The sequence below is a fragment of the Winogradskyella psychrotolerans genome (assembly GCF_018860545.1).
Taxonomy (GTDB): Bacteria; Bacteroidota; Bacteroidia; order Flavobacteriales; family Flavobacteriaceae; genus Winogradskyella; species Winogradskyella psychrotolerans_A.
Genome location: NZ_JAHKPN010000011.1, coordinates 403,701 through 461,371 on the forward strand (window position 1 = coordinate 403,701; position 57,671 = coordinate 461,371).

The window sequence follows — 57,671 nt, forward strand, 5'->3', positions numbered from 1 at the left end:
TAAATGAATTCAAAAGGTTTCGTTTACTACTTTAACGATTAAGAATCAAAGATATTGAAAAAATCACCACTTTTTACCACATTTTACCACATTTGTTGATAAGTTTTATATTAGAACCGCCTTATTTCATTGCAACATCAATGAATTCCACTTTTAGCTTACGATTTAAGAGGTGGTAATTATTAACATCAGTCTACACAATTCCCAAACGATAAAAAAAACCGATATTTTTCTCATATTATTTATTTTCTAAAGGATTTAGTTATATTTGTTTCTAACACATAAGCACGAACTTGCACATGGCACACCTTTTAAAAAAAGAAAAGGAATTTAGATATATTGAAGTAGGCGAAGGCACACCAATTATTGTGTTGCATGGTTTAATGGGTGGACTCAGTAACTTTGACGGAGTCACTAAATATTTTAGCTCTAAAGGCTATAAGGTTATTATTCCAGAACTTCCTATTTACAGTATGTCTTTAATTAAAACTAATGTAAAAAGTTTCGCAAACTACCTAAAAGATTTTATTGAATTTAAGGGTTTAGAAGACGTTATTCTTCTAGGTAATTCTCTCGGTGGACACATTGGTTTATACCACACCAAATTATATCCTCAAAAAGTAAAAGCCTTAATCATTACAGGAAGTTCAGGGCTTTACGAAAGCGCTATGGGAGGTGGCTACACCAAACGTAGTGATTACGAAGTCATGAAAAAGAAGGCACAAGAAGTGTTTTACGATCCTGCGGTAGCAACGAAAGAAATTGTTGATGAAGTTTATGAAACGGTTAATGACCGTAATAAACTTATAAAAACCTTAGCGATTGCCAAAAGTGCCATTAGACATAACATGGCTAAAGATTTACCAAAAATGGATATTCCAATTTGCATTATTTGGGGAAAGAATGACACTGTAACTCCACCTGAAGTTGCTGAAGAGTTTCATGAGCTATTACCCGATTCTGAATTGTACTGGATTGATAAATGTGGACATGCAGCTATGATGGAGCATCCAGAAGAATTCAATACGATTTTGATGGGATGGCTAGAGAAACGTGGGTTTTAGGAGCCCATCCCTAACCCTTCCCAAAGGAAAGAGGACACTGTTACTGTAAAAAGCCCGAGATATTAAGATAGCTTACAGAAACATGTAGAAAATTACCTAAAAGTTTAATTAAAATGAGATTCCCGTTGTCATGGGAACTAGAGATGAAAATAAAATCAGCCGAATTTGTAGTTAGTAATTCTGATGTGGCAAAATGCCCTAAGAACGCCATACCCGAATATGCCTTTATAGGGAGAAGTAATGTAGGGAAGTCGTCATTAATCAACATGCTTACCGACCGTAAAAGTTTAGCTAAAACCTCTGGGCGACCAGGAAAAACACAGTTAATTAATCATTTCTTAATTAATAAAAACTGGTATCTAGTAGATTTACCCGGCTATGGTTATGCGCGCGTTTCAAAATCGTCTAAGCAAAAATTTCAAAAGTTTATTACTAATTATTTTGAACAACGACAACAATTAGTTTCGGCATTTGTGCTTATAGATATTAGACACAAACCACAGCCTGTGGACTTAGAATTTATGCAGTACTTAGGAGAAGGTGAAATTCCGTTTGGCATCATATTCACAAAGGCAGACAAATTAAAACCTCAGGCTATTGAGCGCCACGTCGAGGAGTACTGCCAAGAACTACTTAAATTCTGGGAAGAACTACCACCTCATTTTGTAACCTCATCGTCAAAGAGTATTGGAAAAGATGACGTACTTAACTTTATTGGAGCAACCAATGAAGAGATTGAGCAGCTAAGAAACAGCAACTAAAATTGAGCTACAAATAATTAGACACATAACCTTTAAAAAACATCATTTTTCTAAATGTATCTGAAAACCCAAGCCCAAAAATAAATTTTTGAAGTTCGTATCAGAACTTCCATCACTTCTTGAAGTAGAGTCCGTGTAATTCAAAGACATTTCCAAACCTACACTACTATTGAAAAATAGTACACCACCAGTACTAAATCCATAACTTGTTGTGTTTCTATCTTTGTTAATTTCACTTAGGCCATTACCATATGAGAAACTAGCCTCGCCAAACAGGTTTACCCTATTTTCAGGCTTTAAAAAATAATAACGAGCAAAAGGCCCAACACTCATGCTCCAATTACTGTTATCACGTCCTGGTGAGTTAGATAAATTGACCCCTATATTTAAGCCAGTAGCAAATTTGTCTGTAAGAAAATAACCAATATTTGGCCTTAATTGAAGAGCTGTTGCTATACTTTCAAACTCATTGCCTAAATTGTCCTCAGATGTTGCTGTTGTTGAAGTGAATGAACCGCTACCACCAACCAACCAATTACCTTTAGTAATTTGTGCATTTAGAGATAGAGAAATTGTCAGTACTAAAAAGAAAAATAATGTTTTCATGTTATTTAATATGTATTAAAAAAACTTAAGCTTTCACATCCAACGCATCACGCAACGCATTACCAACCAACATAAAAGCCATAACCAAAAGCATAATACAAAGCCCTGGTATTAAGGCTAAATACGGTTTCCCCAAAATGATATAATTATAATGATCTTTAATCATTGCCCCCCAACTTGCCATTGGTGGTTGCGCTCCAATACCTAAAAAACTCAGTCCGCTTTCTATTAAAATAGCTGCGGCAAAGTTAGCTGCAGAAATGACGATTAATGGTCCAAAAATATTGGGTAATACGTGTTTTGTGATGATTCTATAGTCATTATAACCTAAAGCTCTTGCTGCGGTAACGTATTGCATTTCCTTCGCACTAATTATTTGTCCTCTAACCACTCTAGCAACTTCTACCCACATGGTTAAACCGACCGCAATAAACACTTGCCAAAAGCCTTTTCCGAGTGCCAATGTAATCGCAATAACTAATAATAAGGTTGGAATGGACCATGTAATGTTTATTATCCACATAATAAAGGCATCTATTTTCCCTCCATAATAGCCAGCTATGCTTCCCATTAAAAGCCCAACGAGTAGTGAGATAAAAACAGCAACAAATCCAATAAAGAATGAAATCCTTGAACCAATCAAAATGCGACTTAAATAATCTCTACCATACTTATCTGTACCAAAAACAAATCCTCTATTCTCTATGTATTTTTCGTAATTTGAGTTTGGGAACCGCGACAAAGCAATTTGTTTTTCTTGGCCTCGCAAGCCATCTGAAGCGTATTCTACATAATTTAAAACCTTATTCTTCACCTCATAAGTCTGAATAGGAATCTCAGTATCTGTATTATTATTTCCGAAAAATAATTTTGAAAAGAAGTTTTGCTCTGATGCAATACCAGATGGGATCGTTAGCATTCGCACTTCAAAACCAGGCGATTTTGAATGAATAGATAAATGCATTTGATTGGCATTTTTTGAAGCGTCTGGAGCAAACACATAAGCAAACACAGACATTAACCCAATACAGGCAATGATGCCGAAACTAAAAACGCCCCAAAAGTTTTTTTTAAACTTTTGAAGCGCTAAGCTTGATAATGAATTATTTTCTTTAGACATATTGAGCTTTAGTATTGTACCATTATTATATGTTTAAGTAGATAGCCCCCTAAAGTCCTATCAAAGAGACAATTCTCATATAATTAAAACATTTAGGACTGATACAACGGCATTAAACCATTAACGATTTACTCGCTTAATTCTTCACAGATTCTGCAACTTTATTTTTTATAGCATACGTCATCTTTAAATCATGAAGCACATTAATAGCTTCTTCAACATAAACATCTTTGGCTAAAGCCTCATGCCAACGATTACGTTTATCCATTAAAACAGAATCCTGATCCATTAGTTTCAACTCATATGGCAATGATGTAAAGGTTAAATCAGTTTGATATTCAGATAACTTAGCAAAACGCTTTGCTTCTTCCTCATTAACCTGCATTTCCTTTTTATACGAGTCATAGTTTAACGGATACGACTCACGGTCTCTTATGGTCTTCACCCATTGTGCATTAGCTTCTATTAACTTTAATTGCTCATTATTAGCCATTCTAGCTTTACTCTTACTGATTGTAGTGTCGTAATCAAAATAATTACCCCAAACTTCATAATCAGCGGCATCAATTTTATCCCATGCTAATGGATTTTCAAGATTTTTTTCTCCTATATCAATATAACTATAACGGTCCGGAACAACAACATCACTTTTTACCCCTTCTAATTGTGTAGAACCTCCGTTAATTCTATAAAATTTCTGCGTGGTAAACTTTAAAGCTCCCATATCACCTTTGGTATTGTTTTTAACCATTCGGTTTAAATCCATTACCGTCTGTACTGTTCCTTTACCATAAGTCTGTTTACTACCGATAATAATTCCACGTTTATAATCTTGCATTGCAGCTGCTAAAATTTCAGATGCAGAAGCCGATAATTCATTTACGAGTATGACTAAAGGACCATCCCAAACAATTGACTTGTCCTTATCTGCAAGTACTTCTTTAGCTTCACCTGTTGTTTTTACTTGTACTACTGGTCCATCCTCAATAAATAACCCAGCGATGTCAACTACAGTTTGTAAAGATCCACCACCATTATTTCTTAAATCCATTACCAAACCTTCAACGCCTTCTTCTTTTAACCTTAAAATTTCTCGTTTAATATCTGAAGCGGCATTTCGTTCGTTATAATCTTCGAAACTGATATAAAACTTAGGTAAGTTAATGATTCCGAAAGTTTTCCCTTCTTTTTCAACTATAGAAGTTTTAGCATACGTTTCTTCTAACTCAACCACATCTCTCGTAATAGAAATATCTTGAATTGTTCCATCTACTTTTTTCAATGTTAATGTCACCACAGTTCCTTTCGGTCCTTTTATGTATTTAATCGCATCTGCCAAACGCATACCAACTACATTGATAGCGTCCTTTTCATCTTCCTGCTTCACTTTAAGAATTTGATCACCGACTTCTAATTCGTTTGCTCTCCATGCTGGCCCACCACTAATAACTTCATCAACCATAATGCCATCAACTTTCTTTTGTAAACGCGCACCAATACCTTCAAATTTACCTGAAATATCTCTATCAAAACGCTCCTTATCTTCCGGTGCAAAATAGAATGTATGCGGATCGAACCCTTCAACAATTGCATTTATATACACAGCAAACCAATCGTTACGTGTTCTATCTTCAATATAATCGTAAAGCACGTCAATTGACTCTTTTGTAGCTAATCTAGCTTCGATTTCAATTTCTTTCATCGATTTCTTCTCAGCGGTTTTATCTGTCGCTGAATCTTGGTCCGTAATTATGTCATCATAATTAGTTATTGCAAAAAACTTAAGTTGTTGTCTCCAACGCTCTTTCATTTCACGTTTATTAGTGACATAAGTCAGATTTTCATAATCGGCAACGTAATCTTCTTCTTCCGTGAAATCAAAAGGCTTTTCTAGGATATCTGTATAGATGACTTTTGCTTCCGCAATACGTTGTAGCAACCTTTGGTGTGTAAGATTAAAGAATGATACGTCGTAAGCTTTAATTTGATCATCAATCTGAGACTTGTAAGCCTCAAATTCTTTAATATCCGATTCATAAAAAAAGCGTTTAAACTGATCAACATTATTCAAATAATCATCAAATACATGCGCAGAAAAATCATCATTAATATCCTTAGGTTCAAAATGACCTTGATCTAAAAGATAGGTAATCAATTGAATTAGTAATTTATCCTTATCTGGATCTTCAAATTTTTTAGTTGTAAAACTACATGAGGCGAATGCTATCAATAAAGCGAGTAGCAAAAATTTATATTTCCCTTTCATTATTATCTTTTTTCTTTTTTATTGTTATGATTTGGTAAAAATGTATTTATCAATCCACTTAATTATTTAATTGAAGATTATGCTCTATTCAGATAAACTCTATAGGATTAAAATTAAGTAGGCTTTCAATTTTTCACTAAAATAGTAGAAAAAACCATGCCATAAAAAATAGATAGCCTATTTTTTTGTTAAAGCGTAGTTTCCTTATAAATCGAAACCTTTTTTAGTATTTTTACAATTCATTAAACTTTTGTGTAAAATGTCTAAACGCCCTTTAATTTTAGTCACTAATGATGATGGTATTACTGCTCCTGGCCTAAGAACTTTAATTTCGGTAATGAACCTCATTGGAGATGTCGTGGTAGTTGCACCAGATAGTCCTCAAAGCGCTATGGGACATGCCATTACCATCAACGCTACTTTACACATGGAAAAAGTAATTATAGATGGTAAACAACCCGAATACAGTTGCTCAGGAACTCCGGCAGATTGTGTAAAACTAGCGGTTAATGAAATTCTAGGCAGACGACCAGATATTTGTGTTTCTGGCATTAATCACGGGTCCAACTCCTCCATAAATGTTATTTATTCGGGTACGATGAGTGCGGCCTTAGAAGCTGGTATTGAAAGTATTCCTGCTATTGGATTTTCGTTATTAGATTATAACTGGAATGCTAATTTTGAACACTGTAAAACATTCGTTGAAACCATTACGAGACAAGTTTTAGAACATGGATTACCAGATGGTGTGGTGCTCAATGTAAACATTCCAAACTTAGAAAAAGACGCGATAAAAGGGATTAAAATTTGCAGGCAAGCACGTGCCAATTGGAAAGAAGAATTTGACAAACGCACCAATCCAATGGGTCGTGACTATTATTGGCTCAGTGGTAAATTTGTAAATATGGATAATGGTGAAGACACCGATGAATGGGCTTTAGAACACGGCTATGTTTCTGTTGTTCCTGTTCATTTTGATTTAACAGCACACCATGCCATTCAGAAGTTGAACACTTGGCAGTTAAACACTAAAACTCAAAAGTAATAATATATAAATCTGGAAAATTTTATTAGACTCACCTCTACCGTTTTTAGATTTATGTTGCTATTCAGAATTTTAGACTAAATATTAGAAATGGTTTGTTTAGCCAGCCATTTTTAAAGATTTTATAAATTGATAAATAAAAAATGAAGTACTATATCATTGCTGGTGAAGCCTCAGGCGATTTGCATGGTTCCAATTTAATGAAAGCACTGTTTAAACAAGATGAACAGGCTGACATTAGATTTTGGGGTGGAGACCTTATGCAAAATGTTGGCGGAGAATTGGTGATGCATTATAAGGAACGTCAATTTATGGGTTTTGCTGAAGTCATTCTTAACCTCAGAAAAGTTTTAGGTCAAATCAAGTTCTGTAAATTGGATATTGAAAAATTTCAGCCCGATGTTATTATTTTCATTGATAATTCAGGTTTCAACCTAAGGATTGCCAAATGGGCAAAAGCGCTTAATTTTAAAACACATTATTATATTTCACCCCAAGTTTGGGCATCTCGAGCAAGTAGAGTTGAAAAAATAAAGAACGATATTGATGCCATGTATTGCATTCTTCCGTTTGAAAAATCATTCTACAAAAAATATGATTATGATGTTAATTTTGTTGGTCATCCACTGATTGATGCTATTGCTAACCGCCCTCAAGTAGATGGACGAACTTTTAGAAAAGAGCACGATCTTAACGAGGAACCTATTATTGCGTTATTACCTGGAAGTCGTAAGCAAGAAATAACAAAAATGCTTGGAGTCATGCTCAGCTTAGTTGATGACTTTAAAGACTACCAATTTGTCATTGCTGGAGCACCTAGTCAGGATTATGAATTCTACAAAGGCTTTATAAAGCAAAAGAATATTAAATTCATTTCTAATAAAACCTACGATTTACTTAGTATTTCAACGGCCGCCTTGGTTACTTCAGGAACAGCAACACTTGAGACTGCATTATTTAAAGTGCCACAAGTTGTTTGTTATAAAGCCAATGCCATTTCTTACCAAATAGCTAAACGTATTATTACATTGAAATATATTTCTTTAGTCAATTTAATTATGGATCGTGAAGTCGTTACAGAATTAATTCAAGGAGACTTAAACAAAAAACGTCTTAAAAAAGAATTAACTGCAATTTTAGACACCAAAAAGCGAGAGCAACTTTTTTTAGATTATTACGAATTAGAGAAAATATTAGGTGGACGCGGAGCTAGTGAGAAAACAGCTAAGTTGATTTATAATGCTATAAGAAATTCCAACAAATAAGCTTAAAAAGGAAAACAAGTCCAGACATAAAAAAAACTGACAGGTCTCAATGTTACCACAAATTCATGTAGAGGCATAATAACTATTACTATAGCGAAAACAACTAAAATCAATTTAGATATTATTCCAATTGATTTACCAGCTACTATATCATGTTTGAAGTTTAAAGCATACTCATTGACATTAATGCTATTATCATCTTGCGAATTCTTAAAATTGAGTAACGATTTCTTTCTTTGCTCTTTTAATCTGACACTAACCCAATTGACGATAAACATTAAAGCTGTAAGTCCAACAATTGCTGTTATAATGAACTCGTCAACATCCGAATAAAGTGTTATAATTTTCATGATTCTATAAATTTATAAAAATTCATCATCTTTTTTTATTAATTTCGACTTTAAAGTAACTCCTTCTACCTAAATTTAAATGAAACGTTTACTCCCATTTTTATTATTGACCTTATTTGTTGTGAGCTGTAAATCAAAAAAAACAGCGTCTAACAAAAGCAGACAGACACATAATGTAAAAGTAAACACGACTGCAAAACCCTCTGCCGAAGCTGAATCTATAGTAAAATATGCTAAAACCTTTAGCGGCACACGTTATAAATACGGTGGCACAACTAAAAGCGGTATGGATTGTTCGGGTTTAATTTATACAAGTTATAAAAAGCATGATGTGAATTTACCTAGAACCACATCTGGACTCAAAAACTCAGGAAATTGGATAGACTTAAAAGAAGTTAACGTTGGTGATTTGGTGTTTTTTGCCACCAACAAAAACAGTAGAAATGTCAATCATGTTGGTATTGTCACCAATGTAAGAACTGGTAATGTTGAGTTTATACATGCCTCAAGCAGTAAAGGTGTAATGATTTCTTCCATTGCTGAGAAGTATTGGTACTTTTCTTTTGTACAAGCGCGACGCGTCTTATAATTACATTTTCACTATCTTAGTAACTCAAAATCATGAAGTTACTAAATTTCACCATTATTAAACTGACCATTTTTTTGGTTACAGGTATTCTTTTGGCTCATTACATAAAGCTAGATTTTTACAGCATACTTTATGTAACTATTGCCTTAGTGATTTTATTGGGCTTGTATTGGTTAATTCTGAAATCTAAAATTAATCGCTCTCCCTTTTTTGGCATCTTAGCTTATTTATGCATGATAGCGGTTGGTATGACTTCCTATACCATTCAAAATGAAAAATTAAGACCAGACCATTATACGAATTTAAAAGCTTCCGAAAATACCAATACGATCATTTTCAAAATAAAAGAGCGTTTAAAGCCTGATGCTTATAATGACAAATATATTGTAAGCTTAAAATCATTTAATAAACAAGATGCCATAGGGCATTTATTGATTAACATTAAGCGTGATAGTATTCCTAAACAGTATCATGTTGATGATATTCTCTTTACTTCAGCCGAATTGAATTTAATTCAAAAACCATTGAACCCTCATCAATTCGATTATAGTAAGTATTTGGAACTCCAACAAATCTATCATCAGTTATATCTTAATTTGAGTACTATTTTACAGCTGTCAGACTCTAAATCTACAATTTATGGTTATGCTGATGCCTTACGGACTAAAATAAATGCAAAACTTATTGAAGCAGGTTTTAAAGATGATGCATTAAGTATTATGAATGCGCTCTTACTTGGTCAACGACAGACTATTGATAAGACCGTATATAATAATTATGTGAACTCTGGCACCATTCACATTTTAGCAGTTTCAGGATTACATGTTGGTATTATTTTAATAATTCTCAACTTTCTTTTCAAACCTCTACTCTATCTTAAATATGGCCATGTCATTAAACCCTTCATTTTAGTATCCATCTTATGGAGCTTCGCCGTCATTGCAGGTTTAAGGCCTTCAGTAACACGAGCAGTGACGATGTTTAGTGTTATTACAATTGCCATGCACCTTAAAAGACGAACGAATATTTATAATACATTGGTGATTTCTGCTTTTTTGATATTACTATTTAAACCGACCTTTTTATTTGCTGTTGGATTTCAGATGAGTTACTTGGCTGTTTTGAGTATTGTGAGTATTCAACCTATGATTTATAAACTTTGGCAGCCCAAATATTGGATCATAGATCAACCTTGGCAAATTTTCACAGTAACACTGGCTGCGCAAGTTGGAGTTGCACCAATTAGCTTATATTATTTCCATCAATTTCCTGGCTTGTTTTTTATTTCGAATCTTGTCGTCATTCCATTTTTAGGATTAATTCTAGGTTTTGGAATGTTAGTTATTGCCTTAGCTTTAATTGACTTTTTGCTGAAACCCATTGTTGATACATATAGTTTTATTATTGATACCTTAAATGGATTTATTGCTTGGGTCGCTCAATTTGAAAGCTTCCTGTTAAGAGATATTCCGTTTACAATATTTCAAGTTATTACATCTTATTTGATAATCGCTACATTAGTACAAACTTATAAATTTCGAAATTTTAGATGGCTAGCAATGAGCTTAATCGCTATAATCAGCCTTCAAAGTGTCACTTTTTATAATAAATATAAGGCTCAAAGTCATGAATTTATCATATTCAATAAGAGCAGGTATTCCATGATTGGATTTAAAGACAATCAAAAATTAACGGTAGCTCACAATTTAGATTCTGCCAAACTCAACTCTGATTATGCCATTCAAAATTATAAAATCGGAGAAGCTATTATAGATCTTGACACTGATAGCCTTGCATCTGTTTATCAGTATAAAAACAATACGCTCTTAGTTATTGACAGCCTAGCGGTTTATAAAAATTTAACCTTACAACCCAACTATATTTTATTGCGAAATTCTCCAAGGCTGAACCTCAATCGGGTTATTGATAGCTTAAAACCACAACTCATTATTGCGGATGCGAGCAATTACAAATCCTATTTAAAGCGCTGGAAGGAAACCTGTGTGCATAAAAAAATCCCTTTCCATCAAACTAATGAAAAGGGAGCTTTTATTATAAAATAATAAGATTTATGATTCTTTAAAAGTCGGTTCAAAAGACTCGTAATATTCATTGAAATGTTCTTGTGTTGTCATTTCCTTATACTTATCCGTATGGAACACCTTTAAATACAACTCTAACTGTTGCGGTTTTAAATACCCTTGAATTGGAGAGATTACACCACCTTCTTCATCAAAAAATATCATAGTTGGGTAAGCTCTAACTTGTAAGTATCTCGAAAAATCATGAACACTATTCCGTCTATTTACTTTTGTTTCGTCGTAGTTTGGATTTCCAAACGTATTATCCTTATAAGTAATCTCTTCATTACCTTCTGCATTAAATTTTACAGCATAATAATGTTCATTTACATAGGCCGCTACATCGGCATTTTGAAATGTATTTTTATCTAACATTTTACATGGTCCACACCAATTGGTATAAACATCCATAAATATTTTTTTAGGTTCTTTTTTCTGAAGTTCTAAAGCTTCGTCCATAGTTACCCAATTAATTTCTTGTGCTATGACTGTCATTGAAAATGCAAAAACAGCTAGAATTCCTAAAGTTACTTTTTTTATCATCATATTCGATTTGTAGCAAACAATAAGCCGAACTTACAAAAAATGCTCCTAAACAAGAGCATTTTAGATATTTTTAACGGTTTTTGTTATCGAACTCCGTGCATTAATTTTTTAAGGACAGGGTTAAGAACAAATATTATAAGCCCAGCTATAACTGGCACAATTGTAAATATTAAGAAGAACGTAGATAAACTATATTCTTTAGTTATATTTTCAATTTGACCACCAACAACAGCGGCTAACTTATTACCGATTGCTATGGCTAAATACCACATTCCAAACATTAACGCAATCATTCGACCTGGCACCAATTTACTTACATAAGAAAGACCAACAGGGGATAAACAAAGTTCTCCAAGTGTATGGAACAAATAAGCTAAAATTAGCCAAACCATACTTACTTTTATTCCGTCTACAAGGCCAAAAGCACCAAAGGCGAGTAGACCAAAACCTAGTCCCATTGTACACAAGCCTAAAGCATATTTAGTTGCTGCGCTTGGGTTATATTTACTTTCCCACCATTTAGAAAAGAAGGAAGCGAACACAATTATAAAGAAAGAGTTTAATATACTAAACCAAGACACTGTAATTTCAACTTCTTTGTCTCTCACTTTTGTCACTGTTGCAGCAACGACACCGTTATCTCTATTAAGCTCTACCCCTTTTTGCTTCGTCGTTTCTAATCGTATGTCGTCTAGGAAACCAAATTCTGATCCATCATTATTTTTAGGTGTAATATTTAATTTATCTCCAATAGTAAACGTTAATGGTTCTGCAATTTTTGTTGTTCGTGTTACTACTTTATGACTTGGATCCGATTTAGTGTTCTCTGAGACCGGAATGTAGATAAATTTCATTTTTCCATCTTCATCTACTTTTTGTTTTCCATTCTCGTCTAAATCCGCTTTTTCAATCGCTGAATATTCCACATCATAAGCTACCGTATTATAGTCTCTATTTAACATCCAACCTACGATGCCCCACATTAATAAGAAACAAATCACTAACACAATATTAGAACCAGGTATTTTCTTAAATGTTTTCTTCCATAAAATAAATAACACGTAAGAAATTATAATCAATGGAATAACGGTTAGTAAGGTATTTACGATATTGAATATTGTTGCCGCACTTCCGCTTAACATTCTGTCTACATTATCTCTAGCAAAAATCACTAATGAAGATGCTCCTTGTTCAAAAGACATCCAGAAAAACACGGTAAAGAAAGCAAATATTATAAAAGCGATCATTCGGTCTCTTACGACTCTTGTATAACGCATGATCCTACCAATAACGAGTACTAAAAATAAAGCCAAAGCGAAAAGAACGGCTGTATATTGTCCTTCAAAATCTCCTATTTGTAAAAAAGAAAACATATCTACACCTGCAATTTTAGACATTGGATCATTAATTGCATACCCAAGACCAATTATAGATGAAATAACTATTAAAACCTTATCTAAAGTCGTAAACGGATTAGGGCGTTCTTCTTTATCTTCTTCTACAATTTCTACACTTTCTTCATTTATATTTTGCGGTAATTCTACCTCATGAACTTTAGAAGGTTTCGCGCCAATTTTACCAAATAAAGGACCTGCTAACCAAAATTGAATAGTTCCTAAAAGCATGAAAATCCCTGCTAATCCAAATCCATAGGCCCAACCCACTTTCTCTGCTAAATAGCCACAAAGCATCATTCCAAAAAAGGCTCCTGCATTTACTCCCATATAGTAGATGGTGTAAGCTCCATCTTTCTTTTCTGGGTTTTTCTTATACATATCCGAGATAATGGAAGTCATAGTTGGTTTAAAGAAACCTGTACCTACTACTAAGAGAAACAATCCAAAATACAGTGAAAATTCAGTTTCTAAAGCCATGGACGCATGACCTGCTGTCATAATTAAAGACCCAATAATAACCGCAGCTCTATACCCTGTATATTTATCCGCAAGCCAACCTCCAATAATTGGTGTGATATACAATAACATTGCATAAGTTCCAAAAAGTGCACCTGCATTTTCTACTGTCCATTCCCAACCTGGATTATAGCCAATAGCAGCCATAGTTAAGAAATTCACCAATAATACACGCATACCGTAAAACGAGAAGCGCTCCCACATTTCAGTAAAAAACAATACAAAAAGTCCGGCAGGATGACCAAGAACTTTGTCTTTAAACAGGTTTTCAATGTCTGTATTCATAAAAAATTAGTTTAGTTAGGGTGAATTCTTAAGCGTGAATTCTTTAAAGGGTTATGTAAATTAATTGTTAAGTTCTGGATTTGCTAACTCGAATTCTTCTGCTTCTAAAATTTCGTGCTCATTATCTTCTGCACCATGTGTTAACTTCTTCAATTTCTTCAAGAATAAGAGCAGTAATAACCCAAAGGCAACAGTGAATATTGTTAACCACATGAAGGTAGCGTATTCTTGTTCACTTTGCTCTTCCTCTAACACAAAAGACACACCGTAATCCTTTCCGTCTCCCTTGTTTTCTGTTATTTGAGCTTTATCCTTATCTTTTTCAAATACTAACTTTGCATGATATGGATTAGATGCAGAAACATTGTTTTCTGTTAAATCTTCTAATAACTGATTTGTATTTGAATCCTCGCCTTGCGACATTTTAAATAAAGCATTCAAATCTTTTCCAGTGTCAAAATCTTTAAATACGACTTGCCCATTATCTGGATAGACTGTAGACCTTATGACGAAATTTTTATCTTCATTAATAGGATAATCCGTTATTTCAACAACTTTTTTATTCTCATTTTTAATTTTGAAAGTTTCTTTTGAAATGAATGGTAATATCTCTTGTTTGTTCACAATCATTTCACCTGTAAATGACTCTAATTGAGAAGACTCACCAATAGTACCGGCTAACTTGTTTCCAAATCCTGTAGCTGCAAAATAAACCCCCATCATAATAGAGGCATATTTTAATGGAGCCAACTTAGTTATAAATGATAAAGACACAGGAGACGTACATAATTCTCCTATTGTATGGAATAAGTACGCTAAGAAAATCCACATCATAGCTGCTTTCCCAAACGTTTCTGCACTAGCTTCTTGAGAAGCGAACATCATAAAGACATATCCTAGCCCCATGATAATGGTTCCGATTGCCATTTTGAATAATGAAGAAGATTCTCTTCCACTTTTCTTCCACCAAATCCAAAAACCACCTATAATCGTTCCGAATATAATAATATAACCTGCATTTAAAGATTGGAAAACAGCTGCAGGTATTTCCTCCAACCAACTCCACCCAGTAGTTCTATCAACTTTAGCATCCGTATATAAGTTCATTAATCCTCCTGCTTGCTCAAAAGCTCCCCAAAACACAACGACGATTAAGAATGAAATTAATAAAACTACCACTCTATCTTTTTCAATTTTACTCAACGGTCGTTTTGAAGCTAAGCGCTCTGCTTCTGTCGCCTGGCTGCCTCCTGTAAATTCACCAATACCTTTTAAGAATTTTTGTCCCCACATAAATACAGCTTGACCGAGTAACATTCCAATACCAGCTAAGCCAAATCCATAATGCCATCCGTAATAATAAGCGACTAAACCAACAGTAATACTTGCTAAGAAAGCACCAACATTAATACCTATATAAAAAATTGTAAAACCACTATCGCGTCTAATATCTCCTTCTTTATACAAACCACCAACCATAGTAGAAATGTTTGGCTTAAGACCACCAACACCTAATATAATTAAAGCTAAACCAGTAAAAAAGGCCCAGCTCTGAGGTATTGCTAGAATTCCATGACCAAAACATAAAAGTAGTCCTCCAACCATTACAGTTTTCTTCTGACCTAAAAATTTATCTGCGATCCAACCACCTGGAATTGAAGCCACATACACTAACATAGTATACCATCCGTACAACCAAATGGCATCTTTGTTAGACCACCCCAATCCTGGATCAATAGCTGTTGCCGAAGTTGCCATATAAAGCACCAAAATACCTCGCATTCCGTAGTATGAGAATCGTTCCCACATCTCAGTAAAAAACAGAATGAATAAACCTACTGGATGTCCAAATAGTTCTTTTTGGTGTGCTTGTTTAATCGTTGTTGACATAATCTTATGAGTTAGTGTTAGTTAGTTTTATCTTAAATTATTAAAGGCTATAGGCTTTAGACATTTACATGTTATCACCCAGTGTTTTATGGATAAAATTCGTCATCTTCTTATATAAATGCAACCTTGTATTTCCTCCGTAAATTCCGTGATTTTTATCAGGATAAATCATCCATTCAAATTGTTTATCCGCTTGGATGAGCGCTTCTACCATACGCATGGTATTCTGCACATGTACATTGTCATCACCTGTTCCGTGAATTAACAAATAGTCTCCTTTTAATTTATCCACATGATTTATTGGCGAATTTTCGTCATAACCGGTTGGGTTTTCTTGAGGAGTCGTCATATAACGTTCTGTATAGATTGAATCGTAAAATCTCCAACTTGTTACAGGAGCTACTGCTATGGCCATTTTAAAAACGTCATTACCTTTAAGTAGTGCGTTACTACTCATAAAGCCACCATAACTCCAACCCCAAATTCCTATTCTTTCCGCGTCAATATAACTTAGTTTGCCTAATTGCTTTGCTGCCTCAATTTGGTCTTCAACTTCATATTTCCCCAATTCATTTTGAGTCACTTTTTTAAAGTCAGCTCCTTTAAATCCTGTTCCTCTACCATCTATACAAACCACAATAAACCCTTGTTGCGCTAACATTTGATACCAATAATCATTTGTGCTATTCCAACGGTTAGCCACTTGTTGCGACCCTGGACCAGAGTATTGGTACATAAATAAAGGATAAACCTGATTAGCATCAAAATCCTTAGGCTTAATGGTCCACATATTTAAATCATTACCATTAACCGATATCGTACTAAATTCTTTTTCAGACATCACGTAAGATTCCAACCGTTTTGTTAAAGCATCATTATCTTTAATCAATTTTACCAGTTGACCTGATTTAGAATTGTGCAGCGTATATTCTTGTGGAGTTGTTGCACTTGAAAACGTGTTTATAAAATATGTAAAATCAGCACTAAAAGAAGCACTGTTTGTACCATCCTTTTGCGTTAAACGTTTTTTGTTTTTTCCATTGAGCTGTATAGCATACACATCTCTATTGATAGAACCATTCTCCGTAGATTGGTAATAAATAGTATTTGCTTTTTCATTGAAACCATAATAATTAGTCACTTCCCAATTCCCTTTTGTGACTTGATTTATAAGCTTTCCTTCTTTTGAATAATGATACACATGATTATAACCATCTAACTCACTCGTCCAAATAAAACTATCATCTTTTAAGAAAGTTAAGTTAAAAGTAACATCGATATATGCTTTATCTTTTTCAGACAAAATTAATTTTGAAGCAGGTTTATTGGTGTCAATAAACCATAAATCCAATTCATTTTGATGACGATTCATAAATTGCACACTCAATATGCTAGCATCATTCGTCCATTCTAATCTTGGAATATAAAAATCCTCATAGGTTTTACTTACCCCTAATTCTGAAAGTTCATTTGTCGTTAAATCATATAAATGTATCGACACTTTAGAATTGGCTTCACCAGCTTTAGGGTATTTAAACACATGTTGCGTTTGGTATAAATCCGCCCCATAAACATCCATTGAAAATTCTGGAACATCAGATTCGTCAAACCGTATAAAAGCAATTTGATTACTATCGGCATTCCAATCAAAAGCTCTTACAAAACTAAATTCCTCTTCGTAAACCCAATCCGTAATACCATTTATGATGCTATTTTTTTTCCCATCTGAAGTCAACTGCTCAATGCTACCAGATTTTAAATCCTTAACGTATAAGTTATTCTCAAAACCATAAGCCACTTTAGTGCCATCTGGAGATAATGTTGGTTCTTGAACTAAGTCATCGGATACTTTCGTTACTTTTTTAGTAGTGAGATCATAAATGTAATATTCACCTAAAGTAGAACGTCTAAAAACAGGTTGTGATTTTGTTGTAAGAATTATTTGAGATTCATCCGCACTAAATGAATAATCAAAAAAACCTTGAATCTCAGCAATGTCTGCAGAAGAGATTAAGGTTTTTACTTTTTCTAAAGTTTTATAATCGTAAATATCTATAGTAGATGTTCTATTTTGTCTGTCAAAATTTAAAACTGAATATTGCTTACCATTTGCCATTGAATGTAAGGCCTGCATACCTTCAGTTCTGAACGAACCACTCCATATGTCTTGAAGTGTAATTTGCTTTTCCTGACAGAAAACTAAAGAGGTGATCAAAAAGGCAAACACAGCCACAAAAGGTCTTAATTTCATAAATTTCATATGTTTATATCCATTGCTTTCTACAGGTCACATGCGGTTTGCTATTCATCAATCCTTATAGATATGGAAATTTTGGCAAGCGTGTTTGATGTTTAAATAAAGCAATGCCAAGTTTACTAAAAATTATGCAAAAAACCGCTATTATTAACACGAAATCGGGATTTACAAGCTATTAATGTATACATTTTATACCAATCCTAGTATCTTTGTTTTTTCAAAAATAAAAATCAACATGCCAAACACCATTTCTGGCTTTTCTAAGCTTACTAAATCCGAAAAAATTGAGTGGCTTTTAAACACGTACTTCACAGATAAAGATAATGCTAGAACCCTGGTTCAAAGGTATTGGAACACAGACCATAAACTTCAAAAGTTACACGATGAGTTTATTGAAAACACTATTACTAACTACTATTTACCGTTAGGTGTTGCTCCAAATTTTCTAATTAATGAGACCACGTATGCCATTCCAATGGCCATTGAAGAAAGTTCTGTGGTTGCAGCAGCAAGTAAAGCTGCTAAATTTTGGTTAGATCGCGGAGGTTTTAAAGCCGAAGTCATATCTACCGAAAAAATTGGTCAGGTTCATTTTATATACAAAGGAGATTTCAATAACCTTGAAGCGTTTTTTAACCATATAAAACCAAAACTAATTAGCGACACAGCATCCATAACTAAAAGTATGGAGCGCAGAGGAGGTGGTATTTTAGATATTGAATTACGAAACAAATCGGAGGATTTACCTCATTATTACCAGCTTCATGCCACGTTTGAAACATTAGATGCGATGGGAGCTAATTTCATCAATACCTGTTTAGAGCAATTTGCTTCGACTTTTAAAAATGAAGCTTTACAATTTGCAGGTTTTACTAATGAAGAAAAGGACATTTCTATTATAATGAGTATTCTTTCTAATTACGTACCACAATGTTTGGTCCGTGCGGAAGTCTCATGTGCTATTGAAGATTTAAAAAGTAAAGACATTCCTAATCCTGAAGATTTCGCTCAAAAATTTAAGCAAGCTGTAAATATCGCTGAAATCGAACCTTATAGAGCCGTAACACACAATAAAGGTATTATGAACGGCATTGATGCTGTTGTTTTAGCCACAGGAAATGATTTTAGAGCGGTTGAAGCTGGTGTACACGCATACGCGGCAAAAGACGGCTCATACTCTAGTTTAACGCACTGCTCAATAGCCAATGGTATATTTAAATTTTGGATTGAAATTCCACTAGCCTTAGGAACCGTTGGAGGCTTAACTAACTTACATCCTTTAGTAAAGTTCTCATTAGAAATGCTTCAAAAACCTAATGCAAAAGAATTAATGAAAATTGTTGCTGTTGCGGGATTAGCTCAGAATTTTGGGGCTTTAAAATCTTTAACGACCACAGGAATTCAAGAAGGCCATATGAAAATGCATTTGATGAATATCTTAAATCAGTTTGCAGCTACAGATAAAGAAAAACTAACGCTTGTAGAACATTTTAAGACGAATGTGGTTACGCATAATGCGGTTGTTGAAGCGATAGAGGAAATTCGCAGATAAGGACATTCCAAATAACAAGAATTAAATCTCAATGCTTACTCAGATGTAAAATCTCGCAAAGACACAAAGTCGCAAAGCCATAATAACCCATTAACTTAATTTCTTAATTTTTGAACTCTAAACTTTGAACCCACAGCCAACAACATACCGAAGCAATGGAAAACTACTACTCACAGCAGAATATGCTGTTTTAGATGGCGCCAAAGCTTTGGCTATTCCTACTAAATATGGACAAAGCTTAGTGGTTAAAACGAATACAGACCATGATATTAATTGGCAGAGTTATGACGAATTAGGTAAGATATGGTTTGAATGTTGTATTTCTTTTAATGAGCTTGACACAACGGGAAAAAAAAGTGAGACTCCGAATACTATTAAAGACCGGTTATTAGAAATTTTAATGGCCACTCGAAGCTTGAATCCTGAATTTTTAGGGTCTAATCAAGGTTATGATATTACAACGCATCAAGATTTTAATCGTCATTGGGGTTTGGGCACGTCATCTACCCTAATTAATAATATAGCCAATTGGGCAAATGTTGATGCGTACCAATTACTTCAAAAAACATTTGGTGGTTCTGGTTATGATATTGCTTGTGCTCAAAATAACACTCCAATTACATTTCAATTACAATCAGAGACCAATCCGTTAGTAGTATCTGTTAATTTTAAACCTGAATTTAAACACCAACTCTATTTTGTATATCTCAATCAGAAACAAAATAGTAGAGATGGGATTTCGGCTTACAAACGATTAGGCAAAATTGATTCAGATAGCATCGCAAAGATTAACTCCATTACTGAAGACATTATTACATGTACTTCACTTTCAGAATTTGAAAGTTTAATAGACACTCATGAAACTTTGATTTCAAATCTAATTGAACAAGACCCGATAAAAACACGATTGTTTTCAGATTTTGAAGGCACCGTAAAAAGTCTTGGTGCTTGGGGAGGAGATTTTGTGTTGGTTACTTCAGAACTAAACCCAACGTCTTATTTTAAAGCTAAAGGTTTTGATACTGTTATTCCTTATGTGGATATGGTTTTGGCTTAATTAGTGATACCTATACCAATTTCCTAACCACATAAAACAATAATATCCTTGCTTAACTTATTTGATTCTATCCTACTGTAAAGTTGCCGAAACAAGGTCAGCATAAAAAAATGGCTTCACATTTCTGCAAAGCCATTTCAATTATTCTAATTAATTACTATTAGGTTTTAGTAAACCGTTTTAGCTCTATTATCTTCTATTTCTGCTCCATTTTCTAAGGCAGTATAAACTTTAGATTGCACTGAGTTTCTACGTTCAGCATTTAATCTGTTAACGATAGCTCCATAGTTATCTAACTTAGTAGCTTCATTAATTTTAGTAACTTCTATAACATACACACCTTTTTCACCATCAATTGGCTTAGACGTTGCGCCTTGTGCTAATCCAAATGCTGCACCTACAACTTTAGGCTCTACACCTGCACCAGATAAGGTTGTGTTTTTAATGGTAAGTGCTGCTGCAGTTCTAGGACTCTGCCCTTGATTTTTAGCAACATCAGCAACTGTGGTTCCTGTAATTTTTTCACGAATTAACTTCGCTTTCTTTTCTTTTCTAATTTCTGGTAATGCTGTAATTGAACCATCTTCAGTACTCATTAATCCTTCTTCTCTTACCTCTACAACTTTAGCCACTATAAAACCGAAGTTAGATATCGCAAAGTTCTTGTAGTCTCCAGCTTCTGTATCATCATCAAAAGCCCAACGCACCACTTCTCTTTGACTACCAAGTCCTGGGATATTTTCATCTAATGCTTTAAATGTTATTGGCTTCACTGTTAATTCACGCTCTTTAGCCAATGCATTAAAATCACCATCTTTTGCTGCTATTTCAAACTTAGACATTACGTTAAACACATCTTGAAGTGTTTGTTCAGATGGTTCAATTTTGGTAGCAACTGTAGCGACTTTAATGGCTTTATTAAAACTCTTTTGCTCTAATATTTCAATAATATGGTATCCAAAAGATGTTTGAACCACATCAATATCACCTTCTTTATTATCAAAAGCATACGCTTTAAATTCCGGTGCCATTCCCGCTAAATAGTCAAATTCAATTTCACCATCTTGCTCATTACTTACTTTATCAGAAGATAATTCCAATAAATCCATAAATTTAGTACCCGCTTTTATTTGTGCAAAAATGCTATCTGCAGTAACTTTTGCTTCTTCTGGTGTTTTGGTTACAGAAGCATCTGCTCTTTGCCCACCTACAAAAGGAACTAATATATGACGCACTTTTACTGAGTCTGGTAATTGCTTAGTTGCAATAACTTTAGACAACTTGTAATACTCACCATCTTTATAAGGACCATAATAACTATCTACACCTAATTTCATTAACGTGTCCTTTGCGACAGCTGGCAACTGACCTGCTCTTAGAAAAGTGTCGTTATATTTTATAGCTGAATTTGAATTCACGAATTCTTCAACGTCAGTAGCAGAATCAAACCCTGGAATTATTTCTGTATTCTTACTGTTATCGTTATACTCTGATCTATCAGATTTTAAAGCTAATAAATCAGCCTTTATTTGATCTTCATCAGATTTAGAAGCTTCCTCTTTAAATTCAACATAAACAACCTCTCTTGTAGCATCAGTCTTATACGTGTCTTCATGATTTTTCATGTAAGCCGTAATTTCGCTTTTAGAAACAGTAACTAAACTATCTGCAATAGTTGTATAAGGTACTTGCACATATTTAATATCTACTGTTTTAGAATCACCTAAATAATCTTCTTCAGCTTCAGAAATTGTTGTTCCTATACCTGCTTTAATCAAATTATAATACGTTTGCTGAATAGCGTTAGCCGCTATGGTTTGCTCATTGTTTGTCCAACTTTCATAGTTTACTAAGAAGTTTCCTAAAGGAGCCGTTTCACCATTTAATTCTTTTAAGTTCGCAATAAAGGCATTTAAACGATTAACATCAAAGTTACCATTGGCATCTTGAAATTCTGGGTATGAAGAAAAGCTAGTCTTCAATAAATCTCTCATTTCGTCTTTTTCAACAGACAATCCTAATTCATCAAATTCTGATTGTAATACAATTTTACGAACCTCTTGATTGTAAATTGCATTCATAGATTGCGTAGATGTTTGTGCTCCACCAGCTCTATCTTGGTAATTTTTTACTTTTTGCTGAAACTCAATTCGGTTAATATCTGTACCATTTACAGTTGCAATCACATCTTGCGATCCACCTGTTAAGGCATCAGAATTCTTGAATAAATCTCCAATTACGAATGAAAATAACGCTAATGCAATTACTAATATTAATACCAGTGAGCGTTGTCTAATTTTATTTAAAACTGCCATAGTCTTTTTGTAATGTCTTTAATTTGGTGTAAATAAGTCTGCGAAAATAGTATATTCTCTTAAATAATAAAAGGAGAAGTGTAGTTTTTATAGGAGTTGTAAGTTTTATTCAAAATTTCATTGAAAACGACGTAAAGAGCTTCATCATAATGTTTAAAAATAGGCCCCTCATTCTAAATTTTCAAACTAAAAAAAACCGCTAATCAGCATCAAGTACCTTTAGGATGACTTCATCAATTTTTGTAGAAGACACTTCTTTAATCGTAAACTTAAAATTTTCGATTTGCACATCATCATTCTCTTGTGGAATGCCTTCTGTTGCGTGGACTATTAACCCCCCCAAGGTTTCATAATTTTCACTTTCGGGAAGATTCAACTTATAGGTCTCATTAATATAATCGACTTCTAATCGTGCTGTAAATCTATACGTATTATCACTGAGCTGTTCTTCTATTGTCTCAATTACATCATGTTCATCTTCAATTTCTCCGAATAATTCTTCGACGATATCTTCCACAGTCATAATTCCAGATGTTCCACCGTATTCATCGATAACGACAGCCATACTTCGTCGTTTTTTAATTAAAATATTAAGGACGTCGTTAACAAGAATTGTTTCTGGAACAAAACCAACTGGTAATATAATGGAATTAATATCTTTTGGCTTTTTAAACAACTCAAACGAGTGTACGTATCCTAAAATATCGTCGATATTATCTTTATAAACTATTATTTTAGTACGACCTGAATCTATAAAAAGTTGTCGTAAATTATCTAAAGATTCAGATATATCAACAGCTGTAATCTCAGTACGAGGTACCATAACCTCTCTTGCTTTTACTCCTGAAAATTCTAAAGCATTCTGAAAAATCTGAATTTCACTATCTACTTCATCATGATTTTCAACCGACTCCATTTGCTCCGTAATATAATTCCCCAATTCAACTTTAGTCATTGCTAAAACCATATCTTCTCCTTCTGCTCTAAAGATATGTTTTAAGACGGCATCTGAAATCCAAATTACAAAATCTGAGATCCAAGAAAATAACACATAAAATACATATGTTGGAAATGCTAACACCTTTAATAATGTATTGGCATAAATTTGAAAGAACACCTTAGGTAAAAATTCTGCCGTAATCAATATCACTAAAGTAGAAATTACAGTTTGCGTTAACAGTTGCAAATCAACAAGCAGATACGATAAAGCGGTGCTATCTAAAGGCAGTAAAGACTGGAACCAACGGACCAAAACATCACCCATTTTAAAACCATAGATTACTAATGCTATATTGTTTCCAATAAGCATGGTTGCTATGTATTTTGAAGGCTTGTCTGTAAGCTTGCTTAAAATTTTCCCTAAAAAATCTCCTTGCTTCTTCTCTAATTCAATATGTATTTTATTGGAAGAGACATAAGCGATTTCCATGCCAGAGAAAAAGGCTGAAAGTATAAGTGTACTAACGATAATGACTATATCAGAAGTCATAAATTACTTATTATTATGATCTTCAAATTTTTTACTGAACCGTTTTCTGAAGAAAAACATAAAAGTGGCTAAGGCTGCAAACACTAATGACATGTAGGCACCATTCCTATTCTCTGACCATTTTGTAATGGCATCGTATACAAAAAGTACTGCAAAAATAATATAAGCGTAATGAAAAATCTTCTGTATCTTCATCTGTTAAGTAATATAATTATGTGGCAAAGATAGTTAATTATCGAGTTCTATTTCACCTCCCATTTCCAACATCTTAAAGTTCTTAAATTCTTTATCCGAATCAAAACCTATACCGTGTAGTGGCCCAATAGCCCGCTTAAACAACCAAGGTTCGTTAGTAAACAGCCATTCCAACTTTTGATTGTAATATAATTGTTCCGTTAATAACGTGTCATTTTGATGAGTTGCTATTTGCACATTGCCTCGCAAATCAATTATATCCGTTTCTGAATAGACAATAGCGTAGTCAGACGTTATAGTTGTTTTGTTCTTTTTATCATCATAAACATAAAGCACCACTCCATTTGGAAATTCATTAAACGCAAAATTTCGATTAGAGTAATCTAGCATTTTAGGACTTAACAAGTTGGCAACTAACATTACAGTATCCGCTTTAAATTCGGTATATTTTAAATCAATATTCTCAGCTTCACCAATAGGTTGATTTTGCAGAATACCAACCTTTTGAACTTCGTTGAAGTCGTTATTACAAGAAAAAAACAAAGTCACAACAATTGCTGTGACTAGGTTTTTTATGATATGTGAATTATTTATTTTCAATTAATTCTTTGGTACCGTTACTGAACGTCCTATCCAACATCCAATTTGAATAACTTCACCTGCACATGTACAGTTAAATATTTCTGTTTTTGAAGGTGCTTTAGCTCTATAATTAGCTGCATATTGCGCTGCTCTTTGTTTTAAACGACCATCTACTCGTCCTGCCTTTTCAGCTTCAAGTGCTGCTAACCAAAATACAGCTCTTTTGTTAAAGTTAGTGTCTCCACAACTATTTGCACTATTTGCATACATACCTGCAATAGATAAATGTGGTGAGCCATCTGAAGGATTCAATTTTAAAGCTTCCATATAATATTGTCTCGCCTTTCCGTAACTTCCTTTAGATTTAAGTTCATTAGCCAAACCTTTATATAACTTCGCCTTTTTTAAAGGATCTGTTGATAAAGCAATAGTTTGATCTATATATTTTTGCTCACCTGTTAAGATATAAAGGTAGTAAGCCGTATCTGCATTTGGCTCAATAGTATTCTTTTGTTGAACTAATTTTAAGAATAACGGATCTTCCTTACATTCTTTAGCATACATTCTATTCATAGCACGTTGCAACCACTCTCCATTGTTCTTGTTCTCTTCAAAATCTTTTTGATATAATGGCACTAAGACTTCACAATTAGCTCTTTTACCTAGCTTTGTATCCATACTTCCAATAATCTTAGTTTCAAAAACCTCAATATTAGATTCATAGCTACTCTTTCTACTTAATTCTTTTTTAGTTAAAGTCCCACCGGCTTCTTCTTTCTCTGCATATTTGTTTAAATTAACAGTATAACCAGCAATTAACCCTTCAATAATTTCACTTACATCATCATACTTATCAAATAAATATTGTGCATCATCTGGAGTCTGAGCACCTGCATCATATATATCTACAGCAAGAGAAAAATAAGTATAAAGCCCAATTGCACTATCAAAATTTTCAACATCTTTAGTATAAGCTTCGTCAAACATATCATAAATTTGCTGATTGGTCTTACCTAACTCTTTTCTATACTTATAGGTTAAATTAGCTTTATCTTCTAAAATTTCACCAAGAGGATATCTTGATTCAAAATGCACTCTACTTTCATCATATAACGCTAATAAATCATTAATATGCGCTACTTGTTCCGCTCCCGTAGAGTTTTCTATTTTATGTTTTAAAATCTTCTCACCATGCACATAAATTGCTCTATTAAATTTAGGGCACTTTTCTCTAACAATTTTCCAAGGACCATAAGCATCATCGTATTTTTTGCTTTTCACGTAACTATCAAAGATTGATAGATTGTTCATGCATTCTTCTTGATTATCCTCTTGAGCAAATCCTAGGTTAACACTCATAATCAGTGTTAAAAATAGTATTGTAATTCTCGTCTTCATTTTAGTTAAATTTGTTAGTTATACTTTCTTTGTTCAAACCATCTAGAGTTTAAAGATAAACTTAAATTAAAATTTATAAAATTCTCTTGAATTAAGTTTTGATTAGTTGTTCCTCGTTTTCCAAATTCTAAGCCTAAATTCGCATTAGAGAAGATGCTGCGATTCCCAACTGGTAAACCTAGACCAAAAGATATGCCAAACTCATTAATTGATTCATCTTTTATAACTAAACCAGTATTTTCAAAATGCACTCCTGCTCTGTAAACGATACGATTATAGTAGCCTGAGAACGCATTGTAATCTGGAATATAGAACCCTCCAACAGCTATTTTTGATGAATTTTCAAACGAAGATATTTGATTTGAAAAAATTGGATTAGAAAAATCACTAGAGTTTTGAAACGTATATTCTGTTCCCACAAACCATGATTTTGGATCTCCTAAACCAATACCAAACGAGACCGTAGCTGGCAATGTTAATTTTGTATTTTTAAGATTTACCGCTTCGAGATCGAATTCGATAGTACTAGAGGTCGCCGTAGTTTCAAGCGTAGTTGCATCCACAGTTACGGTTGCATATTCTCTTTCATTATTAGAATTAAGCTTACTTCCTGGTGCAAAAGTTGCGGTTGCAGATAACTCTAACTTATCACTAACCATAGTTTTGTAATTCAACCCAAAATTTAAGTTTAAACCACTTAAATCAGATCTGTTATATTCTCGAGTTTGATATTGTACAATATCACCATCTGAAGTATATTGTACTTCGAGCGCATCATTTTGAATATTCCCAAAGTTATAATTAAAGTCCATACCAAAACTTAGCTTTTCTGTAATTTGATAACCAAATCCAGCAAAAACTCTATTTAAACCACCTTCTCCACCGTAACGATTTACAATATTACCGTCATCATTAATATCATCTAGTCCATATCCTACAGACGTAAATGGTAGTAATCCAAAGCCTACACCAAATTTACCAATAGGTACTGACACTGCTAAATAATCAAATATCGCACTACCTGCAGTTTCTTCTCCCGAATTGCTTTTTAACGTTGTACTGGTCATGGTTCCAGCAACCGTGAACTTCACAGGTCTACTTTCACCATTGAAGTATGGCCCTTCTAAAGGGTTCCCGGCATAAGATGCTGGGTTTTTTAAATTAAAATGAATACTATCTAAGTAAACACCAATTCCTCCCATACTTTGGTTCTCTACAGTACCTTTAAACTTAAGACTTCCAATGCCATAAAATGAATATGGAGAACTAGTACCTTGTTGTGCAAAAGCTGCAGAACCTATAATTGTAATACAGATTACAATAAATCGTTTTATCATTATTTTGAATTATATTCTAGAATGAAATTCAAACCGTCCAAAAGAAAATTTGAATTCGCAAATATGCTATTTTTTAATTGGTTTGACAAAAATTTGGCATCTCCTCCTGTTAAAATAACTGTTAAATCTAAGTTATCTTTTAAATATTGATCTATTATTCCGTCAATTTCTTTTATTGCACCATAAACCACACCAGAATGAATTGATGATTCTGTTGTGTCACCAATTACATTATCAGGCAGTTTAGTCTCCAACAAGGGAAGATTTGCGGTTAAATTATTTAAGGCTACGTACCGCAATCTTAATCCTGGTGATATAGCTCCTCCGCGATAATGATTCTCTTTAGTAACAAAATCATATGTTATACATGTACCAGCATCAATGATTAATGTGTTAGTATTTGGAAAATGATTAACTGAAGCACACACCAAAGCTATGCGATCTACACCTAAAGTCTTGGGTGTTTGATAATCATTTTTAAACGGAAAGTTTAAATCTGAACTCAACACTAAAGTGTTTAAATCATTTTTAATGAGCTCTACCTGCTCTTTAGTTAAGTGACCAACTGATGAAATGATGGCTTTTTTCAGTTTCGGAAAGTCTTTTTTAACAATTTTATACTGTTTTTCAAACGTATTAAGTTTAAAACTCAATTTATAAATTAAATCTGCGTTATTAAAAACCGCAAACTTAACATACGTATTCCCCACATCTACAATAAGATTCATAAGTATTTTTATATACTGCAAATTTATAAAATCAAATTTTATCAAATTCTTTTTGTGAATAATAAAAATGCTACTATATTTGCACCCGCTTAATTAAGCAATTGGTGCCTTAGCTCAGTTGGTAGAGCAAAGGACTGAAAATCCTTGTGTCCCTGGTTCGATTCCTGGAGGCACCACCATCAAAAACCCGATTCAGATGAATCGGGTTTTTTGGTTTTACAGTTTAATGCAAACTCCTCCTTTTAACATCACTACTGATTTTTGTCATAGTTTAAAATATATTAAGTCTATAAATTTACATTGCACAGCAAAACTTAAAAACATGTTAACCATACTATTACCAACAGATTTCTCTAAAAATTCTAAAAATGCTATTAAATATGCGTTAGAGTTTTTTAAATATCAGCAGGTCAAATTTATTGTGATGCATGCTTACAGAAATGAGTTTTACGACCATGATGAGTTGGTGTCTCGTGACGTTTTTGAAACCGTTTTAGACAAAGTAAAAACAGAGTCTCAAAATAATCTGGATAAATTACTAACTGAATTACAACAAATAGCACCAAACCCTAGATATACTTATCATAGTATTTCTGCTTATAATACGCTTGTAGAAGAAGCTAACGCTATAGCAGATGATCATAACATAGATTTAATTGTTATGGGTACTAAAGGAAAATCTAATGCTAGAAATATTGTGTTTGGAAGTCAAACCTTTCAAGTTTTAAAATATGTAGACTGTCCCGTTTTAGCTATTCCCGAAAATTATACCAATACGCAGCCAAAGAAAATTATATTTCCCACAAATTACCTCATGCCTTATAAACGACGTGAATTAAAATTACTATCCATTTTAGCTACATCATACCGAAGTGACATCGATGTTGTTTATATTAGTACCAGTCCAAAATTATCTATAAGACAAGAGGACAATCAATCATTTATAAAAGACACATTAGCTTCGAACAACGTCAGATTTACAGTTATAAACAGCAAAAATATTGAGAACACCATCACCAATTACATCAAAGACAATCAAATAAAAATGATTACTATGATAAACACGCAACATTCATTCTTAGAAGACATGCTTTTTCCATCTACACTAGACAAAGTGAGTCTAGGTTTGGAGATTCCCCTTTTAGCATTTCAGAATGCTACTCGGAAATAATTATAACACCACACTAAAAAACAGAGTAATCAATCAAAATACAAAAAGAAAATTATGTCAAAAAATATTCTTTTACCTACCGACTTTTCAGATAATGCCTTAAGTGCCGCTATATATGCTATTAAATTGTACGAAAAAGAGCCATGTACATTTCACTTATTGCATTCTTCTCGAATGAAAATTTCCCGAATGTCTAATATATCTAATAAGCTTATTCAAGTTTTGGCTGAAAATGCAAGACGAGAATTAGACCATTTGAAGGCAAAAGTGACGACGGATTATGCAAATGAGAATCATACATTCGAAGTTATATTAAGCACTAACGATTTACAAGATTCAATTGAAGCCATCGTAGAAAAAACTAAAATAGACCTAATAGTCATTGGCTCCAGAGGAGAAACAAAAGCAAATGATATAATTTTTGGAAATAATACCGTAAACGTCATTACACATGTAAAAAAATGTCCGGTTTTGGTGGTCCCAAATGATTATGACTTTGTTACACCAGAACGAATAGCGTTTCCTACAGATTTTAATCGTGTTTACGGAGATGAATTACAACCTTTAATACTGTTAGCAGAACTCAACAATTCTAATATTAAAGTAGTTCATATTAATACTGAAGATAAGCTCTCAGAAACTCAAAAAGAAAATTTAGACACACTTGAAGTCGCTTTAGAAAATCACAACCCTAGTTATCATTGGATGCCAAAATCTGATAGAAAAGCAAAAGCTATTCAAGATTTTAATGAAGAATTTCATATCAATATTTTAGTCATGGTGAATTACCAACATAGTTTTATTGAAAGTATAATTAAAGAACCTGTAATAAAGACCTTAGGGTTTCACCCTAACATTCCTTTTTTAGTTATACCACAAAAATGATATAAATCATTTAATATAAAGACGTCTTAATTTAATTTTGCACTTATAGGATAATACATATATTATGAGACAGCATATATTACTACCCACCGATTTCTCAGATAACGCCATGACTGCCATAAAGTACACACTAAAACTTTATGCCAATGAGCCTTGTACTTTTTACTTTTTACATACATGGTCTTTTGCAAACGAAACATCTAGAACATATATCACTTCAAAATTTATAGATATAAAAAAAGAAGAAGCTAAGCAGCATCTTATAGATTTAAAAGATAAAATAGCCTCAGAAAGCACTAATCCAGGGCACAAATTTGAAACTGTATACAGCACAGAGTCACTATTAAAAACGATTGAAAACACCATTAAAGAATTTAATATAAATTTAGTGGTAATGGGTACTAGAGGTGCCTCTGGTGCTAAAGAATTTATTTTTGGTAGCAACACAGTCAATATCATTATTAAGATAAGACTCTGTCCTGTCTTAGTTATACCAGACGGTTACGACTTTGTTAAGCCAGAAAAAATTGCTTTTCCTACAGATTTTAATAGATTTTACGGAGATGAATTACAGCCATTATTACAATTAACGCAATTGCATAATTCTAAAATAAGAGTGCTTCATATTAATGTAAAAGAGAATTTAAGTGAAAAGCAAAACTATAATTTAGCAATGCTAAAAGCCTACTTAGAAGATTGTCCTAGTTGCGTTGATTGGAAGCCAAATTTTGGAACTAAAGAACAAACTATCACTGATTATATTAATGATAATGATATTAATATTCTAGCAATGATAAATTATGAACACAGCTTTATTGAAAATTTCTTAAAAGAGCCGGTCATTCAAAAAATAGGATTTCATACCATAATTCCATTTTTGGTAATTCCTGAATTTAAATAATACTTATTTTTTATAACCATGTAATACTCTTATTTTTTTAAAATTTAAGCATCAAAAAACCCGATTCAAATGAGTCGGGTTTTTTATTATTTAAAATTTAGAATTTTACTTACTTCCAAAATCCTTCAATCTCTTCAAGTGTTTTACCTTTTGTCTCCGGAATAAACTTATAGGTAACGAAAACAATAATCAAAATAAAGGCTATAAAAATATAATAAGGTAGTGATCCATTCCATGGTGCACTATTATTAGTTTCACTACCCATTACAATAGGGAAGGATTGTGATACAACATAATTCGCAGCCCATTGAGCAGCCACTGCCACAGACATGGCAACACTTCGTATTTTGTTTGGGAACATCTCTGATAATAAAACCCATACTACTGGTCCCATAGATAAAGCGAAAGATGCTATAAATAATAATACTCCTATTAACGACAAAACGCCTACACTTTCTAGTTGTAATGTAATTCCTAAAAGCAAGAATCCAATAATCATTCCTGCAGATCCAATATAAAGCAGCGGTTTTCTACCAAATTTATCGACTGTGAACATGGCCACGAAAGTAAATACTAAATTTACAAAAGCTAATAAAATTTGTTGTGCAAGCACATCTTCTTTTCCAAAACCTAGCGCTTTTTCAAAAATATCTGCACCATAATACAATACAGCATTAATCCCTGTAAATTGTTGCAACATAGAAAGCACTGTACCAATAGCAACTATAACTAATATCGCTTTAGAAAAATAACTTACTTTAACACCGTCATTGGTTTCATTTAAAGATTCTTTAATTTGAACCATTTCTTTTGCAGCGACTTCATCTCCATTAATTTTCTGTAAAACAGCCAAAGCATCTGCATCTTTACCTTTTAAAGCCAACCATCTCGGACTTTTAGGAACAATAAATAACAAGATTAAAAATAGAATACTTGGCACTAATTCTGACCAAAACATCCGTCTCCATCCAAATTCGATATTCTCTTCAACACTTAAATCATTACCTATAAAATAGGTGGCTAAAAACACGACAAAAAAGCCAATGACAATAGCCAATTGGTAATAGGTCACCATACGTCCTCTAATGTTTGAAGGTGCGATTTCAGCTATGTACATGGGAGCATTCATAGATGCTACTCCAATTCCTAAACCACCAATAATTCTAAAAACAACTAGCATACTAACCGTTTGTGGGAACAATTCTGGTAAACCTGATCCATAAGCTGAAATGGTAAAGAAAATTGCGGAAATTATAAGTGACCATTTTCGACCTATTAAAATACTTAATGGTGCAGCTACAATTGCACCCACAAGACACCCTAAAAGTGCACTCCCTACAACCCATCCTTTTAAGGCATCACTTAAACCAAAATGTTCAGTAAGATAAAATTGCGCACCATTGATAACACCTGTATCATATCCAAAAAGCAAACCTCCTAAAGCGGAAACGGCTGCAATTAATAATAAGAAAACACCTTTTTTCATTTTTAAATTTATTTAATATTAGTTTAGAGTCTTTGTTTATTTTAGCATTTAAAAGCGCAATGTAATTAAAATTGGTAAATGGTCAGAGGGATAATGCAAATTCCAATTATCACTTAATACAGCGTATTTTGCCACGTCTATAGTTTCACTAACAAAAGCAAAATCTATACGTCTAGTCACAGGTCTGTTAAAATGAAAACCGTTAAACGTCCCTTCCGGACCAAAAGTAAGTTTTGCAATCTCTTTGGAATCTTTCAACTTCGATTTTATATATTTTACACTATCGTGATTAGGCTCCATATTAAAGTCACCTGTTAAAATTACCGGATATTCCTCCTGATTGAGTTGCTCAATTTTATTAATAATTAAGGTTGCACTATTTTTCCGAGCTAATTTACCTACATGATCAAAATGGGTATTGAATGTCCAGAATAGTTTGCCAGAAACCTTATCTTCAAATAACGCATAAGTACAAACTCTATTACAAACCGCATCCCAACCCATGGACACCTCCTCAGGCGTATCAGATAGCCAAAACGTACCCGACTTTATAATATTGAATTTATCTGTTTTGTAAAATAGTGCTGAATATTCACCAGCATCTTTTCCGTCATCACGACCAACTCCAACATAACTATAATCTACTAAAAGACTATCTATATCTTTCATTTGCTTTGGCATTGCTTCTTGAACTCCCAAAACATCAGGTTCATAAAACTTAAGTTGGTTGATAAAAAACGACTTTCTATTCGTCCAACTATTGTCTCCTTCCTTAGGATAATCTAACTTAATGTTATAGCTCATAACAGAAAAATCTTGAGCAAAACAAAGGCTAGAAAAAGCAAAACAGATTATCAATAGATACTTCATACTATAACGTTTATTCCACATATTTAACTACACTTTTTTTGACAACTCCATTTTCACAATATTCTGCGATATTACAAGTCTTGCAGCAATCGTGAAAGCATCTTCAACGCCAACAAATAACACTCACATTTCAGCCTTGAAAATAAAACATAAGTCCCTTTAAATACCAGCTATTCTTATAATTTCACTTTCGTTCGAATCCTAAAACCGAATAGAACGAAACCGCATAAATAAAGAGACCTATACCATAATGAATGACTATTGTGGCGTTATTTTCATTGCATTGATATAATAAAACAGAGTACTATTATCATTAGAATCTCCTGCCGAAACCTTTAAAACAATCTTACCATCTGCATCTGCTTGTACATTAGAAATACAAATTGTGTTTGTTGCATTATTTGCAGCATCTAAATTAGCCGATTGTTCAGTTGCGCCTACAAGAGTATATTTAGTATCTCTATTATCACTCACACCATTTCTTGAACCGAAGAAACAAAATGTATATGTATCATTAGATTCAAAACCTGTGAATTCTATCACACTTTCTTCTAATGCTGGATTTGAACCCCAATCTAAAGCATGAGAATAAAAATTAGATTGTGATACGGCATCAGACATATTTAAATCTGTTGTTGTAGAGCCGGCACCAGAGGTATTATTTATCCCTCTAAATCTTGCAGTTGTAGTAGCTGCAATACCGGTAAATCCACCATTTGGATATAAAATATTTGCTATTCCAGCCCCTTCTAAAAAGCTTGAGTATGCGTTCCATCCCTCAGGATTATCTGAGCTAGAGAAATTGATAAATACAGATTCAGAAATAATACCATTACCTCCTGCGGTTTCATAATCGGTTAAAACTGTAATTTCATTAGGACTTAATACGGCTTCGTGTGCTGCATGTTGTGCCAACTCTTTATAATAATCTAATATGCCTTCTGGCTCATACGTATTTCCAATTACAGATTCACCAAACACCATTTCATACCAAGTACATGATGCTGTGTATTGTCCTAAATCGTTTAAGTGATAGCCATCACGAGTAAAACCATCACCTAGAAAACTAGTTCTTCCATTTTGAATCGCAGTGGCTGCAGGGATCACCATATCTGTAGGGATTAGGTTTTCAGCTTGACTGTAAGCTTCTATAATTCCGTTGAACATTGTCATTTGATCATTATTATAACTTGCAAAACCAGAATGGGTTGAGTTTTGAGCATATGCCCACGTTTTATGTAAGATATATTTTGTACATGGATTAGGGTTTTGATTCTTTATATTGTTATATAACGTTGGAAGTGGATTTATAAATGTATCAAAAAGTCCAGATTCATAACTCGCTTGTTGAAAACTGATATAATCCCAATTTTCGTCCGCTACAGCGTCAGAAATCGAAACACTTGAAGTGACCGTACGAGTGCCGTCTAAAGCAATTTTTCTGTAACTATAACTGCTAGAATTACTTGTTGCATTTGAAGCATGTGTATCTAAATTTGCAGAACCGATATACATATTACCAACAACAACTTGCTTACCTTCTGCATTGGCTAGCCCCCAAAAATAAGCTTCCAAGGCATCTTCTGAAAAACTATTACCAATAGCCAAGATTTTTATAATACCATCACTTTCATCATCAATTAGAATCTCAACAGAAGATGAAACTTCACCATCATCGGAATTTAAACTCAAGGTTACTGTACCTTCTGAGATTGTTTGAACTGTTATCGCATAAGTCAAAGGATTTACTGTAAAATCAACCAAGGCAGCAGGTTCTGCCGACCAAGTATAGCTCCTAGCTGGAAAAATAACGCTATCAAACTCTGGTGTTATCGAATATTCGCAACCTGACATCAACGTTATACCATCTGGCAATATAGCTTCAGATTCTACATTTAAGGTATCCTCGCTTCCTAAAGGTGTAATATCATCCTCTTTAGTACAAGAATTTAAATTGATTAATAAGAGCATACAAAAACTAATTTGCAGCAACTTCATAAATTTGTTGGTGGTTCGATTTTTCATAATTATAGTTATTTAGTTAATATTTAGTTTTAAATAGAAATCATTGTTTACGATTTGGTTAAAATTTGCGACATAATTACTCAACAAAAATCACATCACTCGGTTCAGAAATTCCGTTTTCATTATACGCTTCAATAGTAAAATAATAAGGAGTATCACGATCTAAACAACGCATCAAATGCTCCGTTTTATCGTAGACTTGCCAAGACTGGTAGAGCTTATCTTGTGCAATTCCCCAACGTATATTATACCCTTGAGCTCCTTCAACAGCGTCCCAAGAAAATGAGGCATCTCTGGGATCTTCTTCTCGTTTCACTTTAAATCCAGAAACATTATCTGGCTTTGCACCTAATCCTAAACCAAACACTCTTACTTCAGACATTGCAAAATTGGCACCTGGGACTTTGATATTGTTGTAACGCACATATTTTGCCTTTATAGGTTCATCTAATACGATGTAAGCATTAGGTGTGTCTTTTTCACTAGAACTTCTATCGACTACAGTTTGCCAATTTTCTCCATCTTCGGATACTTCAATTGTGAATTGATGCTTTAAGCCTTCGGTACGTGTGTAGATTCCAGAATCGTGGTCATGAAAATTTAATTGAAACGCATGGATATGTCCAGTATTTTGCATTTCAATAGTTAACCATTGTTTATCATTATTGGCTTCTGCAACCCAAAAGGTTTTAGGATTTTCATCCGTTAATACCTTTGACTTTATTTGCCCCTCTTCGTTTAATTCTATAGGTAATTCTTTTACCTCTACAGCATCATCACCTGTTGTAAATTTCATAATTTGCTTTAACGATGACGATACTTTAACATCGCCTTTATAAGACAGCAACATCCAACCATTATGCTGTCCTGCTTTTGTTGGGTGACTAGATCCATAACGTGGATAATCCCCATAAGCTGTATTCGTATACATCAAACCTTCCTCATCAAAATAAGTTGGAAACATACACAAACGTCGTTCCCACTGTGCATTCGATGCCAATGCCATAGTGGCCACATGCCAATATTGCCCATTGATTTGTTTTACGGTTATACCATGTCCTGCTCCATTTGTAAACCCTCCTGGTTTAAAACTCATCGGATTACTTTTCATATATTCAAAAGGACCAAGTGGCGTATCTCCAATATAAACACCATCGGCGTACACATTAAATTGTGTACCAGGTGCTGCATATTGTAAATAATATTTCCCATTATGTTTGGTCATGGAGGCACCTTCCATATACCCTTCCTTTAATGTGGGGTGAAAGTTGTTTTCCCCAAAACGTTCCCATCCATGCTCCTCTTCAACAAGGTTGATCAGTTCTTTTTTAACACCTGTTTCTAGAAAGCGATCATCTTTATTAAGCATTTTAACTCGAAGTGGATGCACATTAGAAGAACCCCAATATAAATAGGTTTCACCATCATCATCTATAAATAATTCTGAATCCTGAATGTTAGTAGATATCGATGCACTTGGTGTCCATTTTCCGCTTTTAGGATCATCAGTGTAAAGAATACTGCCATAACCTGCTGGATCTCCAGCAAAGTACACCAATGAATCCTTATAATTGAAAGCTGTAGGTGCATTACTACCTTCAAAAAACCATTGTTGTGGCTTAATAAAATTCCAGTTTGTTAGATCTGTAGAATGCCAATACCCAAATGAACGTGTGACAAACATATAGTATTCTCCCTTAAATTCTATAACCGTAGGGTCCGCACCAGATCGGTACGACTTATTTTGGCTTGAATTGTAAACCATATACGTATAATCTATATCTAAGGGATTGATGTAGGTATCATAGCCTTTTTTAATCTCTCCTTTGCTCTTAGTATTAGCTGATTGATCTACTTGCTTATTGTTATTGTCTTTACAAGAAAACAGTGCTGCTATTATGAAGAAAAAAAGTATATTTTTCATGAGTTATAATTTAGTGTCTGTATCTGTTTGGGGATTGTACGATGTTCCTGTTTCTCCCCTTAACCTTTCAAACTGTTTAAAAGCGCTTTCTACACTTTCTTTTGGAGCTTGCTTAAATTCATTTTCTTTAACCTGGTATTCTTCCTGAAGTTCTTTAAGTCGTGATCTTAACTCCGTTTCAATGGCGTCATAATCTGAATTATCAATTTGATTATGAATTTCCTTAGGATCTTCCTCTAAATCGTATAATTCCCAAGTATCAATATCATCATAAAAATGGATTAACTTATAGCGCTTCGTTCGAATTCCGTAATGTTTTTTTACCATATGAAAGGCTGGATAATCGTAATAATGATAATAAACTGCATCTCTAAAATCATCTCCATCAAACGTCTGTTCTAATAATGGACGAAGTGATTTACCTTGCATATCTTCCGGAATTTCAGCATTGGCATAATCTAAGAAGGTTTCTGCAAAATCGAGATTCTGAGTTAAGTCTTCAATAACAGTTCCTGGTTTTATAACTCCAGGATATTTAATAACTAATGGCATCGCCAGCGACTCTTCATACATATAACGTTTATCAAACCAACCTTTTTCACCCAAATAAAAACCTTGATCTGTTGTATACACTACAATGGTATTTTCTGCTAATCCATTGGCTTCTAAATAATCTAAAACCTCACCAATGCCTTCATCCATTGAGGCTATTGTAGCTAGATAGTCTTGCAAATAGCGTTGTCCTTTATAGTTCGCTAAATCTTTTCCTGAAAGCTGTGCATCATGAAAAGCATCATTTTTGTCTTGATAGGCACTATCCCAAGCTTTGCGCTGTTCTGCAGTCATGCGTTCAAAATCCGACTTCCAAGGATTCCAAGCTAACTCTGAACTGCCTTTAGAAGTCGTCAGTTTTAAATCGTGACCTTCATACATATCTTTATAAATAGTTTGAAGCTGTTTTTGGGATGCTAAAGACCCGTCATGCGCCGTAAAATAAGTGTCTGGTAATGGAAATTCGACAGCATCAAATTTGTTAGCATGTCGCAGTGCTGGCATCCAATTTCTATGAGGCGCCTTGTGTTGTAACATTAACATAAATGGTTGGTCACTATCCTTAACCGAATTAAGATACGCAATACCATCTTGTGTAATAATATCTGTGGCATAACCTTGAACTCTTGACGTATCTGCATTTTTTGTAGTTGCATTAACAGCAATAAAATCTGGATTGTAATAATTACCTTGATCTGTAAGAATCTTCCAATAATCGAAGCCTTCTGGCAATCCTTCTAAATGCCATTTCCCAATAACTGCGGTATTGTAACCTGCTTTTTGCAATAGTTTAGGAAAGGTTTGCTGACTGCCGTCAAACTTGTTTCCATTCATTCTAAATCCGTTAACATGGCTGAATTTACCCGTCAGAACCACAGCGCGACTCGGTCCGCAAATAGAATTGGTACAAAAATTATTTTTGAATAACGCGCCTTCTGTAGCAATACGATCAATATTTGGTGTTGGTGCCAATTTACTAATCGGGTGACCATAAGCACTAATCGCTTGTTCCGCATGGTCATCTGCCATGATATAAACGATATTTGGTCGTTTTACTGGCTTTACCACTTCAGGCTTTTTAGAGTCTTCTTTACAAGATTGCAACATTAAAAGACTCAATATGATTACAGCTACATATTTCATTACTCTGCAGTTTTTATAATTTTAGTTTGAACCACCTCATCATTGATCACAGTTCGTTCAAAAAAGTTAAAGATTTTGTCCATTTCCTCAATAGGAATTCGAGCAACTTCATGACCACCTCCTTTGACACTATTGAAATAGTAAGATGTCTCAAATTCCTGAAGCTTTTCGCTTATAATTTTAGAACCGTCTAGCACAAAATAACCGTCTCTTTTAGGGTCACAAAAATGATGCGATGCCGTTCCATAAGGCACTAATTTATCATCTGTTCCGTGATATAAAACGGCTGGAATGGTATTTTCTGCAGTAATATATCTCGCATCAACCACTGCACCTGCACAAGAAAATAGACCGGCAAATTTCACATTATTATAAGCATCTTTATCGGCCACAAAATAATCCTTCATAAAGACTGCATTTAGTATGCCCTCTGCTCCAGCACTACTCCCACCAGCTATAATTTTAGAAACATCAATATGTAAAGATTTGGCATTTTCTACCAAAAATTTTGCTGCATCTAAATAATCGATTGCCGCTTGTTTAAAGGTTTCCATTTTATCGTCTTTAGTGCAATCACACCCAAAACCTGTAGCCGTATTTTTTCGTAACAAACGATAGCTAATAGAAACACCTATGTAGTTTTGTTCATTTGCTGCGTATTTAACCAAATTCTGATCATTTGGAAATGCACGATGACTTCCAGAAAATCCACCGCCATGCATCCAAAGTAATACCGGAAGCGAATCGGATTTTTTAATGTTTTTTGGAGTAAACACATCGAGTCGCAAGGTATCTTGTCCTTTTATGGAATAGATATAGGTTTCCATGTTTTGAGCAGAAAGCCCAGATGTAATCAATAAAACTAGTAAAATTGTTATCTTTTTCATTTAATTAATTTTTTCAATTAAAACGCCACTAATTACAGGTCGCCCTTCAATAGGTTGTAGCGAAATAGTTAAACCTTTATCGTTTTTAATTTCAACTTCCGACGTTAAAGTCACTCCATATTTTTGCGGATATGCTATTGCTAGATTGAATTGCTTCTCTATTGCGTTATTATTAATAAGCACATCAATCACACGCTTTTTTTGGTTTGAATCTTCTTTACGATTTGACAAATTATAAATGTTTTCGATAGACTTAATTTGCGGTTCAACAAAAAACAAATCCACTTTATAATTTCCATCAGGAATATCAACTTTATAGGCCGTACAGCCTTCTAATAGCGTTTGAAACAAAGGTTCTGAAGTCGAGTTTTTAATATCATGAGGCAAACCTTGATTTTTATCTGTGGTCATTCCATAAGGCGTGCCATCTAAATATCCATACCAGCCATTTTTGTAGGCTTGATCTGGTGCAAATGTGATATCCCTTTCTTCATCATTAAAATAAAAATGAGCACCGATATTAATTCCGAAACGCTTAAAATTTTTAAAATCTAAAGCGTCTAGTTTTAAAACCTTAACTGTTTTCTCTTCTGAAATCGTTTCTGAAACCAGTTTAATATGGTTTATACCATTTATAAAAGGCATCTCGACCGTTACTACCCCATTTTCAAACCGTACATCGGCTTGCTTTTTGCCATTTAAATAAACAATTCCTTCTTCTTGATTTGAAACTATTTGAATGGCATACGAGTCATCTTCAAACAGCGTTAAACCCTTTAAAAAATCAGTTGCAATATGAACAAATGGTTGTTCATCATTTAAAACTGATTTGTACCAATAATAAATATCCTTTGGTGTTCTGTTGTATTGCACCAAACCTTTTTGATTAACATGAGGAATAGCATCTCCTCTAAACTCTGAACCAAAATCTGCATAATTCCATGCCGTCATTCCCGTCATGTACGGACGTTCGGTAATTTGTTTATAATACGACTGATGTAATTTAGCTTGGTAATCCGTTGAAAAATCGAACTTCTTCGGTGTTTTTGTAAAGATCCTAACATCTGCTCCAGGGCCATATTCGGACAATAGCATAGACCGCTTTGGATAGTGCTTGTGTTGCTCATCCAGAAAAATTCCCAAATCTGGAATATCCTTATCATACCAACCAAAGTATAAGTTCCACCCAAAAATCATTGGTAAATCTGCAATCCCAGTTTCGTTATATACATCATTAAGATGACCTGCCATTACTGTGATATGGTTTGGTGCTAATTCTCTAGTTACATCTTCGAGTTGTGTCGCTAGTTTCACAGATGCTTTTTTTAAATCTTGACGTTCTTGATCTGTTAGTTTATTATTAAATACCAATCGAATAAAAATCTCATTCATATAGCCAAACATCACAACAGAAGGAAAATTATAATATTGTTTAATATGTTCCTTTTGCATGTTTGTACTCGTCTCGAAGTACGCTTCAGAATCAGTAACTATATTTATCACTGGAATTTCCGTCCAAACCAAAATACCGAGTTGATCACATAAATCATATAACTCGCGAGCATGCGGATAATGTGCAAAACGAATGACGTTTGACCCCATGTCTTTAATCAGTTCAATATCCTTTTTCTGAAGTGCTATGGGTACAGCGTTTCCATAACCTTCATAATCTTGATGACGGTTAACTCCAATTAATTTAATAGGTTTTCCATTTAAATAAAAGCCTTTATCAGGATCGACAGACACCCAACGAAATCCAATATTCGTTGTTTTTGAATCTAAAATTTTTCCATCCTTATCTTGAAGAACTAGTTTAAGCTGATATAAATAAGGATTTTCAGGCGACCATAATTTTGGACTCTTAACTTCAGGTAGTTGTATTTTGAATTCTTCAGACCTTTCAGCTTGAAGTTTAAGCTTTTCTGTATGTGAATTTACAATACGACCTTCAGCATCTAAAAGCGTAAATTGTAATTCTGTTTTTTCTTTTATTGAAGCCATATTGTTTAGAATTGCCGTCACTTCAATTTGCGCCTGTTCTTCGGAAACCCTTGGATAATTGATGTAAAAACCATCAGACGCAAAATCCTCTAAACTAAAATGTTGTTTTGGTAAGGTTATTAATTCCACATCGCGATAAATACCTCCGTAAAAGGTGAAGTCGGCATCTAAAGGTGGAATATCCACATTATGCGAATTATCAACCGTAACCTCAATTACATTATAAGCATCATAATTTATGAATTCAGATATATTGAAATTGAACGCTGTGTAACCTCCTTTATGATTTCCTATTTCCTGACCATTAATAAAGACCGTTGCTTCTTGGTTTACGGCATTAAACTTTAAATAATGGCTATTCTCTTTTGCGTCTGAGCTTATAAAAACCTGTTTTTGATAATACCCCAAACCTCTTCGGTAACCCGGTTCATCATCAAAGGCATCATCTTGGTTCCAAGTGTGTGGAATGTTTACCGTTTGCCAAGTCGTTTTATCTTCTGAGAATTGCCAACCAGAATTTATGGTAGTTGTCTGACCATTAGTTTCGCATAAAAAAGCCACACCCAATACGATGTAAAATAGTAAAATTTTATATGTTATTCGGCGCGGCATACTACTTGCTATTAATCATTTAGGTTAAAAGTGTGCTTAAATTTAAAATCAGAACTTGGTGCGATGGCAATTTCAAATTCACCAGTCTCCACACCGTAAATCATGTCACTATTATAAAATTTTAGGTCTTCTGCTGAAATCGTAAACGTTACTGTTTTAGACTCTCCTTTTTTTAGAAATATTTTCTGAAAGCCTTTCAATTCTCTTACTGGTCGTGTAACACTTCCTACTTTATCATGAATATAAAGTTGTACAATTTCAAAACCATCAGTATCTCCTGTGTTTGTAATCGTCACACGCGCTTCAATGGTATTTGAAAACGTCAGGTTTTCTGAAGACAACTTCAAATCCGAATATTTAAATTCCGTATAACTTAAACCATGTCCAAAAGCAAATAGAGGAGTGTTGGCCACATCGATATAATTACTTTTATAATCTTCTTTAGGATTGTTTTCAGGAATTGGACGTCCCGTGTTTTTCATGTTGTAATAAATGGGCACCTGACCTACATTTCTAGGAAATGTTACCGTTAGTTTCCCTGAAGGATTTACGGTTCCGAATAATAAATCTGCTGTTGCAGCTCCTCCCATAGTTCCCGGAAACCAAACTTCTAAAATGGCGTCTACTAAATTTACCTCTTCTGATAAATTCAACGGACGACCGTTCATTACAACCAAAGTAATTTTCTTATTAGGATTCGCTTCTCGTATTTTTTTGATCAGCTTCGGCTGAATTCCTGGAATTTTTAGGTCTGTTCGTGATGCTGCTTCCCCACTCATGTGATGATCCTCTCCCATGACTAAAACAATCTCATCAGCTTGTTGAGATATAGAAATCGCTTCCTCAAAACCAGATTCATCATCGTTTAAAATATCACAGCCTTTTGCATATAAAATTTGGTTGGTTTTTAAGTATTCCGAAATACCTTCGTAAATACTAACAGCTGTACCTCCACGGTCTCCTTTTGCAGCCCAATTACCAATAATATCGGCTTCATCTTTTACCAAAGGCCCAATAAAAGCTATCTTTTTAGTGTTTTTAGAAAGTGGCAAAGCATTGTTTCTATTTTGCAACAGCACCGACGAAGCTGCAGCAATTTCTCTTGCTTTCGCTAAAAATTCTGGTTTCAATGCTGTATTAGCTTCCCGTTCTTCATCAATGTAACGGTAAGGGTCATCAAACAATCCCAACTTATATTTAGCTAGTAAAATTCGTTTACAAGCATCATTTATATACGCTTCGGAAACTTTGCCCTCTTCAACTAATGTTTTAAGATGTAAACGATAAACATGGCCTACCATATCCATATCTACACCAGCATTCATACCAATTCTAGCCGCATCAATACTATCTTTAGCAAAGCCATGCTGAATCATTTCATTAATTGAGGTATAATCTGAAACCACGAAGCCATCAAATTTCCATTCGTCTCTAAGAATATCTCTTAACGTGAATTTATTACCAGATGTTGGCACTCCATTGAGTTCGTTAAAAGCCGACATAAACGTTTCTACTCCAGCATCTACAGCAGCTTTAAAAGGCGGTAAATACACATTTCGCAATTCACCTTCTCCCATATTAGTCGTGTGATAATCGCGTCCGGCTTGTGCTGCTCCATAAGCCACATAATGTTTAGCACAAGCTAAAATGGTGTTGGGTTGTGATAAATCGTCTCCTTGAAATCCATACACATAAGCTTTACCCATTTCGTTATTTAGGTAGACATCTTCACCAGCACCTTCAGAAATTCGTCCCCAACGCGGTTCTCTAGACACATCAATCATTGGTGCAAATGTCCAGTGAATACCTTCTGCCGACGCTTCTTCGGCTGCAATACGCGAACTTTCTTCAACCATTTTTAAATCCCAACTTGCCGATAAGCCTAAGTTTATAGGAAAAATAGTACGATGACCATGGATGACATCGTAACCAAATAATAATGGAATACCCAAACGAGATTCTTCGACAGCAATTGTTTGTAAGTCGCGCGTGCCTTTTACAGACATGGCGTTTAACATCGCTCCCATATTCCCTTCTCGAATATATTTCCCATTATCTGAACCAACAATTGGTCCGGTTTGATCCCAATGACCACTATACATAACGGTTTGTCCTATCTTTTCCTGAAGGGTCATTAGATTCATTAAAGAATCGACTTTAGCTTCGTAGTTTTGAGAAAAACCACTACTAAGCGTACCACATAGAATTATGTATAGAAATCTTAACTTCATCATGCTTTTATTTTGTCAATTCAAATTCAGCCATCATCTTGGTTGTAGAATCTGTACCTACAAACACGTGGAATTTTCCTGGTTCTGCTACAAAATCTAAATCTGAATTATAAAATTTTAAGTCGTCAACCGATATAGTGAAGGTTACGGTTTTAGTGTCTCCTTTATTAATTTCTACTTTCTGAAAGCCTTTTAATTCTTTTAAAGGTCTAGTTACTGAACCAACAACATCTCTAATGTAAAGTTGAACCACTTCCTTCCCATCATAATCACCAGAATTGGTCACCTCAACAGAAACCTCTACGGAGCCATCCATGTTAATTGAGTTTGTATTCAAGTTTAGATTTGAATATTCAAATGTTGTATAACTTAACCCGTAACCAAAAGGATATAATGGCTCGTTACGCTCATCGATATAATTACTTTTGAATTTTTCAAAACGGCCTTCTTCATTCATCAACGGTCGTCCTGTATTTTTATGATTGTAAAAAATTGGAATTTGCCCAACACTTCTAGGAAAAGTCGCTGTTAATTTTCCTGATGGATTTACATCTCCAAACAACACATCTGAAATGGCTAAACCTGCTTCACTTCCAGGAAACCAAACATTAAGTATGGCTGGTACGTTTTCATTTTCCTCAACCAACTCTAAAGGTCTTCCAGTAAATAAAACCAACACTACAGGTTTTCCGGTTTTAAGTAACGCATTTAATAAATCTTTTTGAACTTGAGGAATTCCTATTTCTGTTCTACTACTACTCTCGCCACTAAATTCTGCTGATTCTCCAATGGCAGCAATGATGACATCTGCTTTATTCGCGATACTTAACGCTTCATCTAATAATTGCTTATCTGTTCTACCATCTCTTGGAATGGTTTTACCAAACATGGTTGCCTTTTGTTCGAGTTCTAAATCATAGTCTACATTACTTCCTTTCGCATAAAGCACATTGGCTTTATCGCCAACTACGGTTTTTAAACCTTCAAAAAATGGATTTGATTTATCCTGTTGCGTTGCGACACTCCAGGTCCCAGCCATATTTACGGCATTATTCCCTAGAGGTCCGATTAGAGCAATCGTACCTTCCTTTTTTAATGGTAAAAGATTATTTTCATTCTTCAATAAGACTGTTGACTCTGCACCTACTTTTCTTGCAAAAGCTCTATTTTCATCCGTAAACACTTCGTTTTTTGCTCTGTCGCTATCCAAATATTTATAAGGATCATCGAACAAGCCTAATTGATATTTTGCGGTTAACATACGTTTTACAGCAATATCTATATCTTCAATTTTTACCATACCTTTATCTATTGCACCGTTTAACGATTTCACAAAAGCAGCAGTCACAGAAGGAGAATCACCTGCCATATCCATATCAATACCTGCATTTAAAGCCTGCGCCACAACTTCTTCTTCATTACCCACTCCGTGTGCCATCATTTCATAGATGCCTGTATAATCCGTTACCACGAAACCATTAAAACCCCAATCATCACGCAATAAATCCGTAAGTAACCACTTGTTTCCTGTTGCTGGTACGCCATCAATTTCATTAAAAGATGCCATTACCGAACCCACACCTGCATCAATAGCCGCTTTGTAAGGCTCTAAATATTCATTATACATTCTAATTTTACTCATATCGACCGTGTTATAATCACGACCAGCTTCTGAAGCTCCATATAAAGCAAAATGTTTTACGCATGCCATCAACGTATTATTTTGACTTAAATCATCTTGTTGATACCCTTTTACCATCGCTTCTGCAATACGACTTCCTAAATACGGATCTTCACCATTACCTTCAGAAACCCGTCCCCAACGAGGATCACGTGAAATGTCTACCATTGGAGAAAACGTCCAGTTAATACCATCCGCACTAGCTTCTGTTGCCGCCATACGTGCGGTTTTTTCGATAAGTTCCATATCCCAAGTCGATGATAAACCTAATGGAATTGGGAATGTGGTTTCGTAACCATGAATAACATCCATTCCAAAAAGTAGAGGGATTTTTAATCGGCTTTCTTCCACAGCAATCTTTTGGACTGCTCTAATTTTTTCAACAGATTTTATGTTGAACATACCTCCAACTAAACCATCTTGGATTTTTTTACCAACATCAGAACTTGTACCTAAACCTGTTGTGATGTCACCTGAAACGGGAAGATTAAGCTGGCCTATTTTTTCATCTAAAGTCATAAGACCCAAAATAGAATCTACTTGAGCTTCAAATGGATTATTAGTGTCAGCAGTTGTCTTTATTGCATCCGAATTTGAATTACAACTTGAAAAAGTGAAAGCGATTAAAAAAAGTGCTATTAGTTTAGTGGAAAATCGTTTAGTCATTGTATTATTTTGTTTTTGAAAAAAGCCAATTTAAAAGTTCTGGTTCTGCAAAAGCTGGATCCCAGCTGTTATGGTTTGCAAAGTCGTATAAGGTCAATTTAGGAAAGCCACCTGCACTGATTATTGCAGATGCCATATTTAAAGATAATTTAGGATCAACTACATCATCTTTTGCTCCGTGTAAAATCCATAATGGAATCGTTTGAGCATAAGCCGTTACAGATTCTGGATTACCACCTCCACAAATTGGAATTGCCGCAGCAAACATTTCGGGTTTACGGTAAATGATTTCAAAAGTTCCCATGCCTCCCATGGATAATCCCATAGCGTACACTTGATCTGCTTTCACGTAAGGTTGAGCAACCAACTCATCCATCAAATCCATCACTAATGCCATTGCAGTTGTTGGTGCATCTTTATACTTATAATTAAATGTAATAGGTTTTGTTGAGCGGTCTGCTTCTAACTTAGACCAATAATCTTTTCTAGGACATTGTGGAAATATCACAATAGCAGGAAGTGAATCTCTCGTCGTTTCGTTTAAAAATAATTGACTCCCATGAGCCAGTTGTTTTTTATTGTCATTGCCACGTTCTCCCGCTCCATGAAGCATTAGTACTACTGGATATGTTTTTGACTCATCAAAATTCTTAGGTAAAAGCATTCTGTAATTGAGGGTGTCTCCATTTTCAATATGATACTCATATGAAAACAACTCTTTTGAAGGCTCTGTTTGCTGTTGTGCTTTTACGGCACATGAACTCAAAGCGACAACACTAAAGACCAAAATTAAAAACTGATGTTTCATGTTTAATTGTTTATATATTAATATGTAAATCCTAATGCATCCAAACCATTTTGAATGTCTTCATTTTGCATAAAAAGATTCCAGAACAAACCAGATCTATAATTTTCGATCATAATAATTTCTGGTCCTTGGTCGATAGCTAAATATTGTTCAGTCACCCAATCATTATACTGTGGACTAAATGCATCGTAAAAACCAGCTGTTCCGAATAAAATATCTTCTTTACTGTAGAAATAATGCATTGCTGCTAATGATTTCTCCGGTGTATAAGGAATAGAACTAATTGCTGCTGTTGGTGAAATAACACCTAAATCATTTTCTGGACTGTGCGCTGAATACCCAGTTGATCCATCTGAATTTCGACTGTAACTTGCCGTTAAACCCCAACAATTCTCACCATAATCAGCATAATTATATGGATTGCTCACACAGTGTTGATAATTAATATTAGTGTGATTTACATTGAGATCCCAATAATTAGCATATTGGTCAGAAAGGTTTGTAGGATTTAATCCTAAGAATGAATAATGCGCCCAAAATAATGGACCAGTACCAGAACCAGCATGATCTAATATAAGCGGAATACCATATTGACTTTCAGTTGAAACAATGTTACCATTATTAGCCCAACCTTGATGGTACACTTCTGCCGGAATAGGGAAGTCCGGCGAAGCTGCACCAAGGATAAACGCTATTAATGTTTCATTGTATCCTTTAAGTTCTAAGTTGATTGAAAAACCATTATCTGGACTCCAATGCCAATACAAGGCATCTTGGTTTTGTGTATACCAGTTCCATTCTACACCTTTCCATAATTCATCTGCTTGAGTTGCTAGCGCCGCTTCATCTGTAGTACCATTTTTAAAATATTCTTTTACACAAATTAAACCTTGTGCAAAAAGTGCGGTTTCAACTAAATCACCTCCATTGTCCTGATCACTGAATGGAATAACGTTTCCGCTTGCTCCATCTATCCAATGAGGCCATGCACCATGAAATCGATCTGCACCTTCAAAAAAATCTAAAATTTTACTCAATCTAGTAATAGCTACAGTTCTTGAAACATAACCGCGTTCTATACCTACCAAAATTGCCATGAGCCCAAATCCACTTCCACCAGTGGTGACAACATTTTGACTGTTTGAAGGGTCATTAGGATGGTAACGCTCTCTAGCTCCACCCGAATTAAACTCTGCGAAATCCCAAAAATATTTAAAAGTTTTTTGTTGGGTTAAGTCTAATAATTCTTCATCCGTTAATGAAGGGATGATAACCGGATTGTCATCTGCTGGATCCTCTGGTTCAATAGGCTCTTGATAATTAGAACCACCATTATCCGTACCACAGCTCAAACAAATAAATGCGACTAAGAAAAGACTAAACAATCTCATACTTTAATTCTTTTTATATTTAAAGCCTAACTTATCTAAGCCTGTTTGTACATTTTTATTTTTCATAAATATATCCCACAACAAACCTGTTCTATAATTCTCTATCATTACAGGAATTGGTCCTTGATCGATAGCCAAATAGCGTGGCGTATACCAATTAGCTTCAAAACTAAAAGCGTCATAGGGTCCATACTTTCCCACTAAGCTATCATGATTTTTATAAATATTTTCTAAAACATTCATACTCTCTTTTGGAGTATATGGAAAAGACGATAGTGCCGCTGTTGGAGATATCACTCCGACATCACTTTCTGGCCTATGACCATGGTAACCTTTAACGGAATAGCTTGATGTTAACCCCCATAGACTATCTCCATATCCTTTATAATGCTTTGGATTATCGACAGCGTACTTATAGTGTATTTTAGCCTGATTCTGAGTCAATTTCCAATAGTCTGCATATTGATCAGTTAACCCATTTGGATTCAACCCTAAATATGAATAATGTGCCCAAAATAAGGGTCCAACAGAATGATTGTTATGCTCATAATAATTGAGCACAAGCTCTTCCCCATAATATTTTTGATCAGATACAATTTTACCATTTCTTGCCCAACCTTTTTCGTAAACCGATTTACTAATTGGATGCGTTGGTGAGGCCGCTGCTAGGACATACATAATTAAGCACTCATTATAACCACCAATTGGGAAATTCATATCCCAACCATAATTAGGTGACCAATGCCAATATAAAACGTCTTCACCGTCTTTAGTATACCAATCCCATTCCACACTTTTCCAAAGCGCATCAATTTTAGCCACTAATTGCCTTTCTTTTTCGGTATCACCATTAAAATATTCAGCAACCGTTAGCAAGCCTTGTATTAGAAATGCGGTTTCTACCAAATCTCCGCCATCGTCTTTTTTACTAAAAGCAAGCACTTTACCTGTTTCACCATCTAACCAATGCGGCCAAGCACCGTGAAAACGATCAGCTTTTTCAAGAAAATCTACATTTTTAAGAAACCTATTTAAAGCCTCTTCCTTATTAATAAACCCTCTTTCAACACCCACTATAATTGCCATCAAACCAAATCCACTACCACCAATTGTAACGGTTTGTTTTGGTGATAAGGCGTACTCATCATCCAAATGCAAACGCTCCCTAGCTAAGCCAGAATTAGGCTCCGCTCCTTCCCAAAAGTAATTGATTGTTTGGTACTGAATGGTGTCTAAAAGACTATTTTCAGTACGTTCAACCTCAGGTTGAAACACCTCCTTTGGCAGTTGCTTTCCACCTTGTTTACAGGCAAAAATAGACAAGGCCATGATAAAAATGGTAATATACGATGCCGATAATTTCATGTGTAATTTTTATAAATTTAACTGCACCTAATATGTTCTAGATGCAGTTAAATTAAAGACTAATTCAAATAATAAAGCGTTTTAATTCTTCTGTCTTCTCATCCTAAAGTTACCAATTAGGATTTTGTGTCATCTCTGGAGTTTGGTTGATTTGTAATGATGGAATTGGGAACAACTCATGCTTACCTACTTCAAATGTTTTACCATTTGCGGCCATTGCACTTTGGGCTTCTCCAGTTCTAACAATATCAAACCATCTATCATGTTCAAAAGCCAATTCTAAGCGTCTTTCTTTCCAAATATCTTCGTAAGTTGGAGCAGAGATAGACTCAAGATCAACTCTATTTCTAACTCTGTTTAAAGGAGTCGCTGCATCAGCACCAACATGAAGAGCCGCTTCTGATTGAATTAATAAGACTTCAGCAAAACGAAGTATTCTAACATTTTTGTCTCCATCACTAGCTCCGGCACTAGCACTAGAATACGCTTTTTCACTATACATTGGATTTTCTGTAGAAGCACTCACTTCTCTTCCATCCCATAGTGTTTCACCTGCAAAAATGATTGTTGCATCTCTTCGAATGTTATCTCCTTCTGCATTAAAAGCATCTAATAGGTTTTGTGAAGGAATATTAAATCCCCATCCCCATCCACTAGTACCTCTGGCACCTTGAACTTGCGAATATTGTTGTACTCCATGGGCAATAGACTCCCCTCTTCCTTGTACTTCAAAAAGAGACTCTATCCCATTTTCTTGAGATTCTCTCCACAACTCTTCGTAATTAGGAAATAAATCATAATCACCTCCTGTAACTACAGCAGTAGCCATATCATAAGAGTCTTGCCATTTTTCATCATATAAATATACTTTAGCAAGTAAAGCTTGAGCCGCTCCCTGAGTTGCTCTTCCTAAATCAGCACTTGCATATTCACTTTTCTTAGGCAATAGCTCAATTGCATCCAATAAATCTTGCTCAATAAATTCATAAACATCGTCCTTTGGTTGACGCACTACATAATCAATATGCTGTAATGGCACATCTCCAAAAGAACGTACTAACCAAAAGTAGTTTAAAGCTCTTAAAAACTTAGCTTCTCCAATAAGTCTATCTCTATAATCATGATCAGTTAAACCGTAATCTCCAGTATAGTTAATAGCAATACTCGCTCTACCTATACTTTTATACCAATGCTCCCACATGGCTAAAATCGAAGGTCCTGTAGTTGTATGCTCTAAAGCATCTAGCAAGTGCTTATCTGTACCTGTATCTGATGCAGAACTTCCTTTATCAGCATTATCAGAGATAATTTCTGTAATTCCTAAATAAGAGAATGAATAATCCCAGTCCGTAAGCATACCATAGATTCCATTGACCATTTCTTCTGGTTCTACCACGTCTCCACTATCAGCGGCATCAATTTCCGCTCTACTATCTACGTCTAAATAATCATCGCTACAATTTGCTACCAAGAGCAAAGTGAAAAGCAACATTCCGAATTTTATTGTTTTTAGTTTCATCTTCAATTTTTTTTTATAGTTCAATATTAACACCGAATAAAAATGTTTTAAGCGTAGGATATGCAGATAGCTCTATACCACCTGTACCAGCAGAAGACCCAATAATTTCTGGAGTAAATCCTGAATATTTTGTAAACATGAATGGGTTCTGTGCCGTAGCATAAAGTCGTACTGAACTTACACCTTTTATAACATCTTTTAATGTATATCCTAAAGTTATGTTGTTGATTCTAAAATAATCACCATCCTCTAAGTAATAGCTAGACGCATATGAATCTCTATTGGCACCTGGATCAGAATTTGTAGACCCTTCACCAGTCCATCTATAGTTAAATACGTCTTCAGCTATATTTTCACCACCATTAATACGCGTTCCTTTTAGTCCATTATATATTTTATTACCTCCAGCACCATAACCTTCGATAATTAAATCTACATTTTTATAATTTAAACCTAAAGAGAGTCCATATGAGTAGGTTGGCAAATAAGAACCAAAGAATTTTTTATCCTTATCATCAATAATACCATCATCATTTAAATCTGAATACTTTAAGTGCCCAGGTAATGCCCCTGAAATACTGGCTCCATTATCAATCTCTTCTTGATTTTGCCAAACACCTTCAACATCATACATCCACCAAGAATACAAAGGCTGTCCTTCTTCTAAACGTTTTGTGATTTGACCATTACCTAAGCTCCCTCCTACTTGTCCATCATAGGCAGATTTAACGTTTTCAACATTATTTTTATTGGTAGAAAATATAGCTCCAATGTTATAAGACAAATCATCCGTAATATTGTCTCTCCATTTTAAATCAATTTCAATACCTTTATTAGTCACTTCTGCGCCATGGTCATAAAAACTACCAGAACCTTCTGTTGTATAAATAGGTGTCACTAATAAAATAGCATTTTTAGTATTTCTATTGTAGTAATTAAATTCTGCATTCAATCTACTGTCAAACGCTGATAAATTAAAACCGGCATTTAGTTCTTCAGTAATTTCCCAAGAAATCGGAAGAATCTCTGCTCCATATGCAGCACCAAACACTAAATCTTGATTTGCACCAAACACATAGTTTACACTGCTACTACCCGTACTAGTTGTTATTGTGGATTGATTAAACGGCACTCTTGAGTTACCTACTTGTCCCCAACCCGCTTTTAATTTAAGGAAATCAATAAATGAAACATTAAAAAAGTCTTCATTTGAAATTGACCATCCTGCACTCACTGCTGGAAAGTTGTCAAAATAATCTTCGTTAGTATCATTCTTAAAATTACTAGTACCATCTCTTCTGATATTTGCTTGCAAGAAATACTTACCATCGTAATTATACATTACTCTACCAAAATAAGATTGCTCTCTTGTTGGAGTAGAGTAATATTGAGACACCACTTTTTCATAGCCATCATCAGCAAAATTAATACTCCAGTAATTTTCTTGAGAAGGCACTCCGTACCCTAATGCATACATTGTAAAAACGTCATTTCTTTGTCCTCTTGACAATCCTGCAACAGCATTAAGGTTATGCACAGAATTAAATGTTTTGTCATAAGTTAAAAATCCTTCTAAATTGTATCTATAACTTTCTGAACTTGTATACGACAAACTATTATCTGCATAGGTGGTAACTTCAGGATTATTATCTTGGTTAATCTGAAATTCTTCATCTGTCCTAGTAGGATCACTGATTAACCATAGGGCTCTTGTATCATTAAAGCTTCGACTTTTAGAATACGATTTTGTCCCTGTATATCTACCAGAAACCTTTAAATCATCGGTAATATTAAAATCTGCTTGAAAACTCCCCTGTAAATCAGTAGTATTATTCTCTTGGTTTGTATATTCTACTGCAGCTACTGGGTTACCGACTGAATTTAGAGACCCAATGACATCTGTACTCGCTCCTAAATATGTAGCTATACCAGTTGTTTGGTTCCAATATGATTGACCATATTGACCACTTTCATAATAGACAGGTATAACTGGTGCTTGTCTATAAGCTGAATTAAACGCAGAAAACGGCTTAGGCAACGATTTAATAAAAGAAGCGCTTAAATTAGTACTAAGCGTCAATCGATCTTCAAACAAATCGACACTATTGTTAGCTCTAATAGTATTTCTGTTATAATCATGATCATCTAAAACACCATCTTCAGTATAATTATTAAAACTAAAAAAGTACTTTATATCATCGCTCGCTCCAGAGATTGCTACATTATTAGAATTACTAAATCCAATATCCGTTAATTCCTCATACCAATCCGTATCATAAGGTTGGTCAGGTGACAAAAATGTAGTTTCACCACTCATCATCTGGTTTTCATTAAAGTACCTTACGTATTGACTAGAGTTAGCCATTTCCACAGCATTCAACATTGATTTAGCACCGTAATACGAGGATAATTCAATTTTCATTTTTCCCTTTTTACCACTTTTAGTCGTTACAATCACAACACCATTAGCAGCATTCATACCATAAATACTCGCAGATGCAGCATCTTTTAGGACATCAAAAGTTTCAATATCATCTGGATTAATATTGGTAATACTGTTCACTTGTACACCATCTACAATATATAGTATATCACTTCCTGAAGATGCTGTTCCGATACCTCTAATAATTATATTAGGCTCGCTTCCCGGTGCATTGGTATTCACAATATTTACACCTGTCATTTTTCCTTGAATAGACTGAAGTGCATTTACAGCAGGCTGCTTTGTTATTTCAGCACCAGAAACACTAGCGATTGCACCCGTTACCTCTTTACGTTTTTGAGTACCATAACCGATAACGACCACTTCACTAAGACTTTCTACATCGTCAACTAGTGCAACGTCGATATTTGTTTCATCTTCAATGGTAATAATTACTGTCTCAAAACCAATATAGCTATATTCTACTTGGTCTCCTCTATTTACTAATAAAGAGTATGCACCTTCAAAATCTGAAGTGGTACCTGTACTCGTGCCTTTAATTATAATACTGACTCCTGGCAAAGGCATTGCATCATTTTTACTTGTTACAACTCCATTAATTTCAATTTGCTGTGCCATAGCACAAATTGAAACAAAGAGCATCAACAATAGACTGATTTTTGTTTTCATAAAATTGATTACTATTTAAATTAGACTGTTAGTTTATTTGAGTGACCAAGTTATAATCAAATGTTAAACTCTGTTAACATCTATTTACATTTTAATTACGTCATGTGTAATCTAGAATGTTAAGAAGTCTTAAGAAAACACCATTTGACGTACCATAAAGCTATAAAAAAAACGTTATAGTAGAACGGTAAATTGCAAAGTGACGTAGTAATGACGTAGTTGAAAGTAGGAATAAAGTAGGAATACGTACCTAATTTTTAATATTTAACAAATAATCCACCAAAGAAATATCATTTTCTAAGTTCAGTTTCTTTTTTAAACGATATCTATGCGTTTCAACCCCTCTTACTGAGATATTCATAAGTGGTGCAATCTCTTTTGAAGATAAATTCATTTTGATGTAGGCACAAATCTTTAAATCTTTAGGAGTAAGCACCTCGTGTTTTGCTTTTAGCACTTCAAAAAACTCATCGTGTACTTGGCTAAAATTATTTTCAAAAACCTCCCATTCATCTTTTAATACAATTGAATTATCTAATTTCTTTACAATCTTTTTATAGGAATAGTAATTATTAAAGCCATCTTTATTTACCATTAAATCCTTTTTGATGTCCTGAAGTGTTTCATTCTTCTTCACCAAAGCCATAGCATTATTGGCTAATTGTTTACTTTTTAGCTTAATCTCATTTTGTAAAGATTCATTTTTAAGTTGAATAATGCGCTTTTCATTCTCTAATGTTTGTTCCCGAAGTAATTTCTGTTGCTCTTTTTGATATTTGATTTTAATTAAACGCTGTTCTTTTACAATTTTTTTGTTGTGAAGCGTATAAAATATAAATATGATTAATCCCGCCAAAAGGAAATACAAGAAATAGCCAAGTGTATCTCTATACCAAGGAGGGTAAACTTCAATCTCTAATAATTGAACCGGAGATACATTTCCAGCATTATCACTTGCTCGAAATGACAAAACATGATCTCCATCTATAAGATTTGAAAATTCCACCTTGTTACCATCAATTTTAGACCACAATACATCATCTTCAGAGGTATTATCTTCAGAAATACTATACTCAAAGAAATGATTAAGCGACTTTGAAGAGGACAATTCAATGGTAATACTTTCTTTAAACTTAAACTCAATCTCTCCATTATCAATATCAGTCAGATTAACAGAGGAATCACTTATTAAAATAGACTCGATATTTGGTTTATACAAATTAGTGTCCATAGCAGGAGTGCTATTGATGACCATAAAACCATTATCAAGATTTAAAGCATAGTTGGAATCATTCACCCTAGATACGTTTTCGTACCCAACAATGTATCTGTTTTTCAAAAATACATCGTTAAGAAAAAATTCATCGTTCTTGGAATCAAAAGACTTAAATTTTATAAATCCATCTTTATTTTTCAGTGCAATAAGATCTGTATTATCATCAGATATGATATAACTGTTCTTACCAAGCAAATTGTTGAGCAATTCATACGGCACTATAGAATCTAAGATAGGCTCGTACTTTTGCCAACCCTCATTAGATTTAAAGCTAATATTATTCCGAATATTATACACTCTTACATTATAATTAGAACTTATTCCTTTATCATGATAGTCTTTTACCGCAGTAATAGCATTGTAATCATCATCAAAATTTACTTTATAAACTCCTTTTGTTGCATGAGCCACCCATGCTGTATGCGGATTTTCAAACACCAAGAAACGCGAAGGAATGGTGGTTTTACCTAAGTG

The 57,671-nt window shown here is 34.2% G+C and carries 42 protein-coding genes and 1 tRNA gene (2 of these 43 cut by a window edge); 12 read left to right on the forward strand and 31 right to left on the reverse strand.

The genetic code is table 11. The features are described 5' to 3' along the window. A protein-coding gene (mraZ, locus tag KO515_RS05230) for a division/cell wall cluster transcriptional repressor MraZ (protein ID WP_215935318.1) crosses the window boundary here: on the reverse strand, positions 1-13 show its 5' end (the start). It extends 458 nt beyond the left edge of the window; only the first 13 of its 471 coding nucleotides appear in the window; its start codon is at positions 11-13; its stop codon lies beyond the left edge, outside the window. Between the two features lie 286 nt (positions 14-299). On the opposite strand from mraZ, the gene KO515_RS05235 reads away from it, so the two are divergent. Together KO515_RS05235 and yihA are read left to right on the forward strand one after the other, a co-directional pair. After that, a complete protein-coding gene (locus KO515_RS05235; protein ID WP_215935319.1) occupies positions 300-1,064 on the forward strand; it encodes an alpha/beta fold hydrolase in 765 nt (254 codons plus the stop codon). Positions 1,065-1,207: 143 nt separating this feature from the next. After that, positions 1,208-1,825, forward strand: a complete 618-nt coding sequence (yihA, locus tag KO515_RS05240) for a ribosome biogenesis GTP-binding protein YihA/YsxC (RefSeq protein WP_215935555.1) — start codon at positions 1,208-1,210, stop codon at positions 1,823-1,825. A gap of 42 nt (positions 1,826-1,867) precedes the next feature. Here yihA and KO515_RS05245 read toward each other — a convergent pair whose 3' ends face one another. From KO515_RS05245 to KO515_RS05255, 3 genes are all read right to left on the reverse strand, one after another. Beyond that, entirely contained in the window at positions 1,868-2,431 is a 564-nt protein-coding gene (locus KO515_RS05245; protein ID WP_215935320.1) for an outer membrane beta-barrel protein, read from the reverse strand. Between the two features lie 25 nt (positions 2,432-2,456). Beyond that, positions 2,457-3,551, reverse strand: coding sequence for an ABC transporter permease (locus KO515_RS05250; RefSeq protein ID WP_215935321.1), 1,095 nt, complete (start codon positions 3,549-3,551; stop codon positions 2,457-2,459). A 136-nt stretch (positions 3,552-3,687) separates the two neighbouring features. Continuing rightward, positions 3,688-5,817, reverse strand: a complete 2,130-nt coding sequence (locus KO515_RS05255; protein ID WP_215935322.1) for a carboxy terminal-processing peptidase — start codon at positions 5,815-5,817, stop codon at positions 3,688-3,690. A 259-nt stretch (positions 5,818-6,076) separates the two neighbouring features. Between KO515_RS05255 and surE the strand changes: the two genes are divergently transcribed. Together surE and lpxB are read left to right on the forward strand one after the other, a co-directional pair. Beyond that, complete coding sequence (surE, locus tag KO515_RS05260; protein ID WP_215935323.1) at positions 6,077-6,862, forward strand: 5'/3'-nucleotidase SurE; 786 nt, start codon at positions 6,077-6,079, stop codon at positions 6,860-6,862. A gap of 143 nt (positions 6,863-7,005) precedes the next feature. Further along, entirely contained in the window at positions 7,006-8,127 is a 1,122-nt protein-coding gene (gene lpxB, locus KO515_RS05265) for a lipid-A-disaccharide synthase (protein WP_215935324.1), read from the forward strand. 2 nt (positions 8,128-8,129) lie between these two features. On the opposite strand, the gene KO515_RS05270 is transcribed toward lpxB, so the two are convergent. After that, entirely contained in the window at positions 8,130-8,477 is a 348-nt protein-coding gene (locus tag KO515_RS05270) for a hypothetical protein (protein WP_215935325.1), read from the reverse strand. 79 nt (positions 8,478-8,556) lie between these two features. Here KO515_RS05270 and KO515_RS05275 point away from each other — a divergent pair, with 79 nt between their 5' ends. Together KO515_RS05275 and KO515_RS05280 are read left to right on the forward strand one after the other, a co-directional pair. Continuing rightward, positions 8,557-9,066: a C40 family peptidase gene (locus KO515_RS05275; RefSeq protein WP_215935326.1), complete on the forward strand. Its 510-nt coding sequence runs from the start codon at positions 8,557-8,559 to the stop codon at positions 9,064-9,066. Between the two features lie 32 nt (positions 9,067-9,098). After that, the gene (locus KO515_RS05280) at positions 9,099-11,129 is read left to right on the forward strand and encodes a ComEC/Rec2 family competence protein (protein ID WP_215935327.1); all 2,031 of its coding nucleotides are present in this window, start codon (positions 9,099-9,101) and stop codon (positions 11,127-11,129) included. Between the two features lie 6 nt (positions 11,130-11,135). On the opposite strand, the gene KO515_RS05285 is transcribed toward KO515_RS05280, so the two are convergent. The 4 genes from KO515_RS05285 to KO515_RS05300 form a co-directional block, all read right to left on the reverse strand. Further along, the gene (locus tag KO515_RS05285) at positions 11,136-11,690 is read right to left on the reverse strand and encodes a thioredoxin family protein (protein WP_215935556.1); all 555 of its coding nucleotides are present in this window, start codon (positions 11,688-11,690) and stop codon (positions 11,136-11,138) included. An 86-nt stretch (positions 11,691-11,776) separates the two neighbouring features. Next, positions 11,777-13,891 (reverse strand): peptide MFS transporter, encoded by a 2,115-nt coding sequence (locus KO515_RS05290; RefSeq protein ID WP_215935328.1) that lies wholly within the window; start codon positions 13,889-13,891, stop codon positions 11,777-11,779. A 60-nt stretch (positions 13,892-13,951) separates the two neighbouring features. Beyond that, complete coding sequence (locus KO515_RS05295; protein WP_215935329.1) at positions 13,952-15,781, reverse strand: peptide MFS transporter; 1,830 nt, start codon at positions 15,779-15,781, stop codon at positions 13,952-13,954. Positions 15,782-15,845: 64 nt separating this feature from the next. Next, positions 15,846-18,032, reverse strand: a complete 2,187-nt coding sequence (locus tag KO515_RS05300) for a S9 family peptidase (protein ID WP_215935330.1) — start codon at positions 18,030-18,032, stop codon at positions 15,846-15,848. Positions 18,033-18,216: 184 nt separating this feature from the next. Here KO515_RS05300 and KO515_RS05305 point away from each other — a divergent pair, with 184 nt between their 5' ends. Further along, the gene (locus tag KO515_RS05305) at positions 18,217-19,590 is read left to right on the forward strand and encodes a hydroxymethylglutaryl-CoA reductase, degradative (RefSeq protein ID WP_215935331.1); all 1,374 of its coding nucleotides are present in this window, start codon (positions 18,217-18,219) and stop codon (positions 19,588-19,590) included. 124 nt (positions 19,591-19,714) lie between these two features. Continuing rightward, positions 19,715-20,647: a GYDIA family GHMP kinase gene (locus tag KO515_RS05310; protein WP_215935332.1), complete on the forward strand. Its 933-nt coding sequence runs from the start codon at positions 19,715-19,717 to the stop codon at positions 20,645-20,647. A gap of 167 nt (positions 20,648-20,814) precedes the next feature. On the opposite strand, the gene KO515_RS05315 is transcribed toward KO515_RS05310, so the two are convergent. From KO515_RS05315 to KO515_RS05345, 7 genes are all read right to left on the reverse strand, one after another. After that, the gene (locus KO515_RS05315) at positions 20,815-22,962 is read right to left on the reverse strand and encodes a peptidylprolyl isomerase (RefSeq protein WP_215935333.1); all 2,148 of its coding nucleotides are present in this window, start codon (positions 22,960-22,962) and stop codon (positions 20,815-20,817) included. A 199-nt stretch (positions 22,963-23,161) separates the two neighbouring features. Then, positions 23,162-24,451 carry a hemolysin family protein gene (locus KO515_RS05320; RefSeq protein WP_215935334.1) on the reverse strand — a complete coding sequence of 430 codons (1,290 nt, stop codon included), beginning with the start codon at positions 24,449-24,451 and terminating at the stop codon, positions 23,162-23,164. 3 nt (positions 24,452-24,454) lie between these two features. Then, a complete protein-coding gene (locus KO515_RS05325; RefSeq protein WP_215935335.1) occupies positions 24,455-24,646 on the reverse strand; it encodes a hypothetical protein in 192 nt (63 codons plus the stop codon). Positions 24,647-24,679: 33 nt separating this feature from the next. Continuing rightward, positions 24,680-25,246, reverse strand: coding sequence for an LPS export ABC transporter periplasmic protein LptC (lptC, locus tag KO515_RS05330; protein ID WP_215935336.1), 567 nt, complete (start codon positions 25,244-25,246; stop codon positions 24,680-24,682). Further along, positions 25,247-26,587, reverse strand: coding sequence for a tetratricopeptide repeat protein (locus KO515_RS05335; protein WP_252723783.1), 1,341 nt, complete (start codon positions 26,585-26,587; stop codon positions 25,247-25,249). Between the two features lie 53 nt (positions 26,588-26,640). Next, complete coding sequence (locus KO515_RS05340) at positions 26,641-27,963, reverse strand: hypothetical protein (protein ID WP_215935338.1); 1,323 nt, start codon at positions 27,961-27,963, stop codon at positions 26,641-26,643. Next, positions 27,963-28,691: a type III pantothenate kinase gene (locus KO515_RS05345; RefSeq protein WP_215935339.1), complete on the reverse strand. Its 729-nt coding sequence runs from the start codon at positions 28,689-28,691 to the stop codon at positions 27,963-27,965. Before KO515_RS05345 ends, KO515_RS05340 begins: the two co-directional genes overlap by 1 nt. A 103-nt stretch (positions 28,692-28,794) precedes the next feature. On the opposite strand from KO515_RS05345, the gene KO515_RS05350 reads away from it, so the two are divergent. The 4 genes from KO515_RS05350 to KO515_RS05365 all read left to right on the forward strand — a co-directional run bounded on the left by KO515_RS05350 (position 28,795) and on the right by KO515_RS05365 (position 31,648). Beyond that, positions 28,795-28,870: transfer RNA gene (locus tag KO515_RS05350), tRNA-Phe, on the forward strand. A 143-nt stretch (positions 28,871-29,013) separates the two neighbouring features. Next, positions 29,014-29,862, forward strand: a complete 849-nt coding sequence (locus KO515_RS05355) for a universal stress protein (protein ID WP_215935340.1) — start codon at positions 29,014-29,016, stop codon at positions 29,860-29,862. Positions 29,863-29,916: 54 nt separating this feature from the next. Next, complete coding sequence (locus KO515_RS05360; RefSeq protein WP_215935341.1) at positions 29,917-30,747, forward strand: universal stress protein; 831 nt, start codon at positions 29,917-29,919, stop codon at positions 30,745-30,747. 64 nt (positions 30,748-30,811) lie between these two features. Continuing rightward, complete coding sequence (locus tag KO515_RS05365) at positions 30,812-31,648, forward strand: universal stress protein (RefSeq protein ID WP_215935342.1); 837 nt, start codon at positions 30,812-30,814, stop codon at positions 31,646-31,648. A gap of 109 nt (positions 31,649-31,757) precedes the next feature. Here the strand turns inward: KO515_RS05365 and KO515_RS05370 are convergent, their stop codons facing one another. The 15 genes from KO515_RS05370 to KO515_RS05440 all read right to left on the reverse strand — a co-directional run. Then, positions 31,758-33,134 (reverse strand): sugar porter family MFS transporter, encoded by a 1,377-nt coding sequence (locus KO515_RS05370; protein ID WP_215935343.1) that lies wholly within the window; start codon positions 33,132-33,134, stop codon positions 31,758-31,760. A 48-nt stretch (positions 33,135-33,182) separates the two neighbouring features. Then, entirely contained in the window at positions 33,183-33,938 is a 756-nt protein-coding gene (locus tag KO515_RS05375) for an endonuclease/exonuclease/phosphatase family protein (protein ID WP_252723784.1), read from the reverse strand. Positions 33,939-34,262: 324 nt separating this feature from the next. Further along, complete coding sequence (locus KO515_RS05380; RefSeq protein ID WP_215935345.1) at positions 34,263-36,029, reverse strand: DUF4886 domain-containing protein; 1,767 nt, start codon at positions 36,027-36,029, stop codon at positions 34,263-34,265. 76 nt (positions 36,030-36,105) lie between these two features. Then, positions 36,106-37,953 (reverse strand): family 43 glycosylhydrolase, encoded by a 1,848-nt coding sequence (locus KO515_RS05385; protein WP_215935346.1) that lies wholly within the window; start codon positions 37,951-37,953, stop codon positions 36,106-36,108. Between the two features lie 3 nt (positions 37,954-37,956). Further along, positions 37,957-39,648 carry a sulfatase family protein gene (locus KO515_RS05390; RefSeq protein ID WP_215935347.1) on the reverse strand — a complete coding sequence of 564 codons (1,692 nt, stop codon included), beginning with the start codon at positions 39,646-39,648 and terminating at the stop codon, positions 37,957-37,959. After that, positions 39,648-40,535: an alpha/beta hydrolase gene (locus KO515_RS05395; protein WP_215935348.1), complete on the reverse strand. Its 888-nt coding sequence runs from the start codon at positions 40,533-40,535 to the stop codon at positions 39,648-39,650. The genes KO515_RS05390 and KO515_RS05395 overlap by 1 nt, the downstream gene beginning before the upstream one ends. Further along, positions 40,536-43,148 (reverse strand): glycoside hydrolase family 2 TIM barrel-domain containing protein, encoded by a 2,613-nt coding sequence (locus KO515_RS05400; protein ID WP_215935349.1) that lies wholly within the window; start codon positions 43,146-43,148, stop codon positions 40,536-40,538. Positions 43,149-43,159: 11 nt separating this feature from the next. Then, entirely contained in the window at positions 43,160-45,382 is a 2,223-nt protein-coding gene (gene bglX / locus KO515_RS05405; RefSeq protein ID WP_252723785.1) for a beta-glucosidase BglX, read from the reverse strand. A 4-nt stretch (positions 45,383-45,386) separates the two neighbouring features. Next, entirely contained in the window at positions 45,387-47,726 is a 2,340-nt protein-coding gene (gene bglX / locus KO515_RS05410; RefSeq protein ID WP_215935350.1) for a beta-glucosidase BglX, read from the reverse strand. 4 nt (positions 47,727-47,730) lie between these two features. Continuing rightward, positions 47,731-48,534 (reverse strand): prolyl oligopeptidase family serine peptidase, encoded by an 804-nt coding sequence (locus KO515_RS05415; protein ID WP_215935351.1) that lies wholly within the window; start codon positions 48,532-48,534, stop codon positions 47,731-47,733. Positions 48,535-48,551: 17 nt separating this feature from the next. Next, on the reverse strand, positions 48,552-49,925 hold the full coding sequence (locus tag KO515_RS05420; RefSeq protein ID WP_215935352.1) for a glucoamylase family protein: 1,374 nt from the start codon (positions 49,923-49,925) through the stop codon (positions 48,552-48,554). A 3-nt stretch (positions 49,926-49,928) separates the two neighbouring features. Next, on the reverse strand, positions 49,929-51,290 hold the full coding sequence (locus KO515_RS05425; RefSeq protein WP_215935353.1) for a glucoamylase family protein: 1,362 nt from the start codon (positions 51,288-51,290) through the stop codon (positions 49,929-49,931). Between the two features lie 109 nt (positions 51,291-51,399). Beyond that, complete coding sequence (locus tag KO515_RS05430; protein ID WP_215935354.1) at positions 51,400-52,809, reverse strand: RagB/SusD family nutrient uptake outer membrane protein; 1,410 nt, start codon at positions 52,807-52,809, stop codon at positions 51,400-51,402. Positions 52,810-52,822: 13 nt separating this feature from the next. Beyond that, positions 52,823-55,921: a SusC/RagA family TonB-linked outer membrane protein gene (locus KO515_RS05435; protein ID WP_215935355.1), complete on the reverse strand. Its 3,099-nt coding sequence runs from the start codon at positions 55,919-55,921 to the stop codon at positions 52,823-52,825. A 250-nt stretch (positions 55,922-56,171) separates the two neighbouring features. Then, positions 56,172-57,671: the 3' portion of a helix-turn-helix and ligand-binding sensor domain-containing protein gene (locus tag KO515_RS05440; RefSeq protein WP_215935356.1), read on the reverse strand. 1,308 nt of this gene lie beyond the right edge of the window; only the last 1,500 of its 2,808 coding nucleotides appear in the window; its start codon lies off the right edge, out of view — the gene reads right to left on this strand; the stop codon is at positions 56,172-56,174.

What these genes read in the sequence shown, in the direction of transcription:
- KO515_RS05235 (WP_215935319.1), top strand. Translation starts at nt 300, where the DNA reads ATGGCACACCTTTTAAAAAAAGAAAAGGAATTTAGATATATTGAAGTA.
- yihA (WP_215935555.1), top strand. Translation starts at nt 1,208, where the DNA reads ATGAAAATAAAATCAGCCGAATTTGTAGTTAGTAATTCTGATGTGGCA.
- KO515_RS05245 (WP_215935320.1), bottom strand. Translation starts at nt 2,431, where the DNA reads ATGAAAACATTATTTTTCTTTTTAGTACTGACAATTTCTCTATCTCTA.
- KO515_RS05250 (WP_215935321.1), bottom strand. Translation starts at nt 3,551, where the DNA reads ATGTCTAAAGAAAATAATTCATTATCAAGCTTAGCGCTTCAAAAGTTT.
- KO515_RS05255 (WP_215935322.1), bottom strand. Translation starts at nt 5,817, where the DNA reads ATGAAAGGGAAATATAAATTTTTGCTACTCGCTTTATTGATAGCATTC.
- surE (WP_215935323.1), top strand. Translation starts at nt 6,077, where the DNA reads ATGTCTAAACGCCCTTTAATTTTAGTCACTAATGATGATGGTATTACT.
- lpxB (WP_215935324.1), top strand. Translation starts at nt 7,006, where the DNA reads ATGAAGTACTATATCATTGCTGGTGAAGCCTCAGGCGATTTGCATGGT.
- KO515_RS05270 (WP_215935325.1), bottom strand. Translation starts at nt 8,477, where the DNA reads ATGAAAATTATAACACTTTATTCGGATGTTGACGAGTTCATTATAACA.
- KO515_RS05275 (WP_215935326.1), top strand. Translation starts at nt 8,557, where the DNA reads ATGAAACGTTTACTCCCATTTTTATTATTGACCTTATTTGTTGTGAGC.
- KO515_RS05280 (WP_215935327.1), top strand. Translation starts at nt 9,099, where the DNA reads ATGAAGTTACTAAATTTCACCATTATTAAACTGACCATTTTTTTGGTT.
- KO515_RS05285 (WP_215935556.1), bottom strand. Translation starts at nt 11,690, where the DNA reads ATGATAAAAAAAGTAACTTTAGGAATTCTAGCTGTTTTTGCATTTTCA.
- KO515_RS05290 (WP_215935328.1), bottom strand. Translation starts at nt 13,891, where the DNA reads ATGAATACAGACATTGAAAACCTGTTTAAAGACAAAGTTCTTGGTCAT.
- KO515_RS05295 (WP_215935329.1), bottom strand. Translation starts at nt 15,781, where the DNA reads ATGTCAACAACGATTAAACAAGCACACCAAAAAGAACTATTTGGACAT.
- KO515_RS05300 (WP_215935330.1), bottom strand. Translation starts at nt 18,032, where the DNA reads ATGAAATTAAGACCTTTTGTGGCTGTGTTTGCCTTTTTGATCACCTCT.
- KO515_RS05305 (WP_215935331.1), top strand. Translation starts at nt 18,217, where the DNA reads ATGTATACATTTTATACCAATCCTAGTATCTTTGTTTTTTCAAAAATA.
- KO515_RS05315 (WP_215935333.1), bottom strand. Translation starts at nt 22,962, where the DNA reads ATGGCAGTTTTAAATAAAATTAGACAACGCTCACTGGTATTAATATTA.
- KO515_RS05320 (WP_215935334.1), bottom strand. Translation starts at nt 24,451, where the DNA reads ATGACTTCTGATATAGTCATTATCGTTAGTACACTTATACTTTCAGCC.
- KO515_RS05325 (WP_215935335.1), bottom strand. Translation starts at nt 24,646, where the DNA reads ATGAAGATACAGAAGATTTTTCATTACGCTTATATTATTTTTGCAGTA.
- KO515_RS05335 (WP_252723783.1), bottom strand. Translation starts at nt 26,587, where the DNA reads ATGAGTGTTAACCTAGGATTTGCTCAAGAGGATAATCAAGAAGAATGC.
- KO515_RS05340 (WP_215935338.1), bottom strand. Translation starts at nt 27,963, where the DNA reads ATGATAAAACGATTTATTGTAATCTGTATTACAATTATAGGTTCTGCA.
- KO515_RS05345 (WP_215935339.1), bottom strand. Translation starts at nt 28,691, where the DNA reads ATGAATCTTATTGTAGATGTGGGGAATACGTATGTTAAGTTTGCGGTT.
- KO515_RS05355 (WP_215935340.1), top strand. Translation starts at nt 29,014, where the DNA reads ATGTTAACCATACTATTACCAACAGATTTCTCTAAAAATTCTAAAAAT.
- KO515_RS05360 (WP_215935341.1), top strand. Translation starts at nt 29,917, where the DNA reads ATGTCAAAAAATATTCTTTTACCTACCGACTTTTCAGATAATGCCTTA.
- KO515_RS05365 (WP_215935342.1), top strand. Translation starts at nt 30,812, where the DNA reads ATGAGACAGCATATATTACTACCCACCGATTTCTCAGATAACGCCATG.
- KO515_RS05370 (WP_215935343.1), bottom strand. Translation starts at nt 33,134, where the DNA reads ATGAAAAAAGGTGTTTTCTTATTATTAATTGCAGCCGTTTCCGCTTTA.
- KO515_RS05375 (WP_252723784.1), bottom strand. Translation starts at nt 33,938, where the DNA reads ATGAGCTATAACATTAAGTTAGATTATCCTAAGGAAGGAGACAATAGT.
- KO515_RS05380 (WP_215935345.1), bottom strand. Translation starts at nt 36,029, where the DNA reads ATGAAAAATCGAACCACCAACAAATTTATGAAGTTGCTGCAAATTAGT.
- KO515_RS05385 (WP_215935346.1), bottom strand. Translation starts at nt 37,953, where the DNA reads ATGAAAAATATACTTTTTTTCTTCATAATAGCAGCACTGTTTTCTTGT.
- KO515_RS05390 (WP_215935347.1), bottom strand. Translation starts at nt 39,648, where the DNA reads ATGAAATATGTAGCTGTAATCATATTGAGTCTTTTAATGTTGCAATCT.
- KO515_RS05395 (WP_215935348.1), bottom strand. Translation starts at nt 40,535, where the DNA reads ATGAAAAAGATAACAATTTTACTAGTTTTATTGATTACATCTGGGCTT.
- KO515_RS05400 (WP_215935349.1), bottom strand. Translation starts at nt 43,148, where the DNA reads ATGCCGCGCCGAATAACATATAAAATTTTACTATTTTACATCGTATTG.
- bglX (WP_252723785.1), bottom strand. Translation starts at nt 45,382, where the DNA reads ATGATGAAGTTAAGATTTCTATACATAATTCTATGTGGTACGCTTAGT.
- bglX (WP_215935350.1), bottom strand. Translation starts at nt 47,726, where the DNA reads ATGACTAAACGATTTTCCACTAAACTAATAGCACTTTTTTTAATCGCT.
- KO515_RS05415 (WP_215935351.1), bottom strand. Translation starts at nt 48,534, where the DNA reads ATGAAACATCAGTTTTTAATTTTGGTCTTTAGTGTTGTCGCTTTGAGT.
- KO515_RS05420 (WP_215935352.1), bottom strand. Translation starts at nt 49,925, where the DNA reads ATGAGATTGTTTAGTCTTTTCTTAGTCGCATTTATTTGTTTGAGCTGT.
- KO515_RS05425 (WP_215935353.1), bottom strand. Translation starts at nt 51,290, where the DNA reads ATGAAATTATCGGCATCGTATATTACCATTTTTATCATGGCCTTGTCT.
- KO515_RS05430 (WP_215935354.1), bottom strand. Translation starts at nt 52,809, where the DNA reads ATGAAACTAAAAACAATAAAATTCGGAATGTTGCTTTTCACTTTGCTC.
- KO515_RS05435 (WP_215935355.1), bottom strand. Translation starts at nt 55,921, where the DNA reads ATGAAAACAAAAATCAGTCTATTGTTGATGCTCTTTGTTTCAATTTGT.